The sequence below is a fragment of the Herbaspirillum sp. RV1423 genome (assembly GCF_000577615.1).
In the GTDB taxonomy this organism is placed as follows: Bacteria; Pseudomonadota; Gammaproteobacteria; order Burkholderiales; family Burkholderiaceae_D; genus Herbaspirillum.
In genome coordinates this window covers 1-57,671 of sequence record NZ_CBXX010000025.1, presented here as the reverse complement: position 1 = coordinate 57,671, position 57,671 = coordinate 1, and the positions used below count along the sequence as shown (strand labels likewise).

Below are 57,671 nucleotides of genomic sequence, written 5' to 3'. Positions count from 1 at the left end.
GAAGGGTAAATTTTTTATCAGACTCAAACCTTGACTCTCTTTTCAAGAAGGAGGGTTGCCGGAACCGGCGGCAAAACTGCGCAAAACGCAAGGAAATCCGCAAAGGACGACGCAGAAACGACGCCGGGCGACAATACGCCAGTTTGCCACACTCTCAGCCATCTTTCACTGTCGCCCTTCGCCTGGACGCTTCCTTGCAGCCCCTCTCAGATCGCAAAAGGCACGCTTAGTTTTGCTTGCGGCGTTTATTTGCGACTTCCGGCGTCCCGCGACAGGCCGCCTCCATGGCGGACCTTCTCCCTCGTGGGGGATTTTCGCCTACAATCGCGGCATGAATCATCTCGACATCCTTTTACCTTTCGGGCTGCCACAGGCCGAAATGGCGCGCGACCTGATGCGCGAATGCAAGGCGCCGGCGCTGGCCATGCTGTTGGCGCGCAGCAAGACCGCCGCACCGCTGCAAAACCTCGATCCATTTTCCCGTGCCCTGCCGCATGAGCACTGGCTCGCCGGCCGTTTCGGCCTGACTGCGCAAAGCGCTGCTCAGCAAGACGAACGCGGCGACAGCCCGTCTGCGGCGGCCGCCTTCCTGCGCACCAGCGCCGCTATCCCCGCGCCCACCGAAGGCCACTGGTTCATCCTGCAGCCGGCGCATATCCACGTTGCGCGCGACCATCTGGTGCTGACCAACATCGACCAGTTGGAACTGGACGACCCCGAATCGCTGCGCCTGTTCCAGTCCGCGTTGCCGCTGTTCGAGGAAATCGGCCGCACGCTGCTGTATGCCGATGCCGCCACCTGGCTGATGCGCGCCGACGACTGGGCCGGCCTGCGCACTTCGTCGCCGCAGGCCGCCAGCGGCCGCAACATCGATATCTGGATGCCGGAAGGCCCAGGGGAACTGGCCTGGCGCAAATTGCAGAATGAAGTGCAGATGCAATGGTTCTCGGAATCGATCAACGAAGAACGCGAAATGCTCGGCAAGAAACCGGTCAACTCCCTCTGGATCTGGGGCGGCGCTGCCGCGACCGCCGCCGTAACGACAAAGTATCAGTCCAACTTCAACCTGAGCGGCTGGCCGCAGGCGCTGGCCGGCGAAGCCCAGCACAGCGCCGGCCCGGACGGCGTACTGGCCGCGCCGGGCGAGCATGGCTTGTTGATGCTCGATGCCCTGCTGGAACCGGGCCTGACCAATGAATGGGGCTATTGGCTGCAGCGCATGGAAGCGCTCGACAACCTGTGGTTCGCACCGCTGCTGCAAGCCGTGCGCGACAAACGCCTCGACAGCCTGTCGCTGATCCTGACCGGCCAGGACAAGCTGCTGCACCTCACCGCCACCGCATCGTCGCTGCGCAGGTTCTGGATAAAACCGTCGCTGGCGAAACTGGCGGCATGAAGACGCCCCTATGATCCGCATCAGTACACGCACCTACGACCCGCGCGACGTCGACGGCTTGATCCACGACGGCATCCATCCCGTGCTGGCACGCGTCTACGCAGCGCGCGGCCTGCTCAGCGCCAAAGACCTGTCGAGCGAACTGGCCGCGCTGATGGCGCCGTCCGGCCTGCTGCATATCGACGCCGCCGCGGTCTACCTGGCCGACGCCATTGCCGCCGGCAAGAAAATGGTCATCGTCGCCGACTACGACTGCGACGGCGCCACCGCCTGCGCCGTCGGCCTGCGCGGCCTGCGCAGCCTGGGCGCGCAAGTCGACTACATCGTGCCGAACCGCTTTGAGTACGGCTACGGCCTGACGCCTGAAATCGTCGAACTGACCATCCGCGAAAAATCGCCCGACATCATCGTTACCGTCGACAACGGCATCGCCAGCATCGACGGCGTCGCCGCCGCCAAGGCGCGCGGCATCGACGTTGTGGTCACCGACCACCACTTGCCCGGCGACAGCCTGCCGGATGCGCGCGTGATCGTGAACCCCAACCAGCCGTCCTGCGGCTTCCCGAGCAAGAACCTGGCCGGCGTGGGCGTGATGTTCTACGTGTTGCTGGCCTTGCGCGCGGAGATGCGCAAGCGCGGTATCTTCGACGCACAGACCCAGCCCAAGCTCGACGCCCTGCTCGACCTGGTCGCGCTGGGCACCGTGGCCGACGTCGTCAAGCTCGACGCCAACAATCGCATCCTGGTGGCGCAAGGTCTCAAGCGCATGCGCGCCGGCCGCATGCATGCCGGCATCGCCGCGCTGTTCCGCGCCGCCGGCCGCGAAGCGCGCCGCGCCACGCCGTTCGATCTCGGCTTCGCCGTCGGCCCGCGCCTGAACGCCGCCGGCCGCCTGGCCGACATGGCGCTCGGCATCGAATGCCTGACCACCGACGATGAAGGCCGCGCCTGGGCCATCGCCCAGCAGCTCGACGCCATCAACCGCGAACGGCGCGACATCGAAGCCGGCATGCAGGACACGGCGCTGAATCTGCTGGACGACTTCAATCCGCAGGACCGCCGCACCATCAGCGTGTTCGACGCCTCCTGGCATCAGGGCGTGATCGGCATCGTGGCGTCGCGCCTGAAGGACAAATTCTATCGCCCAACCATCACCTTCGCCCCCGGCGACGAAGGCCTGATCAAGGGTTCGGGCCGCTCGATCGCCGGCTTCCATTTGCGCGATGCGCTGGACCTGGTGTCCAAGCACGCGCCTTCGATCATCACCAAGTTCGGCGGCCATGCGATGGCGGCCGGCCTGACCATCCGCGCCGAAGCCTTCGACGCCTTCGCCCAGGCGTTCGAGGGAGTAGGCCAAGACTGGCTGACGCAAAACCAGCTCGAGCGCGTGGTGGAGACCGACGGGGTGCTGGAGGATGCCTATTATTCGGTCAACTTCATCAGCCTGATGGACGAACAGGTATGGGGACAAGGTTTTGCGCCGCCGGTGTTCTGCGATCGTTTCCGCGTGCTCAGCCAGCGCATCCTGAAGGAAAAGCACCTGAAACTGCTGCTCGAAAAAAACGGTCAGAAGTACGACGCCATCTGGTTCGGCCACGCCGATGCGCTGCCGGATTACGCAACGGTTGCTTTTAGACTGGATGCCAACGAATATAACGGTACAACCAAGGTACAGTTGATGGTGGAACACGCGGAGCCGGGTTAAGGCCTGTCGTCAGCAAATTGACAGCAAGCGGATGGACCGGCTGCGAGATGAATTAAAGAACGAAACGAACTAGCCAGCAACTTATGTCCAAGACGCCTCTTCCGCTGCATCGGACCCAAAAGCCGCCGATGACGCCGCAGCGCCTGCGCCGCCTGATGCTGGTCGGCTCGCTGGCGCTGCTGGCGCTTTGCTGGTCGGTGCTGGCCATGCTCAAGCCGGCCACGCAGGGCAAGATCGTCGTGACCGCCGGCGCCGAGGGCGGCATCTATTACAACTATGCGCAACGCTATGCGCAGATACTCAAGCGCGACGGCATCACGCTCGACATCCGCTCCTCATCCGGCTCGGTGGAAAACTTCCAGCGCCTGCGCGACGAAAACAGCGAATATGAAGTCGGATTCATCCAGTCCGGCACCGGCAACAGCGAACAGGCGCCCGGCGTCCAGACCATTGCGGCGATTTCCTACGAACCGATCTGGGTGTTTTACCAGGGCAGCGCAACGTACGACCGCCTGTCGCAACTGCGCGGCAAACGCATTTCCCTGGGCCTGCCCGGCAGCGGCCTGCGCATCGTTGCCAATGACCTACTGACCGAAAACGGCATCACCACCAACAACTCCACGCTGGTCGAAATGAGCGGCGCCGCTGCCTACGAACAACTGCGCGACAACAAGATCGACGCCGCGTTTTTCATCGGCCGCGCCGACGGCGATCTGATCCACACCCTGCTCAACAGCGGCATCAAGCTGATGAGCTTCTCGCAAGCCGATGCGCTGGTGCAGAAGTTTCCGTCGCTGTCGAAAATCACTTATCCGCGCGGCGCCACCAGCCTGATCAATGACCGCCCGGCACACGACGTCACGCTGCTGGCGGCCACCGCCATGCTGGTGTCGAAGGAAAGCCTGCATCCGGCGCTGGCCTACCTGCTGCTCGACGCCGCCAACGTAATCCATAACGCGCCGGATTTTTTCACGCCGCGCAATTACTTCCCCAACCAGAACATCGAAGATTTCACCATCTCCGACGAAACCCGCCGCTACTTCAAATCGGGGCGCCCTTTCCTGCAGCGCTACCTGCCGTTCTGGCTGGCCAACTTCATCGAACGCCGCTTCACCATCCTGTTGCCCTTCATCGCTGTGCTGTTCGGCCTGATCCAGGCGGTGCCGCGCATCTATGAGGCGAGCATGAAAAAGCGGCTGGTAGTGTGGTACAAGGAAATCCATTTGCTAGAAGAAGAAATCTGGAGCACCCGCAATCCCCCCGAAGAAAAGCTGGCCGAATGGCACGCCGAAATCGAGGAGATCGACGCCAATGCCAACCAGATCGACATTCCGCAGCGTTACTATGGCGACGTGTATGCACTCAAGCAGGCCATCCGCGTAGTGCGCGACCGCATCAGCGAAGCCGCGCACCAGCGCGCAACAACAACATCAGTCCAATCCGAATGAATATCCATCGCTTCACCAACAGTCTTGTCACACGTCTCATCACATTCGGCATTTTCATCGTCGTCGCCAGCGCGGTGGCGCGCTATTACATCCTGACCGATTTCCTGCACGACGACCTTAGCCAGGTTGCCGCCGAACAGCAAAGCACAATTGCCAGCTACCTGGCGCAAGACGTCAATTACCGGATCATGGAACGGCGCCGCTTTCTCGAACGGCTGGCGCACAAGCTGCCGACCGACCTCCTGAACCAGCCCGAAAAACTCGGCGCCTGGCTGCGCGAACGGCAGGAATTGCAACCGTTGTTCTCGCAAGGCCTGTTTGTAGCCGATGCCGACGGCCTTATCATCGCCGATTATCCCCAGATCAACGGGCGCAACGGCCTGTCGCTGGCAATCTATCCCAACTTTCATCTGGCCAGGGACGGCAAGTTCATCATCGGCGAGCCGCTGGTCAGTCCGACTTCGCAACAAGTCGTCCTGCCGATGCTGGCCCCGGTCAGGGACGCCAGCGGCAAGTTCGTGGCCGTACTGGGCGGCACCACGGCGCTGGCGGCAGCCGGATTCCTCGACCACTTGCAGCAGGCGCGGCTGGGCGACTCGGGCAGCTTCATTCTGGTGTCGCCGGCCAGGCGCATGATCATTGCCTCGAACCGAAAGGAACTGTCATTCAAACCGCTGCCGCAAGTCGGCGTCGACCCCTTGCTCGACAAGGCCGTTGCCGGCTATCGCGGCAGCGGCGTCGGCAGCAACGGCCAGATCGATGAAGTGAAGGCGTTCGCTTCCGTGCCGAGCACGGGCTGGTTCGTGGCGGCGCGCCTGCCGGTGGCCGCTGCCCTGCCGACGGTGGAACATGTCCAGGCCTTCATCCTGCGCGGCGGCATTGCCCAGGCCACGGTGATTTTCCTGCTGATCATCCTGGTGGTCATCTGGTTTTTCAGGCCGCTGCGCCGGGCCGCCGACCAGGCCGAACGCATGACGCGCGGCGAATTGCCGCTGACACCCTTGCCGGTCTATCGCAAAGACGAAGTGGGCCACCTGACCATGGCTTTCAACCGCCTGCTGTCGCGCCTGAAAATCCATCAATCCGAACTCCAGCACCAGGCCCATCACGACATCCTGACCGGCCTGCCCAACCGCGTCATGCTGGCCGAACGCATGCAGCAAGCCATGTCCCGTGCGCGGCAGGGGCATACCGGCGTTGCCCTGCTGTTTCTCGATCTGGATGGATTCAAGCCGATCAACGACACGCTGGGCCACAAAACCGGCGATCAGGTCTTGCAGGAAATCACCCAGCGCCTGCAGCGCGTGGCGCGCCACAGCGACACACTGGCGCGCGTCGGCGGCGACGAGTTCGTGCTGCTGGCGACCGACCTCGGCCTGCCGCTGGAACACGGCGCACGTGCGCTTGCGGAGAAATGCATCGACGTCGTAGCCGAACCGCTGAAGCTGCAACAGGGAGAGTACCTGCTGAGTGTTTCGATCGGCATCGCGGTCTGCGACGGCTATTGCGACCCTGATTCTTTGCTGCAGGCCGCCGACAAGGCGATGTATCGCGCCAAAAACAAAGGCCGCGGCTGCTACGTGATTGCGCCGGCAGTTGAAGCCTGCGCCTGATCCCCCTCCCTCTTCAGCGAATCAATCCGAACTGTTCAGGAGTATAGGGTCGGCTCCGGCAACAGCCGTTCCAGCGCGTAGCGGCCGACGTCGCGCAGCTTGTAGTCGATCGGGTCGTGCAAGGTATGGGTGCGCGCGTTGCGCCAGAAGCGATCCAGTCCCAGCGACGCCTTGGTGGCGCGGGCGCCGCAGACGTCGAACACATCCTCGCCCACCGCCAACGCGGCGCGATGCGCCAGCACCTTGGCTTCGGCGACGGCAAGCGCCGCCCTGCCGCGCTGCTCGGCCGTCAGGTCGCGGCCGATATTCCAGACCTTGTCCAGCTCCACACCGGCTTCATCGGCCAGGGCGCGCGCCGCGCGTATCTGCAGATGCATCTCGGCATAGCGATGAATCACATAAGGGTCGTCGGCGGCGCGCTGCACGCCCGATGCGAACCATGGACGGCCCTGATTGAGCGTGTAGTCGCGCGCTTGCCCGAACGCGCCTTCGGCCATGCCGAGGTACAGGTTAACCAGGATCAGTTGCGCCACCACGCCGCGCAAGCTCAGGAAAGGCGTGGAGACGCCATCTGGCCGCTGCAGCACTTCGCTCCAGTCCAGCCGGACCTGTTCATAGCTGACCGATGTGCTGTCGGTCTGGCGCTGGCCGATCGGGTCCCAGTCGTCAAGGATGGAAATGCCTTCGCGCGCGGTCGGCAACACCGCGATCAGCAATTTACCGCTGGGCTGGTGGATCGCCGTGGTCAGCAGACGATGAGAACCGAGCGTGCCGGAACAGAATCCCTTGATGCCTTGCAGGATCAGACCGCCGTCTTTTTCCGTGGCGATCAGGCGCGGATCGGCGGGATTGGCGGAATTGCCCCACCAGTGATTGCGCTCCACCGTCTCGCCCAGATACAGCGCGCGCTGCCGGTCCGAACCGTAGGAAATCACGCCCGACAACTGCAAGGTCTGGAACGCCAGCAAATGCGCCATGGCGCTGTCGACGCGCGCAATGCGGCGAACGATGACGAAGGTCTCGCTCCACGATGCGCCAATGCCGCCGTATTCCTTGGGCACGGCCAGCAGCAGCAAGCCGTGCCGGCGCAGCAGTTCCTTCTGTTCGGCGGCGTGGCCGCCGGCTTTGTCGCGTTCGGCTGCGGTGTGCGCCAGTTCCCGTTCGATGGCCGGCAAGGCGGCGTGGATGGTGTCGAGTGTCCAGTGGCTCATGAAGATGCTTTCAGGCTGATTTCAGTGAGCGGAAGTGTCGGCGCTGCCCGGCAAATCCAGAACAAATTTTTTCGCATATGAATATGCGAATACTGACGCTCAGCGCACCGGCAGGAACTGCAGGAACGAGCCGCCCAGGAGATTCTGCACGTAGCTGATGCCGGCGCGGCGGTACTTTTCGGTGATGAACTCGGCCAGCAGATCGAGACGGCCAATGATCTTGCCGAACTCCCGTTCGAAACTCAGATTGCGCTCGGTCGCGCCGATTTCGTCGGACAGCAGCAAAGGCTGACCGGCGGCATTGCGGCGATTGGTCAGCATCCAGACCGCGATCTCGATGTTGCGCGCGGCGTTGTACAAATACTGGGCATCGAGGCCGTCGATCAGGAAGAATTCGATCTTGCCGCCGTGAGCGGCGACGATCATGTCGGCGGTGGCGTAGATGAAAGCGGCCACGCGGTCGGCCTTGAAGTCAGGAGACAAGGCCAGCGACATGGCGGTGATGTCGCGCTTGCCTTGCAAGTCGCTCCAGGTCTGGCGCTGTTCCACCGCTACGCGCACGCGCTTGACGACCTCTTCGCGGCTGGCGCCGGATTTTTTCCACTCGGCCGGATTGCGCCGGTAAAGCTTGTCCATCAACAGATAGAGGCTGTCGAGATTGGCGCGCATGGCCAGGGTGGCGACACGGTTCGTGTCCGATTGCCCGAGTTCGCGCGAGCTGGCGGAAGCGCCCTTGACCTCGCCGCGCGGCGCCGGTGCCGATGAACAGGCGGCCAGCAGGGAAATGGCGAACATGGTCGAGAAAACGGCGGCGGTTGGTCTCTTTTTTTGCATTCCGCTATGACCGCCGGAAAGCGAAATGAGTTCTGCCCCTAGTGCACCACAACCGTCGTCCTGACGAAAGTCGGGACCCAGCGTCGTATCGGACGGTTTCACGACACCGGGTCCCAGCGCACGCTGCGCTGGGACGACGATTGGGAAATCAGCCCTTCGCGGGCAGTTGCAAGCCGGTCAGGTAACCGACCGTGGCGCCGAAGCGATCCTTGTAATTGGCACGCACCAGCGGATCGAGCTGATCCCTGACTTTGTCGTGCAAGCCTTTTTCCCAATCGCCGGCATGCTGGAAATTGCTCATGACATAGGTCCAGCCATTGATCTCGTCGACCGCGTGCAAGCCGGTCGATTCGGCTCCCGCCGGACACGACAGGATGCGCGAAAGCTGCCTGGTGTCGACGTTGTAGGCCCACAGGAAATTATTGACGTGCATGCCGCTGTCTTCGCCGATGAACAGCGTGCGCAGTTTTTCCGAAAACTTGATGTTGTCCGGGTTGGCGATCTTGTCGGCGTGCGCCAGGTTGCCCAGCGCGTCCGGTTGCGCCAGGTCCTGACCGATCAGCTCCGCCGGCGAGGCCATGTCGACCGGCACCCAGTCGCTGTCGATGGCGCCGCCGGACAGGTCGCTGCGGCCGCCCTTCATGTTCAGCGCATACACGGCGCCGGCTTTCGGACCTTGCACCTTGATGCCGCCGGAGCCGTCCAGCATTGATGTCTGCACGTAGGACATGGCCGAATAGGCGATCTTGTCCCTGGCATTGACGGTGGTGCCTTCCATCTTGGTGAAACCGAGGCTGCCGCCCTTGAACGCGGCGTAGCGGTGGGTTTCCAGGAAGGCGGCCGCCTGCTCCATGCCGGGCTTGACCTTGATCCAGTTGGTTTTGCCGTTGAACGGAATCTTCGTATAGGAAGCATCCTGCGGATCACTGGCCTTGACGTCCATGATGTCGGCCGCCTTGAGCTTGTCGGCCAGCGCCTTGATCTCGGCGCTGGTCGCGTGGCCCAGCCGGATCCAGCTCAGCGTGCCGGCACCCGGGCCGATGCCGGAAGTCTGCGTCCATTTGGCGACATACAGCGTGCCGGCCGACAGATCGGCTGCGTGGTCGGCGACGAACATGAACAGGCCGCCGTTGGTGGCGTCGTCGCCCATCAGCACGGTACGGCGGTCTGGCATGACCTGCACCAGTTCATGCGAGATGCGGCCCAGGCAGTAATGCTTGACCACACTGCCGCTGCCGTCGGCATGAACGGTGATTTCCGGCAAATGGCCGTAGTGGTAGGGATTGGCCTTGGCGGCGTCGCCGAACAGGTTCTTGCTGAAGGCCTGGAATTGCACGTTGCCGGCGATGGCGGCGGCGTCCGGCTCGTACTCTTCGCTCGACAAATGGGTATTCCACGGCGACAGGCTGGCGCCGCAGGTAATCCACAAGCCATTGACCGAAGACGTGTCGACATTGTGGTACTTCACCAGGGAAAGCTTGCCGGTCTGCGGGTCCTGGTCCAGCGTCAGCACCGCGATCGGCGACGGCAACCGACCGTACATGGCGGCCTGCTTCTGGTCACGTGTGGTGTATTCGAACTGAACCACGGCAAATACAGTGTTGCCCTTGACGCCTGCCACCTGGGCGCCCTTCATCGTCAGCAGCGACGAACCGTCCGGGCAATCCGAGAAAAACTGGCGTTCCTTGCCAGGCACCGAGCGGTCGACGATCGGCTGGTTGCCGATGTCGTAGTAGCCGCCGGCCAGCACCTTGCCGCCCTTGCCGTCCGGCACCATGTCGCCGGTCATGAAAAACGGCTGATAGGCCAGTCTGTAGCTCTGCTTCGCGCCGTCGCTGAAAACCACGTCCAGACTCGATTGCACGGTGGTGGCGGCCATGGCGGCAGGATCGGCCAGCGACGGCGCCGGCATATGGCTGAATGTCGCGGAGGCGAAACCGCCGCGGCTGGATGAGCCGGATGCCGTCGCGCAACCGGCCAGCAAGCCGGACGCAGTCAAGGTCAGCGGCAGTAAGGGCGCGCTGGCGAATGCCTTGAGCAGATCGCGACGCTTGGACTGGATGACGGGAGGATTCGGAGCAACTTTCATGGGGAATTTCCTTTTCGCAACTAACTGACAATGGGCTGACAACGATCGCGTGATGCTAATCGCCCAAAATGACCGCTTTGTGACAGCGGAAACACCGCCCCCAGTCTTGTATAATGCGAGGTTTGATTGCAAAAGAAATAATCATGGAAGCAGAACGCCTCAATTCCCTCCAATCCCTGCTGGACGACCTCGCGGTGCGTGCGGCTGAATTACGGAGGTATCTTTGACTTCGATGTGAAGTCGGAGAAACTCGATCAGGTCAACGGCGAACTGGAAGATCCGGAAGTCTGGAACGATCCCAAGCGCGCGCAAGACCTCGGCAAGGAAAAGAAATCCCTCGAAAATATCGTCCACACGCTCGTCAAGATCGACGGCGACCTGACTGACGCGCGCGATCTGTTCGCCATGGCGCGCGAGGAGAAGGACGAAGACACGCTGGTCGCCATCGAAGCCGACGCGGAAGCCATCAAGGGGTTGGTCGAAGGTATGGAATTCCGCCGCATGTTCAGCAATCCGATGGACCCGAACAACTGCTTCATCGACATCCAGGCCGGCGCTGGCGGCACCGAAGCGCAGGACTGGGCATCCATGCTGCTGCGCCAGTACCTCCGCTACTGCGAACGCAAAGGCTTCAAGGCGGAAATCCTGGAACAGTCCGACGGTGAAGTGGCCGGCATCAAGACCGCCACCATCAAGGTCGAAGGCGAATATGCCTACGGCTTCCTGCGCACCGAAACCGGCGTGCACCGCCTCGTGCGCAAGTCGCCGTTCGATTCCGCCAACGGCCGCCACACCTCGTTCTCGAGCCTGTTCGTGTATCCGGAAGTGGACGACTCCATCGACATCGAAATCAATCCGGCCGACGTGCGCGTGGATACCTATCGCGCCTCCGGCGCCGGCGGCCAGCACATCAACAAAACCGACTCCGCCGTGCGTCTGACCCACGCTCCGACCGGCATCGTCGTGCAATGCCAGAACGACCGCAGCCAGCACCGCAACCGCGCCGAAGCGTGGGAAATGCTGAAAGCGAAACTGTTCGAACTGGAACTGCGCAAGCGCATGAGCGAGCAGCAAAAACTGGAAGACTCCAAGACCGACGTCGGCTGGGGCCACCAGATCCGTTCTTATGTGCTGGACCAGTCGCGCATCAAGGATCTGCGCACCAACTTTGAAACGGGCAACACAAAGGCCGTGCTGGATGGCGACCTGGACGGTTTCATCGCAGCATCGCTGAAACAGGGCGTCTGATCCTGACCGCGGCATCCGGCGCCGGCATAGCCGCAACCGGATGCCGTTGCGGACGCAGCACCAGCCTTTAGCGCCCATTTTTACTAACGAATTCTCGACATCATGACCACACCAAACGACAACGCCACGCAGCAACAGCCGCAGCCGCCAGTAGATGAAAACACCATCATCGCCGAACGCCGCGCCAAGCTCGGTGCGCTCCGCGAGCAAGGCGTCGCTTTCCCGAATGACTTCCGTCCTGAAAACAAGGCCGCCGACCTGCACGCGCAATACGACGCACTGGACAACGAGGCGCTGGAAGCCAATCCGGTCAAGGTCTCGATCGCCGGCCGCATGATGTTGAAGCGCGTGATGGGCAAAGCCTCGTTCGCCACTCTGCAAGACTCTTCCGGCGCGCGCGCCGATGGTCGCATGCAGCTCTACATCACCAACGACGTGACCGGTCCGGAAGCGCACGGCGCCTTCAAGCATTACGATCTGGGCGACATCCTCGGCGCCGAAGGCACGCTGTTCAAGACCAAGACCGGCGAGCTGTCGGTCAAGGTGACCGGCCTGCGCCTGATCACCAAGTCGCTGCGCCCGCTGCCGGATAAGTTCCACGGCCTGTCGGACCAGGAAACCAAGTACCGCCAGCGCTACGTTGACCTGATCATGAGCGAAGATACGCGCCGCACCTTCAAGGCGCGCACCGCCGCGATGTCGTCGATCCGCCGCTTCATGGAAAAGAACGATTTCATGGAAGTCGAAACGCCGATGCTGCACACCATTCCGGGCGGCGCCGCGGCCAAGCCGTTCATCACGCATCACAATGCGCTGGACATGCAGATGTTCATGCGCATCGCGCCTGAGCTGTACCTCAAGCGCCTGGTGGTAGGTGGCTTTGAGCGCGTGTTCGAAATCAACCGCAACTTCCGCAACGAAGGCGTCTCGCCGCGCCACAATCCCGAATTCACAATGATGGAATTCTATGCGGCCTACGTCGACTATCAATGGCTGATGAACTTCACCGAGCAAGTGATCCGCCAGGCCGCCATCGATGCGCACGGCACCGCGACGCTGACATACCAAGGCCGCGAACTCGACCTGTCCAAGCCGTTCGCGCGCCTGACCATCACCGGCGCCATCAAGAAGTACGCGCCGGAATATACCGACGCGCAATTGCAGAACATCGACTTCCTGCGCACCGCGCTGAAGAAGTTCGGCGTCAAGACCGACCAGCCGCCGCTGGCCAATGCCGGCATCGGCGCGCTGCAACTGGCGCTGTTTGAAGAGACCGCCGAGTCGCAATTGTGGGAACCTACCTACATCATCGATTACCCGGTCGAAGTCTCGCCGCTGGCGCGCGCTTCCGACACGGTGCCGGGCATCACCGAACGCTTTGAACTGTTCATCACCGGCCGCGAAATCGCCAACGGCTTTTCGGAACTGAACGATGCCGAAGACCAGGCCGCGCGCTTCCAGGCGCAGGTTGCGGCCAAAGACGCCGGCGACGAAGAAGCCATGTATTACGACGCCGATTACATCCGTGCGCTCGAATACGGCATGCCGCCGGCCGGCGGCTGCGGCATCGGCATCGACCGCCTGATGATGCTGATCACCGATTCGCCGAACATCCGCGACGTCATCCTGTTCCCTCACCTGCGTCGCGAAGACTGAGTTCCGACCGAGGCCTTGACAAAAAGACAGCCCGGAATGGCGCGCCGTAGTGCTATTCCAGGCTGTCTGACATCCGCCTTACAAGTTTTTACAACTGACACACTATCCGCATTTTTTCCGCGCCGCTTGTCATCCATAATTCGCCTCACATCAACACCAACACGGAGAGGCCCATCATGGAAGTCGTCAAATCCCCCAGCCGCATACACCCTTTAGTCGCTACCGCCGCCGTCGCGGTGACTTTGGTCAGCCTGGTCGGCGTTGCAGCCATCACCGGCCTGCTGCCGACATCGAACAGCACCGTCGCGCCGCAACAGGCAATGTCCGATGCAACGACTGCGCCGCAATCCGCGCCAAAGCCTAATTACGCAGCAAGACCGCAGTCGCAACAAAACAGCAGCGGCTATAGCGCGCCGGCCGCAGTCGCACGCTGCTCCAATTGCGGAGAAGTCGAGGCCGTACGCGCAGTACAGCACACGCCCAAAGCCAGCGGCGTCGGCATCGTCGCCGGCGCAGTCCTCGGCGGCATCCTGGGCAATCAGGTCGGCGGCGGCAACGGCCGCACGCTGGCCACGGTCGCCGGCGCCGGTGCGGGCGGCTATGCCGGCAACGAAGTCGAAAAACGTACGCGCACCACCACCACTTACGTCGTCGACGTCCGCATGGAAAACGGCTCGGTCCGCTCCTTCCCGCAAACGGATGAAGGCTGGCATGTCGGCGATCAGGTACGCGTTGTAAACGGTCGCTTGACCAGCCGCGGCTGATCCCGCTTCAGCGTACGCCCCGGCAAAAACAACCTACTCAAGAGTACCCGCCCTCAAGGCCGCGCTCACCAACTGGTGACGCGGCTTTTTTCATACTCCGACACGAATAAATAACTCATTTCGATTGAAATATTTTTGAATAAGTGCACTGTTTTCACATCGAGCCTCTTGCAGGAGGCCTGCCCGCTTGAATATTTCGAATGCGCGTCATAAGATCAGGCAGTGTTGTCGCAGGAGAAATGGTTTTCAACATGAACGACTTGACTCCGAACCGCGCGTTTATCGCTCTTATGCAGGCGGCCCGCCCCTTCCTTCATCGCGCCATTGCCCTCTCGCTTTTCGTCGGCACGTTTTCGCCGCCTGCCTCGGCGAGCGACACCATCAGGAAAATCCAGGAGAGCAAGACCATTGTTCTCGCCTTCATGGGAACGGTCGACAATCTGTCTCCATTCGCAATGATTGAACCAGGCGGCGACGTCGGCGGCTACACCATCGAAATCTGCCGGAAAATCGTTCAGGGCATCCGCCAGGAACTGCGCATGCCCAACCTCAAGGTCCAGTATTTTCCGGTCAATGCCTCCACACGCTTCAACGCGCTGACAGACAATCGCGCCGATCTCGAATGCAGCGTCAGCACCAACAACACCGACCGCCGCAAGAAGGTCGCCTTCACCATTCCGCACTTTTTCACCAGCGTGCGCATGCTGGTGCGCGCCGACTCCAACATCAAAGACTGGCGCGATCTTCGCAACAAACGCATCGTGACCGTCAAAAACACCTCGATGATCGACGTCATCAACAAGCGCAGCAACATTCGCTATCTCGGCCTGGCGATCGCCGAGCTGGATAGCGACCAGGACTGTCTCAGGATGCTGGAACAAGGCGCGGCCGATGCCTTCATCATGGATGAAGTACTGCTGCATGGCGCCCGCGAAAGCACTGCCAATCCGGAGAAACTCGCCATCAGGGGCGCCCCGCTCTCCATCGAACCCTACGCCATCATGCTGCGCAAGGACGACCCTGAATTCAAGAAAATGGTAGACCGTCAAATGGCCAGACTCGCCATCAGCGGCGAGATCTTCCGCCTCTACAACCGCTGGTTCATGCAACCGATGGGCCCGGACGGCAGATCGATGAACATGCCGATGAGCTATATTTTGCGGGACTCGCTGAGGTATCCGACGGACAAGATTACGAATTGATATTGCGCGCTTATGCCGACTGCCGCAACAAAATGGACGTGGGGAGAGAAGTGGCCTGCCCTAAGGGAATCGAACCCCTAACCTATGGCTTAGAAGGCCATTGCTCTATCCGGTTGAGCTAAGGGCAGATCTGAAAATCAAACAATACAGTACTGTTTGAAATTGTCTTCGGAAACGAAAACGGGCTGTCTTTCGACAGCCCGTTTATGTGTGGTCGGAGTACAAGGATTCGAACCTTGGACCCCCTGGTCCCAAACCAGGTGCGCTACCGGGCTGCGCTACACTCCGAGAAGCGAGATAATATCCCGACATGGGTATTCGGTCAATAGCTTCTTCACATTTTCTTCAAATTTCATGTTTGGCATCGTGCTACGAACCGAAGTTTCGTCGTTTGTTTTTTTAATCCAATGCAATAGCTATCCACGTTCGGATTGATGAAACATCCCTTGCAGTTTGGTTACACCTGGTTTCGATGTCCTGACAGAAGATAAGCCTGCGCATGCGGCAAGCCTGCCCGTTCATTATCGCCTTGCATCCGGACGGAAAGACAAACGCAGCGCCGCGTTTCGCACCTCTCAGGAGAACTATCGTGAACAAGAAAACACTCGCATGGATAGCCTCTGCGCTTTTTTCGCTGGCATCCGGCATATCGGAAGTTTCCGCGCAAGACATGAATCGTCCGCCCGCTGTCTTTACCCAAGAAGAACTGGATCAGATGCTGGCGCCGATCGCACTTTATCCTGATTCCTTGCTGGCACAAGTATTGATGGCCGCCACTTATCCTCTGGAAGTGGTCCAGGCCGCGCGCTTCCTCGACAGCCGGCCCGGCCTGCAGGGCGATGCCTTGGCACGCGCGATTGCGCCGATGCCGTGGGATCCCAGCGTGAAATCGCTGGCGCAGTTCCCATCCGTGCTGGCGATGATGAACGACAAACTGGACTGGACCCAGCGTCTGGGCGACGCCTTTTTGTCGCAGCAGGCAAATGTGATGGATACCGTGCAAAACCTGCGCATCAGGGCGCAGATTGCGGGCAACCTGCAGTCGACCGACCAGCAGCGCATCGTGCAGCAAGACCAGGTGATCGTGATCGAACCAGTCAATCCGCAAGTGATCTACGTCCCTTATTACAACCCGATTATCGTCTACGGCAGTTGGTGGTGGCCGCAACGACCGCCCGTGTATTGGGCGCCGCCGCCACGCTATCGTCCGCCCAGCTACAACGTATCGATCAACGCCGGCATCTTTTTCGGCGCCGGCATCGGCATTGTGCGATCGGTGTATAACGATGCCCGCCCCGACTGGCGCCAGCATCACGTATTGGTCAACAACGTGCGCATCAACAATGTCAACGTCACGAAAAACGTTGTCATCAACAACCGACCGGTGGTATGGGAACACAACCGCCGCGACGGGCAGAACAGACAACGTCCCGACGTTGGCAATGTGTCTCGTCCCAACATCGCGCCGGCGGTCTCCAACGCACCGAATCCGTCGGCAAGGCCCGATTTGCATCCCGGTCAGCCATCCGCGGGGCAAGGACGCGAGGATCGTGATCGCGCTGATCGCAACCACCGGCCCGAGCAGTACAATCGTCCGCCGCAAGCCGCCGGCCTGCCGGCGCCGCACAACGCACCGATCGTGCAGAATGCGCCTCGTCCCGCGCCACCGCCGCCTGCCGCTGCCCAATTGCAGCAGGCTCGCCCGGCCACGCCCGTTCGCCCCGAACATGTAGAAAACAACCACCGGCCGGAACCGCAAGCATTCCATAGGCCGCCTCCTGCAGCGGCACCCGTGCAACAGATGCAGCGCCCCATGCCGGAAATGCACGCGCCAGCCCCTCGCCCAGAACGACAGGAGCAGTCCCGTCCGGAACCGAAGCCGCAACAGCGTGAGGAGCATCAGCAGCGACAAGAGAATCGGTGATGCAGCTCCGGAACTTGCCTGCGCGACTCGGAAACCTGCCCTGAATACGTTATAATCCCGGCTTCCGAGACGTGACCAGGCGCCATTTTCGCCGGGAAACAAAGGGTTGGATCTTCCAGCCCTTTTTCGTTTCTGTCACATCGCCATGACATCTCCGCGAATGGCGGCATCGCTGCCCGCCATCCGTTCATGTTCATGGTTTTCATCGCTTTCAACGCCCTACGACTCACCGACTCACGATGCAAGACATTACTCCCGATTCCGCGAACGAAGATACAGGCTCGAACAGCAAGGCCCCGCTTGAGCTGATCGCTCGCGAGGTCGCGCGGCGCCGCACTTTCGGCATCATTTCCCACCCCGATGCCGGTAAAACCACCTTGACCGAAAAGCTGCTGCTGTTCTCGGGCGCGATTCAATTGGCGGGCACTGTCAAGGCGCGCAAGAGCGGCCGTCACGCGACTTCGGACTGGATGGAAATCGAAAAGCAGCGCGGCATCTCGGTGGCCAGCTCGGTGATGCAGTTCGAATATCGCGACCACGTCGTCAATCTGCTCGACACGCCAGGCCACCAGGACTTCTCGGAAGACACCTATCGCGTGCTGACGGCGGTCGACTCGGCGCTGATGGTGATCGACGCCGCCAAGGGCGTGGAAGAGCAGACCATCAAGCTGCTCAACGTTTGCCGCATGCGCAATACGCCGATCATCACCTTCATGAACAAGATGGACCGCGAAACCCGCGATCCGCTGGAACTGCTCGACGAACTGGAGTCGGTGCTGAAGATCCAGTGCGCACCGGTGACCTGGCCGATCGGCATGGGCAAGAATTTTCGCGGCGTGTATCACCTGCTGCGCGACGAGATCATGCTGTTCAAGGCGGGCGAAGAGCGCGCCAACGGCGAGGTCGAAATCATCAAGGGCATCGACAATCCGAAGCTGGTCGAGATGTTCCCGCTGGAAATCGAACAACTCAAGATGGAAGTCGAACTGGTGCACGGCGCATCGCATCCGTTCGATCTCGACGATTTCCTGGGCGGCATCCAGACCCCGGTATTCTTCGGCTCCGCGATCAACAATTTCGGCGTGCGCGAAATCCTCAACGCGCTGCTCGACTGGGCTCCGGCGCCGCGCAGCCGCGATGCCACGGTGCGCAGCGTCGAGCCGACGGAAGCGCCGTTCTCGGGTTTCGTGTTCAAGATCCAGGCCAACATGGACCCGGCCCACCGCGATCGCATCGCCTTCTTGCGCGTGTGTTCCGGCCGCTTCGAGCGCGGCATGAAATTGAAGCACCTGCGCCTGAACCGCGAAATCAAGGTGTCATCAGTGGTGACCTTCATGGCATCGAGCCGCGAACAGGTGGAAGAAGCCTATGCCGGCGACATCATCGGCCTGCCCAACCACGGCAACATGCAGATCGGCGACAGTTTTTCGGAAGGCGAATTGCTGCAGTTCACGGGTATTCCCTACTTTGCGCCGGATTTCTTCCGCGTCGCGCGCATCCGCAATCCGCTCAAGATCAAGCAATTGCACAAAGGCTTGCAACAGCTCGGCGAAGAAGGCGCGGTGCAGGTTTTCAAGCCGACCAACAACAGCGATCTGGTGCTGGGTGCGGTCGGCGTGCTGCAGTTTGAAGTAGTGGCGAGCCGCCTGTTGAACGAGTACGGCGTCGACGCGGTGTTTGAAGGCACCAGCATTAGCAGCGCGCGCTGGGTGACCTGCGACGACAAGAAGATGCTGGCTGATTTCGAAAAATCCTCGGCCGGCCACAACCTTGCACACGACGCCGCCGGCAATCTCGCTTACCTGGCGACCTCGGGCGTGAACCTGCGCCTGACGCAGGAGCGCTGGCCGGAAGTGACTTTCCATGCGACGCGCGAACACGCGGCCAAGCTGGATTGAAGCTGCTTTCGCTGCAATAAAAATCCCCGCCTCGTGCGGGGATTTTTATTGGGCCGCGCGCAAATCAGGCGTCGACGTCAGGCATTCACGCGAATCGAAAAATCGACGCCGATGCCGCTCCACCACTCCTGTTCCTTCTGCATCCAGTAAGACACGGTCGGATGATCGTGCACCCACTCACGCTTGATTTCCATATCGATGCGATTCCTCATCTTGAGGCGGATGTCGTTGAGATCGAGCGTGATGTGCGAGTGCATGAACATCACAGCCAGGCGCAGCGCCAGCACGGCCTTGGCGAAATCGACGTCCGAAAGCACTTCGCCGATCTTGCGCAGATTGCCTTTCTGGCCGAGGATCAGCGTGCTCATCACACGCTGCTCGCGTGTGGTGAAACCGGGCAGATCGGCGTTGGCGATGAGGTAGGACGAATGTTTATGGTAGCTGCTCTGCGACACGATCAAGCCGGCCTCGTGTAGCAAGGCGCTCCAGTTCAGGTATTTTGCATAGACCTCATTACCCGGCTTGAGCATGTGGAAAAAGCCCAGCGCAGTTTCCGCCACCTGGCGCGCGCGCAGTTCGTCGATATGGAAGCGGCGGCTGAAATCGTCCACCGATTGTTCGCGTCGGTCGCGCTGGGTGGCGCGCAACTGCAAGTCCCACATCACCCCCATGCGCAGGCCGGCTTCGACCGGCGAGATCACGGAGATGTTCAGTTCCTGCATCAGGCCGATCAACACCGCCAGGCCGCCCATGATGACGACGGCGCGGTCCGGCTTCATGCCGGCCAGTTCGATGTTGCTGACGTGGCCGAAGGCAATCAGGCGCTGCTTTAGTTCTTCCACGCTGTCCGGCGTGATGCGGCCGTCGCCCATGCCGTTCTTGGCGATGGTGTCGGCGATCGCGCGCATGGTGCCCGACGAGCCGTAGACCTTGCTGCGATGCTGGGCGCCGAACGGCACCACGGCGTCTTCCACATGCGAACGCGCCGACAGGATGGCGCGTTCGAACGCATCTTCATCAATATGACCGTCAGGAAAAAACGCCAGGCTCTGGTTGACGGTGCCGATGCCGAAGGATTCCACGCGGCGGATTTCGCTGCCGTGTCCCAGGATGACTTCGGTCGAACCGCCGCCAATATCGATCACCAGCCGGTCTTCGTCCGGCAAGGCCAATGCGCCGGCCACGCCCATGTAAATCAGGCGGCCTTCTTCCTCGCCGGAAATGATTTCCACCGGATAACCGATGGCGCGCTCGGCGTCGGGCAGAAATTCGTGTGCATTCTTGGCGACGCGCAGGGTATTGGTGGCGACCACGCGCACCGCGTCGAGCTGGTAGTCGCGCAGGATGGTGCGGAACCGGCCCAGCGATTCGACCGCGCCGGCAATCGCCTGCGGCGTCAGGTAACCGTTCTTGTCCAAACCGGCCGCCAGGCGAATCGGATCGCGCGCACTCTTCACCACGCGGATGGCGTCGCCTTCATGCTTGCCGATATGCAAGCGGAAGCTGTTGGAACCAAGATCTACTGCTGCAAACATTCATTCCCTTTCAAGCGGGGTATTGGATAAACGGAAATTATTTAACAAATTAATGAAAAATGCTGTCGAACTGACACAATAGTTGTCTAGCGTGACAGTTTGATGACAACGCATCAGGCCGTCCGCACGGCGTCGCTCAAACAAGCTCGCGGGTTGTGTCGAAATGCGGTCTAATAGCGCCTCCCCCTATTTTAACGATTTAGACATGCCCGGTATTCTTTATCTCGTGCCCAACACCCTGGGCCCAGCCGATGTTGCGGACGGCGACGTGCTAGCTTCGATTCTGCCGGCCGACGTGCAAGCGCTGGCAGCGCGCCTCAATTACTACATCGCCGAAAACGCCAAGACCACGCGCGCGTTTCTGAAACTGATCAATGCGGCCTATCCGCTTGCCAAGCCGCTGCAGGAAATCAGGATCGCCGAGCTCAACGTCAATACCGAAGCATCCGCCTTGCCGGCGCTGCTGGAGCCGCTTCTCGCCGGGCAGGATGCCGGTCTGATTTCGGAAGCGGGCGTACCGGCTGTCGCCGACCCCGGCGCCAATCTGGTTCGCCTGGCGCATCAGCGCGGCATTCAGGTACGCCCGTTGGTGGGCCCGTCATCCCTGTTGCTGGCGGTCATGAGTAGCGGCCTCAACGGCCAGAGCTTCGCCTTCAATGGCTATCTGCCGACCGATGCGGCGCAGAGAGCGAAGCGCATCAAACAATTGGAAGAACGTTCGCGTCAGGAAAAGCAGACCCAGTTGCTGATCGAGACGCCCTATCGCAACGGCGCCATGCTGGAAGCGCTGGCGACTGCCTGCAACGGCACGACGCTCATCAGCGTCGCCACCGATCTGACGCTTGCCGCCGAAACCATCAAAACGCAAACGGCGAACAAGTGGAAAAGCGATATCGCTGCCGGCAAGACGCCGGACTTTCACAAGAAACCAACCGTATTTTTGCTGCTGGCCGATTAGGCCAGTAAGAGGTCAACCCTGCACTATTCCTTGCGGCCCACGCTGGCGACGATCCAGTCGGCAATACGCGTCACCACGTCCTGCTCGATGCCGTTGTAGCCGTGATAGGCCATGGCTTCGCAAGGATCGCCCAGGCTCGTCCCGCCGCGCACGCTGATCAGCTCCTTTTGCGGCACCGCGCTGAGTGCGTCCATCAGACGAGAAATATCGCTGAACGCACAAAGCTTGCATCCATCCTGCTCGTGATGCACCACCAGCACGGGAATACGCAAGCGCTGCAGTTGCATCTCAGGCACGGCGCGTCCGCCTTTGTTCTCGCGCAGGATGGTCGATGTCAACACCAGCCCGTCCGGACCGCCGTTTGCGCGGTCAAGTTGCGTGGCAATGAAAGCGGCCGATTGCGTGCCGCGGCTGGTGCCGACCAGCCAGACAGGAATCGCCGCCTGCTGGCGCAGCCACGCCATGAGGGCCTTGATGTCGTCAACATGTTGCGGCGTCTGGCGAAAACCGCCGAGAAACGGATACGACTGCCGGTCTGACGGCGCGTCAACAACCGCGACGGCAAAACCGCGCTCGATAAATAGTTGACGCGAGCGCACCAGGAAATTACCGCTGCCGCCGTTGAACTCTCCCTCGGCGGAAATCTGCAAACCGCCCTGTCCGCCGGCAAACAAAATCACGGTCGCTATCGGACGCTGCGGCGCCAGATAAACGAAACGCTGCGTCACGCCGGGACGCGTCGGCACGTCGACGACCTGACGGGTGAATTGCAGCGCCGGGTTGGCCTGGGACCATGCCGGCGCAACAACGACCGATGTCAGAAACAGGCTCAGAAGAAGCGCCTGAAAAACTCGGATCAAGACAGGAAGAATCTTCTTCGGATTTTTTATCGCATGCATTGCCGCCTCCTGGACTCCATTCCCGCTGCCGATGAAAAAAGGCGACGAAACCGCTAACGCCATTCAGTCCAGCCTGTTTCCCGGCCGTCGTCCCGGCGCACGCTGGTACCCAATGTCGTGAAGGCGTCCGATGCGACACCGGGTCCTGACTTTCGTCAGGACGACGGCTGTGACGGACTGATAATGCGGTAAGGCGCTTTTTAAACTTAACTGAGTGGGATTACGACCAAGCCACCGCTTTTTTCACCAGAACTCCTTTTCATCAACTGGCGTGAGATGCGTTCCAAGATACGAAGAAATCAACGCAGTTGAATGCTGCCGCCCGACAGCATCGACTTGGCCACGCCGCTGCCGACCGCCACGCCGAATTTCTTGAGCACGCGCTCAGGCAAGCCTTCGGTCTGGGTGTAATCGACCAGGTCTTCCGCCTTGATGACGTCGCGCGCCACGCTATCGACCGTGCCGAAGCCGTCGGCCAAGCCCATTTCAACTGCTTTGGAACCGGTCCAGAACAGGCCGGAGAAGGTTTCCGGGGTTTCCTTGAGGCGCTGGCCGCGGCCCTTGCGCACCACGTCGATGAATTGCTGGTGGATTTCGTTCAGCATCTGCTGGGCATATTCCTTTTGCTTCGGATCCTGGGCGCTGAACGGATCGAGGAAGCCCTTGTTTTCGCCGGCGGTCAGCAAACGGCGCTCGACGCCGACCTTTTCCATCAGACCGGTGAAACCGAAACCGTCCATCAGCACGCCGATGGAACCGACGATGCTGGCCTTGTTGACGTAAATCTTGTCGGCCGCCGCGGCGATGTAGTAACCGCCGGATGCGCACATTTCCTCGACCACGACGTACAGCGGCTTCTTGGGGTATTCCTTGCGCAGGCGCACGATCTCGTCGTTGATCATGCCGGCCTGCACCGGGCTGCCGCCGGGGCTGTTGATCTTGAGGATCACACCCATCGAATCGTCGGCGGCGAACGCCTTGTCCAGCGCCGGGATCACAGCGGATGCCGAACCGCGGCCTTCGGCTTCGATGGTGCCGCTGATTTCGACCAGCGCGGTGTGGGTGCCGACCGGTTCCGCTTCGGACCGGGTGTAATTGAAGGCGGTCCAGATCACGAAGACGAACACGGCCAGGCCGGCGATCTTGAAGAAGATGCTCCAGCGGCGGCGGGCGCGCTGCTCCTTGACTGCGAACAGGGCCAGCTTCTCCAGCACGTCGCGCTCCCAGCCGCCCTTCTTGTCGTCCGCCGCCGGTGTTCCTGAAGTCGGCGGCACGGGTTCCGCCGGCTTGGGTGGTTGCGCTTCGGGGTTTTCAAATTCGTTATTGCTCATATCGTCACTCGGAACGGCAGCTTGCCGATGCCGGACATACTGGCACGGGCTGCCGGGGTTCCCGCATGGCTTATGCCAGCGCGGGCCTTACATAATCGTCGGGCGTCCAGAAGATGGCCCCGTCTCTTTCAAACACCATGATCTTACGCAAACGCGCCCCCGTACAGGGACCGCCTTCGCATTTGCCGGTATCGGGCGCATAAACGGCGCCATGTGTTGCGCACATGAGATACAAGCCGCTGGATTCGAAGAACTCGCCTTCGGTCCAGTCCAGTTCGATCGGCACATGGGCGCATCGGTTCAGATAAGCGTAGACGGCGCCGCCGTAGCGCACCACGAAGCCGGTGGCGTCGTCGCCATGCACCGACACGGCAAAGCGCCTGCCCTTGCCGCCCTCCTCGATCTCAGCCGAAGCACATACCGGAATCGCCACTTCGTCCATAGCCGTGTTTCCTAAGCGTTTTCATTCAGCCACTGATGCAGCACCTTGATGGAGCCGGCGGAGTAGCGCGGATTGAGCGCCTGCAATTGTTCCACCGGGTGCGCGCCGAATTCTACCGCAACCCCGGTCGCACCCGCATTGAGCGCCATTTGCAAGTCGTGGGTGGTGTCGCCGATCATCAATGTGCGGTGCATTTCCTGTCCCAGTTCGCGCGTCAGTTCCTGCAGCATGGCGGGATGCGGCTTGGAAAAAGTCTCGTCGGCGCAGCGCGTGGCGTCGAATCTCGACAGCAACCCGGTGGTGTTGAGCGCGCGATTGAGCCCGACGCGGCTCTTGCCGGTAGCGACGGCCAGGAAATACCCCTGCTGCGCCAAGTCTTCAAGCATCTCGCGCACGCCATCGAACAGCGTCAGATCCTTGTCCTGGCCAAGATAATGGTGTCGATAGCGCTCGACGATGCGCGGGTAGTATTTCGGATCAACGTCGGGAATGGCCGCCTGCATGGCGTCCTGCAGGCCGAGGCCGATCACATAGGACGCTGCGCTCTTGTCGGGGATGGGCAAACCGAGATCCCTTGCCGCCGCCTGGATGCACTTGACGATGGTGGAGGTGCTGTCCATCAGCGTGCCGTCCCAATCGAACACGATCAGGTCAAATTGCTTTCTTGCCATGTTTCACTTTTCAACATATTCAAAAATCGTCTGCCGGTACAGCACGGTCAACCTCGTCAAACCGTCGCCTCAGTCCCGGCGGCATCCAGGCTTTTCAGGAAGCGCAGGCATTCCGGCGGCAGTCCCGCTTTCAGGGTCACGGTCTTGCCGCTGTCCGGATGCGTAAAACTGATCTGGTGGGCATGCAGGAACATGCGCTTGAACGCGCCCCGCTCGCCGTCAGCCTTTTGCAAGGCTTTGTTCAATGCGAAATCGCCGTACTTGTCGTCGCCCACGATGGGAAAACCGCTGGCCGACAAATGTACGCGTATTTGGTGCGTCCGACCGGTTTTCAGTTCCGCTTCCAGCAAGGCGAATTCGCCATAACGCCGGATCAGAGAAAACACGGTATGCGAGGCCTGGCCGTCTTCCTGCACGCGCACGCGGCGCTCGCCGTCGGCTGTGCTGTACTTGTGCAGCGGCAACTTGACGTGCTGGCGCGCATTCTTCCAGTCGCCATGCACCAGGGTCAGGTAGCGCTTGTCGGTCAAGCCGTCGCGAATCTGCTCATGCAGATTGGTCAGCGCCGAACGCTTTTTGGCGAGCAACAAGACGCCGGAAGTATCGCGGTCGAGCCGATGCACCAGTTCCAGAAACTTGGCGTCCGGCCGCGAAGCGCGCAACTGCTCGATGACGCCGTAGCTGACGCCGGAACCGCCATGCACGGCAACGCCGGCTGGTTTGTCGATGACCAGCAGATAGTTATCCTCAAGCAATATCTTGAATTCGGCCCCGGGCGCGACGGCAGCGGATGCCTTTTCGGCAATACGGATCGGCGGCACGCGCACGACATCGCCGTCTTCCAGGCGGTAAGTCTGGTCGATACGGCCTTTGTTGACGCGCACTTCCCCCGAACGCAGTACGCGGTAGATATGGCTCTTGGGCACGCCCTTGCAGATCCGCAAGAGGAAATTGTCGATGCGCTGACCCGCCTCTTCCTCGGAAATCGTCAGCAGTTGGACTTGCGGCGATACTGATGCCGATGGGACTGGCGCGGCCGATTCGGGCTTTTCAGGCAGCTTCCCATAAAATCTCGCTAAGTCCTTCATTTTGAATATATAATCGCTCGACGCTGGTCAGAAAACCGGCGTCAGTGTAAGAATAAAAAAGACCATTCTACACAGAGGCGTCTTCATCAGCCTCGCTAATTTGCAAATTTGATGGGGGGAACCGCGAAAAATCGCAGCATGCGGCGACAGGGTCCTGTCGGCAAGCCTTGTATATCCTAGCTCTGCACCCTACGATGTACGATGATACGGCCGGCACGATGTTGCTCCGCGCGGATTTGACGAGTTCCTTAAATGTGTACGCAGCATCTCTGCGCGAGTCCAGTTTGCACCGCAGTTGCAATCGGATAACGCACTTGGATGTTGAATCGATTTGTTTGGATTATCAGGATAAAGTCTGGCAAGACCTTCAATTGCAAAACGAAGTGCTTGCCGGTTGATGCATTGAACCCGATTCGCCGATTTGCCAACTTTCAGAAAAATGCTTCGTTTGGCTCTTGATGACAGCTTACCGTCCACAGCGACCGTGACCGCCCATGCGGAACGGCAGGCGTGGATACGGTGCTGCCCGGCTTTCCGGTTCGCCGCATCCGCGCCCCGTTGTGCATGAGTGCCGCCGCCATCAAGGCGCGCTCCACACATTAAGGCAATTCCCTCCCCCAATCACTTCATTCTCGCGTACATCCTTGTACTTATGGCGTTCTATACAAACGCCATTACGGCCTTGGTGCCACGGAGTGAAACATGAAACGTATGTTGTTCAATGCCACGCAGCAGGAAGAATTGCGCGTAGCCATCGTTGACGGTCAAAAACTGATCGACATCGATATTGAAGCCACCGGACGCGAACAGCGTAAATCGAACATTTACAAAGGCGTCATTACCCGCATCGAACCTTCCCTGGAAGCCTGCTTCGTCAATTACGGCGAAGAACGCCACGGCTTCCTGCCGTTCAAGGAAGTGGCCCGCACCTACTTCAAGGAAGGCATCGATGTGCGCAATGCTTCCATCAAGGAAGCCCTGCGCGAAGGCCAGGAAATCATCGTCCAGGTCGAGAAGGAAGAGCGCGGCAACAAGGGCGCGGCACTGACATCGTTCATCTCCCTGGCTGGCCGCTATCTGGTCCTGATGCCGAACAACCCGCGCGGCGGCGGTGTTTCGCGCCGTGTCGAAGGCGAAGATCGCCAGGAGCTGCGCGAAACCATGGACAAGCTGGACCTGCCCAACGGCATGTCCGTCATCGCCCGCACCGCAGGCATCGGCCGCAACGTCGACGAACTGCAATGGGACTTGAACTACCTGATGCAACTCTGGCGCGCCATCGAAGGCGCCGGCCAGTCCGGCTCCGGCGCTTTCCTGATTTACCAGGAATCCTCGCTGGTCATCCGCGCGATCCGCGACTACTTCCAGCCCGACATCGGCGAAATCCTGATCGACACCGACGACATCCACGACCAGGCCCAGCAGTTCATGGCTCACGTGATGCCGGACATGGTCCACCGCGTCAAGCGCTACCGCGACGACGTGCCGCTGTTCTCGCGTTTCCAGATCGAACACCAGATCGAAACCGCCTACTCGCGCACCGTGCCGCTGCCATCGGGCGGCGCCATCGTGATCGACCACACCGAAGCGCTGGTCTCGGTCGACGTCAACTCGGCCCGCGCCACCCGTGGCAGCGACATCGAAACCACCGCGTTCTACACCAATCTTGAAGCCGCCGACGAAGTGGCCCGCCAGTTGCGCCTGCGCGACCTGGGCGGCCTGATCGTGATCGACTTCATCGACATGGAAAACGCCAAGAACCAGCGTGAAGTCGAATCCCGCCTCAAAGACGCCCTGCACCACGACCGCGCCCGCGTCCAGATGGGCAAGATCTCGCGCTTTGGCCTGATGGAGCTGTCGCGCCAGCGCCTGCGTCCGTCGCTGTCCGAAGGCAGCCACGTGACCTGCCCGCGCTGCAACGGCACCGGCCACATCCGCGACACCGAATCGTCCGCATTGCAAGTCCTGCGCATCATCCAGGAAGAAGCGATGAAGGAAAACTCCGCCGCCATCCATGTGCAGGCGCCGGTTGACGTCGCCGCTTTCCTGCTCAACGAAAAGCGCGGCGAAATCCTGAAGATCGAAACACGCCATCGCGTGACGGTCATCATGATCCCGAACAAGCATCTGGAAACGCCGCACTACAAGCTCGAGCGCATCAAGCACGATGATCCGCGCCTGGACGATACCCAAGCCAGCTACGCCATGGCCGAGCAGGCAGAAACCGACATCGGTTACAGCAAGCGCCAGAAAGAAGACGTCAAGCCGCGCCAGGAAGCCGTCGTCAAGGGCATCACCCCCGACCAGCCGGCGCCGATCGTCGAACGCAAGGTCGTCGCCGCGCCGGAACCGCTGCCGACGCTGGCGCCGGAATCAGGCTTCTTCAGCAAGATCTGGAGCTTCTTCCGCGCCAAACCGGCGGAAACCGCACCGGTTGCCGCACCGGTCGAAACCAAGACCCCGCAGAAACGCGAACACGCCGACCGCAACGGCCGCAGCCGCAACGGCCGCAACCGTAATGGCCGAGGCCGCGAAGAGCGCGACGGCGCAGCAGCGCAGACCCAGGGCAGCCGCGACGAATCCGGCAAGCAGGACGCCGAAGGCAAACCGGCACGTCCTCCACGCCCGCCGCGTGAGCCCAAGGAAGCCCGTGAGCCGCGTGAACCACGCGAGCCGCGCGAAGGCGCAGAAGGCCGCAACGATCGCGAACCACGCGAGTCGCGTCAGCCACGCGAAGGTCGTGAAAATCGTGAGCCGCGCGAAGGAAACGAAGCCCGTGAAGCACGCGAACCGCGTCAGCCGCGCCCTCCGCGTCCACCACGCGAAGAGCGCAAGGAATTGCCGAAAGCCGAAGACGCCTTGCCGCTGGAAGCAGCACTGGCAACCGACGCTATTGCCGTGACTGCCGTCGAAGGCGCTGAAGCCGCGCAGGTTGCCGGCAATCAGGTCGAAGGCACAACGGAAGAAGGCGGCGAACCGCGTCGTCGCCGTCGTCGCGGCGGCCGTAACCGCAATCGTCGCGATCGTGAACCAGGCGATAACGTCAATGGCGAAAATGCCGAAGGCGATCTGGCGGATGGCGAAGAACCGGCACAAGTTGCAGCGCCGGCCGTCCAGGCAACGACGCATACCGAGACAGCCTGGTACGAGAAAGCGCCGGCAACTCCGGTCGCCGCTCCTGCCGAGCCTGTTGAAGCTGCCGTAGCGCCAACGCCTGCTGCTGAAGCCGTTCCCGTCGTGGAAACCGCGTCTGCGCCGGCTCCTGTCCAGGAAGCCGTCGCCAGTGCGGTTGAAACACCGGTCCTTGCTGCTCCTGTTGCGACAGAACCTGTTGCCGAAACTGCGCCTGCAGTAGTCGCACCGACGCCTGCCGTTGCCGAAACGCCTGCGGCTCCGCCGGTACAACAGCAAATCAGCCTGCTGCCTGAAACGATTGTCCCGGCAGCCGTTGAACCAACGCCGGCACCGGTCCAAGCGCCTGTTCAAGCCGCCCCGGCACCGGTGCCCGTAGCAGCGCCAGCGCCGGCGGCATCCAACGGCAAGCAATGGAATGACCTGCACGAGATGTTGTCGTCGGCCGGCCTGACTCTTGCCAGCACCGATCCTGAAAAACTGCGCGCCGCCCAGGCTGCAGCCGCCCAGATCGTGGTTGCGCCACGCGTGCCGCGCGAACGCAAGCCATTGCCGCCGCAATCGACAGATCCCCTGGTTCAAGTCGAAACCCGCCGCTGATGCCGTAGCGAACGTCGCGCAACAAGGAAAAAAGGGAGTGAAAGCTCCCTTTTTTTCGTCCGCAGCCTCTGGGGCAAAAACCTGCTTCCTTGCCAAAAAGGAACTAAAAGTTCCGCCGGACGGCTGCTGTACCGCCTCCGCGACATTCACTCTGTACACTGTGCGTTCCCCGGCCTCGTGCTATCGTAGCGAGTATGAACAAGCGCATCATTCCCATCATCGACGAACGCCTCAACGGCAGCTTCGCAGCCGTCCCCGAGCTGCTGGAAGCGCCGACCGGCTTTCTCGCCGACGCCATGATGCGCCCGCTGCACGACCTGCGCATTTCCGTCACCGACCGCTGCAACTTCCGCTGCGTCTATTGCATGCCCAAGGAAGTGTTCGACAAGGACTACACCTTCCTGCCGCACGCCTCGTTGCTGTCGTTCGAAGAAATCACGCGCCTGGCCAAGCTGTTCGTCGCCCATGGCGTCGAGAAAATCCGCCTGACCGGCGGCGAACCGCTCTTGCGCAAGCATCTGGAACGCCTCGTCGGCATGCTGCACGAACTGCGCACGCCCGACGGCCGCGAGCTCGACCTCACGCTGACCACCAACGGCACGCTGCTGGCGCAAAAAGCCCTGGCGCTCAAGGATGCCGGCCTCAAGCGCGTGACCGTGTCGCTGGATGCGCTGGACGACGCCAACTTCAAGCGCATGAACGATGTCGACGTGTCGGTCGCGCAGATCCTGCACGGCCTCGACATAGCGCACCAGGTCGGCCTCGGTCCGATCAAGATCAACATGGTCGTCAAGAAAGGCGTCAACGACCACGAAATCCTGCCAATGGCGCGCCATTTCAAGGACTCGCCTTTCATTTTGCGCTTCATCGAATACATGGACGTCGGCAGCTCCAACGGCTGGCGCATGGACGATGTGGTGCCGTCGAGCGAAGTAATTCGCCGCCTCCATGCAGAGCTGCCGCTCGAAGCCATCGACGCCAACTACGCCGGAGAGACCGCGCAACGCTGGCGCTACAAGGACGGCGGCGGAGAAGTCGGCGTCATCTCCAGCGTCACGCAAGCCTTTTGCCACGACTGCAGCCGCGCGCGCCTGTCCACCGAAGGCAAGGTCTACACCTGCCTCTTCGCCAGCGAAGGCCACGATTTACGCGGATTGTTGCGCGGCGAACGCAGCGACGCCGAAATCTCGTCGGCCATCGCCAACATCTGGCACAACCGCGGCGACCGCTACTCCGAACTGCGCAGCGAAAACAAAGGTCCTTCCACGACATCGATGCCGCAAGTGCGCAAAGTCGAAATGTCGTACATCGGCGGCTGAAGTGTCCATCGCTGCCGACCAGATCACGGGCCTGATACTCGCCGGTGGACGCGGCGCCCGCATGGGTCATGCCGACAAGGGCTTGCAACTGTTGCACGGCAAACCGCTGGCGGCGTATGCCATCGCGCGGCTGGCGCCGCAAGTCGGCAGCATTGCCATCAACGCCAACCGCCACCAAAGCGACTATGCGGCGTTCGGCCTGCCGGTGTGGCCCGACCTGCTGCCCGACTTTCCCGGCCCGCTGGCGGGACTGCATAGCGGCCTCACGCATTGCTCCACGGATTACCTGGCCGCGGTGCCGTGCGATTCGCCTTTACTGCCGTCCGATCTGGTGACGATGCTGGCGGCAGCGCTTTGCCAACAGCAAGCCGACGCCGCCATCGCAGTCACCGGACAAGCCAGCCGGCAACGCCATCCGGTATTCTGCCTGCTTAAAAAAACGCTGCTGCCGTCCCTGACGCATTATCTGCAACAGGACGGCCGCAAAATGGAGCGCTGGTTTGCCGGCATCCACACCGCCGAAGTCAGTTTCGACGACGAAGCCGCCTTCAGCAACATCAACACGTTGCAAGAGCTGCACCAACTGGAATCAGAATAAATGCCCCAACGCTCCTTGTCCGATATCGTCAGTTGCGTCTCCGATTATGACCCGGAGGCCATGACCGTGCCGCAGGCACAACAGATCATCCACGACTACGTGCAGCCGATCGCCTCGGTCGAACGCGTCGCCATTCGCAGCGCGCTCGACCGCACGCTGGCCGCCGACATTACCTCGACCATCGACGTCCCCGCCAACGACAACTCCGCCATGGACGGCTATGCGCTGCGCAGCGCGGATATCGTCGCTGGAGAAACGCTGGTCCTGCGCATCGTCGGCAGCGTCCATGCCGGCCAGCAGTTCGACGGCGGCGTCGCCGCAGGCGAATGCGTACGCATCATGACCGGCGCCGCCATGCCGGCCGATTGCGACACGGTTGTGCCGCAGGAATTCACCGAGGGTCGGACCGCCGACACCGTCGCCATTCCGGCCGGCAGCAGCATCTCGCCGATACGCCCTGGCGACAACCGCCGCCTGCGCGGCGAAGACTTGCGCAACGGCCAGGTCGCGCTGCGCGCCGGCAAGATCCTGCGTCCGGCCGACATCGGCCTGCTGGCGTCGCTAGGCGTGGTGGAAGTATCGGTGCAGCGTCGCCTGCGCGTGGCCTTCTTCTCGACCGGCGACGAGTTGCGTTCGGTCGGCGAGCCGCTTGATCCCGGCTGCGTCTACGACTCCAACCGCTACACCTTGTACGGCATGCTCACGCGCCTGGGTTGCGAGATCATCGACATGGGCGTGGTCAAGGACGATCCCGTTGCGATGGAAGCGGCGTTTCGCAGCGCCTGCGAACATGCCGACGCGGTCATCACCTCGGGCGGCGTCTCGGTCGGCGTGGCCGATTACACCAAGCAGACCATGACCAAGCTGGGCGACATGCTGTTCTGGAAAATCGGCATGCGCCCGGGCCGGCCGATGGCTTTCGGTCGCATTGCCTCGCAAGGCCGCGGCGCCTACCTGTTCGGCCTGCCGGGCAACCCGGTCGCGGTGATGGTGAGTTTTTACTTCTTCGTGCGCGATGCCTTGCTGCGCATGATGGGTGCGACCGCCAGTCCTCTGCCGCGCCTGCACGCGACATCGCTGTCGGCGATCCGCAAGAAGCCGGGACGTACCGAATACCAGCGCGGCATCCTCGCCGCCGATAGCGACGGCGAATGGAAAGTGAAGCTCACCGGCGCGCAAGGCTCCGGCATCCTGCGCTCGATGTCGGACGCCAACTGCATCATCGTGCTCGACGACGCCCAGGGCGACATTGCTGCCGGCGACAAGGTGCGGGTCGTCCTGTTCGACGGGCTGACCTGACTCCATGACGTTAGCGGCGCGCTTCGACCGGCTGCACCTGTGCTCGCGCGCGCAACCGGCGCCGCCGTGGGAGGTCCGCAAGGACAAGCTGATGCGCCTGCGCCATCTGCTGCTGCGGCACAAGCAAGATATTGCCGCCGCCATCAGCGCCGACTTTGGCAACCGCTCGCAGCACGAGACGCAATTCCTCGAAGTCTTCACCAGCCTGCAGGCGATCGATCACGCGCTCGCCCACGGCAGACAATGGATGCAGCCGCAGACGCGGCCGACAGCGCTTTGGTACAAGCCGGCCAGGAACTGCCTGTTGCCGCAGCCGCTCGGCGTGGTCGGCATCGTCACGCCGTGGAATTATCCGCTGCTGCTGACCGTCGGTCCGCTTGCCTGCGCGCTGGCCGCAGGCAACCTGGCGATGATCAAGCTGTCGGAGAATACGCCCGGATTCGGCGAGCTGTTCGACCGGCTGATCCGGCAGTCGTTTTCAGAGGACGAAATCGCAGTTGTCAACGGCGGCGCCGACGTCGCCCAGGAATTCTGCGCCCTCGCGTTCGACCACCTCATCTTTACCGGCTCGACCGCCATCGGCCGCGAAGTCATGCGCATCGCGAGCACCCGCCTGACGCCGGTGACGCTAGAGCTGGGCGGAAAATCGCCGGCCATCGTCGCCCCCAATGCCGACTTCAAGCGCGCCGTGATGCGCATCATGAGCGGCAAATTACTCAATGCCGGACAAACCTGCATCGCACCGGATTATGTGTTGCTGCCGCAGGGCCGGGAACAAGCGTTCATCGACGCCGCACGCGAGGCCGTGACGCGCATGTACCCTGCGCTCAACGACGAACGACTGGCGACCGACGACTACACCTGCATCATCAACCAGCGCCATTTCGAGCGCTTGCAGGCACTCTGCGCAGACGCGCAACAGCTAGGCGCCGTCGTCACGCCCCTCACCACGCATACGCCGCATGCGTCGACGCGCCTGATGCCGCCGGTGGTGCTGACGCAGGTAGCACCGGCGGCACGCATCATGCAGGAAGAAATTTTCGGTCCCTTGCTGCCGTTGATCGGCTACGGCGATCTCGACGAAGCGATCGCCTTCGTCAATGCCCGGCCCCGTCCACTGGCGCTCTACCTGTTCGCCAAGGACCAGTCGGCCATCGATCAGGTATTGCTGCAGACGATCACCGGCGGCGTAACAGTCAACGACACGCTGCTGCACATTGCTCAGGAGACCTTGCCTTTCGGCGGCGTCGGCGCATCCGGCTTCGGCGCCTATCACGGAGAAGAAGGTTTCAGGCGCTTTTCGCACATGAAGCCGGTGTTTACGCAAAGCCGCATCAATGCGATGCGACTGTTCAGCCCGCCTTACGGCAAGGCGTTTGCGTTGTTGATGAAATTCCTGATTCGCTGAGTTTCTGATAACGCCGTCATGCGGCGAAAACGATGGCGCATTTGCAATATTTACAACAATTCATTCTGGCCATCGCCGTCGATTTCCGGCTCGGCCGTTCCCAGCAATTTCTGCGCGGCGTCGCTCGGCAAAGCTTCCACCGACTTCAGTTTGCGCGTCATCTGACGCGTGCGGGTTTCGGCTTGCTCGATATTCTTGGCGGCGCGTTCCAGCGTGCTCTTGGTCGCCGCCAGCACGTCGCCGAACTTGCCGAACTCCGTCTTGACCGCGCCCAGCACCTGCCACACTTCCGATGAACGTTTCTCCAGCGCCAGCGTGCGGAATCCCATCTGCAAACTGTTCAGCAGGGCCGACAAGGTCGACGGACCCGCGATGCTCACGCGATAGGTGCGTTGCAATTCGTCCGACAAACCGGGACGACGCATGACTTCCGCGTACAAACCCTCGGTCGGCAGGAACAGGATGGCGAAATCGGTCGTCAGCGGCGGCGACAAATACTTCTCGGCGATAGTCTTGGCTTCGCCGCGCACCGCACGCTCCAGTTCGCGTCCGGCCTGCGCCACGCCTTCGGCATCGGCGCGATCGGCGGCGTCCGCCAGGCGTTCGTACTGCTCCTTCGGGAACTTGGCGTCGATCGGCATCCACACGGGCGTGCCGCCATCGTCGTTGCCCGGCAGCTTGATGGCGAACTCGACGCGCTCGCCGCTGTTAGGCACGGTTTCGACGTTCTTGGCGTACTGTTCGGGTGTAAGCACCTGTTCCAGCAACATCTCCAGTTGCACTTCCCCCCAGGTGCCGCGCGTCTTGACGTTGGTCAGCACACGTTTGAGATCGCCGACGCCAATCGCCAGTTGCTGCATTTCACCAAGACCCTGATGGACTTTCTCGAGGCGGTCCGACACCAGCTTGAACGACTCTCCAAGGCGCTGCTCCAGCGTGGCGTGCAATTTCTCGTCGACGGTCTTGCGCATTTCTTCCAGGCGGTTGCCGTTGTCGAGTTGCAGGTCCTTGATCTTGGCTTCCAGCGTGGCGCGCACTTCCGCCATGCGCTGTGCGTTGGACTCGGTCAGCGTCGTCAGCGTCTGGTTCAACGTGTCGCCGAAACGCTTCAGCGACGCCGCTTGCTCTTCGCGGCTGGCTTGCGCCTGCAGGTTCATGGTCTGGCGCATGCCGTCGAGCTGCTGGGCGTTGGTTTCGTTGAGCTTGACCAGTTGCTGCGCGAAACCGTCGATCTGGTTGTTCTGCAAGGTCGCGACGCTGGTCATCTGCGCGGCCAGCGTCTGTTGCAACTGGCCGAAATTGCTGCCGAGTTCCTGGCGCGTGTTTTGCGCGTTGGATTGCATCTGATCGCGCAGTTCGCGCTCGCTGCGTTCGGCGAGGTCCTGCTGATGGCGCTGCAATTCGCTCTTGACCTGTTGCAAAGGCGTGTCAATGTCAACGCCGCCACGGCTGCGCACGAGGATCAATATTTGCAGCACGACGCCCACGGCAATCATGGCGAGAAAAATCAATTCAGTCTGTGTCATGTATTTCTAAAAAAAATCAGGAATGTGTTGTTTTGCAGAGCATATCACCCGCAATCATTTTATCGATGTATCGACAGTTGGATTTCTTATCCTGGAACAGGTACTGATGAAGACAGCGCCCGCCCATGATCATGGCTGCTTTTGCTTAAGGTATCGAACACTATCTTGGCAATCGTACCGACCTGCTCGTCGCGCAAATACAAAAAGAAATTCACATCCGGCAAGCGCGGAAATCCTTCCGACTCGCCCAACACGCGGAATTCCGGACTGATCATTTCTATGCTGCGCGCAGTGATGCCAAGACCTGCACGCAACGCGGCCTTGATGCCGACCAGCGACGGCGCGACATAGCTGATGTGATACGCGATGCCGGCCGCATTGAGCGACTGCAGCGCAAGCTCGCGGAAAAGACTGGGCTCATCAGCCACTACCAGCTTGATCGGATTGGCCGGATTGTGGACATAGTCCGTTGCACATAGCCAGACCGTGGGCGATGTCCGCAAAATAAATCCAGGATGCACATCGCTTTTGCGCGTCGACAGCGTCAAATCGATCTCGCCGCGGCGCAATGCCTGCATCAAAAAGGGGCTGCGCCCGACATGGATTTCCATCCGCAGATGAGGATAGATTTTTGCGAAACGCGCCAACAGCGACGGCAGGATTGTTTCCGCAATGTCATTGGGTGCGCCGATGCGCAGCGAACCCTTGACGTCGTCCATATCCAGCATGCCCAGAGCCTCATCATTGAGCGCCAGAATCCGGATCGCATACTCCAGCAGCTTGCTGCCCTGTGCCGTCAATTGCTTGCTGCGTCCGGTTTTCTGGAAGATGGAAAAACCCAGTTGGGACTCCAGACGCTGCATTTGCTGCGTCACCGCCGACTGCGTCCGATGGACCTGATCGGCGGCGGCGGCAAACGACGAAAACTCGGAAATTGCAACAAATGTACGCAACAATTCCATGTCCAGATTTCGCATCAAAGCCCTCATTTCGATCAAAAAACAAATTAGCCGCACTGCACAAAATGGTGCGTTAAATTGTGTGAATCACTACAAAAACAGCGATTTGCACCACTATAGTGACATCAAAACATAAACATTTCTTATATTTTAACGCGCAAAATTAAATTGTTCATGCGGTCGTTCTTGGATAGTCTGAGGCCTTGGATTGCAGGAAGGATGCTTCGGAACATCTGACGATATTCGGGAAGAAATTGATTCGTTGTACTTGTTTTTTGCGTAAATTTTATACAGGGACACCAAGATGAAGAAATCTGCATTATTAAGCCAGGCTGTATGCGTGCTCTTGTTGAGCACTGTCGGCATCACGGCGCACGCTGATCAACTGGCTGACATCAAGGCGCGCGGCAGCCTCAATTGCGGCACCCAGAATGCCAGCGAACCTTATGCCTTTCCCGATGCCAACACCCGCCAGATCGTCGGCTTCGATGTAGACATCTGCAATGCGCTGGCCAAAGGCCTGGGCGTGAAGCTGCTACACAAGCCCGTCTCTACCGATGCCCGCATTCCCGAACTGAAGACCCGCCGCGTCGATGTCCTGGCCGCTGCCATGGCGTATATGCCGGCACGCGCCAGTCAGGTCGACTTCAGCTACCAGTATTTTGTGGCGCCCATCAAGGTGCTGGTGCGGGACAGTTCACCGATCAAGACTGCCGCCGATCTGGTGGGCAAGAAAATATCCGCCAGCGAAGGCTCCAGTTCTGCCGCTGTCGGCGCCGCCAAGCTGCCTGACTCGCGCATGCTGACGTTCCACGATATTTCATCCGGTTTCCTCGCCCTGCAACAAGGCAAGGTCGACGGCCTGGTTGCAGGCCAACTGATCCTGACGCGTTTCATGCGTGAAGCAGAGCAAAAAGGCGGCGAACAATACCGCCTCTTGCCCGGCTCGATTTTCGAGGAACGGGTCGGCGTCACCATCAACAAGAACGAACCTGCGCTGATGGCAGCGATCAATCAAATCCTGCAGGCCTACGAAAAATCAGGCGAACTGCAAGTCAGCTTCGACAAATGGCTGGGCGCCAATTCCAGCTACAAGATGACACGCGACTACAAGGTCGAACCGATCAATCCAAATTAAATGCGATGCAATCGGTTGGCAGTTGCTGATCTCCTTCGGGGATCAGCCGGTTGATATCAGCGGCTGACACGATCGATATGTAACGATTGCAATCACATTTCGCAGGAAATCCTCACCATGTTTGATTTATCCTTCCTGGCCGAAGACGGTTACCTCGGCCTGCTCCGGGACGGCATCCTGACGACGCTGCAGTTGTTCGCGGTGTCCGCCTTGCTGGCGCTGGCGACGGGCGTGATGCTGGTCATCATGCGCTCCTCAGGCATCAGGGTGCTCAAGCTGCTGGTCGTCGGCTTTGTCGAGTATCACCGCAACGTCCCCATTCTTGTCCAAATCCTGATCTGGTATTTCGGCATACCGCAAGCCTTGCCCGCACCGCTGCGCATCATGGTCAACAGCGGCAATACCGAATTCATCTTCGCGGTGATTGCGCTGGCGATGAATTCCGCAGCCTTTATTTCCGAGGATCTGCGTTCCGGCCTGCGCGCCATCCCGCGCACCCAGGAAGAAGCAGCCTGCTCGATCGGCCTGAATTTTTTCCAACGCTATCGTTACATCATCTTGCCGCAAGCAATACGGATCGCCATTCCTTCGCTGCTCAACCAGACGCTGATCCTGTTCAAGAACAGCAGCCTGGCAATGGCCATCGGCGTACACGAACTGCTGTTTCGCACCAAGCAGATCGACAACGCCACCTTCCGCACGTTCGACGTGTTCCTGGTGGCTACCGTGCTGTATCTGATCGGCACGATTTCCCTGATGCTGATGGCTGATCATTTCAGCAAGCAAAAAATCAAGAAGGCTTGAGCGATGCTGGAAATTCTACAAAACTATCTGCCGCTGTTTCTGATCGGAGCCTATCCCAACGGCCCCCTGGGCGGGTTGGCAATGACGCTGATCCTGTCCGTGCTCGGGCTTGGACTGTCTTTCCCGATTGCGATCCTGATCGGGCTGGCGCATCTGTCCTCGTTCGCCTGGCTGCGCTTCGCAGCGCAATGGTGGACGCGAGTGATACGCGGCATCCCTTTGCTGCTGATCATTTTCTGGGCTTATTTCTGCGTGCCGCTGATCGTTGGCGCCGAGGTCTCCGGATTCACCACCGTCGTGTGCGCAATCGTGGTTTATGAAAGCGCCTTCCTCGCACAGGTAGTGCGCGCCGGTCTGGAAGGTCTGCCGAGAGGACAAAACGAGGCTGCTCGCTCGACCGGGCTGACCTGGCTGCAAAGCATGCGCTTCGTATTGCTGCCGCAAGCGCTGGCCAACATGATTCCTTCCATCGTCAATCAGTTCGTATCGACCATCAAGGCGACATCCCTGGCCTACGTGATCGGCGTACCGGAACTGACTTACTCCGCCGCCCAGGTCAATACCATGACGCTGACCAAACCGCTGGAGTGTTATCTGGTGCTGGCCGGTTTCTATTTCGTGCTGTGCTTTTTCATCTCACGCTTTGCCGGTCTGCTGGAGCGCCGCATTGCAAGGACGACCCGCGGCATGGCTTGACGTTGCGTCTTTTGAATTCAATATCTGAATTGACAGTATCAATCTACGAGGAGCTGTTCATGTTGAAGCTGCAGAAAATCGATAAATGGTATGACGACTATCACGCTCTAAAGGGCGTCGATGTCGAGATAAAAAAAGGGGAAGTAGTCGTTGTCTGCGGCCCTTCCGGCTCCGGCAAGTCGACGCTGATCCGCACGTTGACGCGGCTGGAAGCGATCCAGGGCGGGCGCATTCTGTTCGAAGACAAAGACATCTACGCCCGCAACGTGGATGTCAATAAATTGCGGGCACGCGTCGGCTTCGTGTTCCAGAGTTTCAATCTGTTTCAGAACATGTCGGTGCGCAACAATCTCACGCTGGGCCCGGTGAAAGTATTGGGCATCAGTCGCGATGAAGCCAATGCCCGCGCCTTGGAATTGCTGAAGAAAGTCGGCCTGGAAAAGAAGATTGACGCCATGCCTGCGAATCTCTCAGGCGGCCAACAACAGCGCGTCGCGATTGCCCGCGCGTTGGCGATGCAACCGGCGCTGATGCTGTTTGACGAACCAACCAGCGCGCTGGACCCGGAAATGGTGTCGGAGGTATTGCAGGTCATGCAGTCTCTGGCGCGCGACGGCATGACGATGATCATCGTGTCGCATGAAATGGGTTTTGCACGCGAAGTTTCCAGCCGGGTCTGGTTCATGGACAACGGCGAACTGCTTGAAGACGCGCCGCCGGATCAGTTCTTCAGTAATCCGACACATCCGCGTGCACGCAAGTTCTTGCAGGATGTGGTGCGCCCGCATGACCGCGCGGTGTCGCCGCTGGCCGCTTGATCACGCGCAACTGACAAGATCGCTCCACCGTAGAAGCAGGATATTCACCTTTCCCATTTAATTTCACCCTTCTGATAAATCGAGAGACCAACAATGAATCCATCACAGCAAGAACTCACCGTCGACGCCGCCATCGCGCAAATCAAACAAACCATTGCCGCCGAAGGCACCACACGTGCTTCGTTGGCCAAGGTGCTGAACGCGGTTGAAGCGCTCGCCGCGCAAACGCATATGTGGTCAGCCGACAAGTTCGCCGCACCGGCCGATGGGGAATTGCAGGCCCGATACATGATTCACGAAGATCCGGATCATTCCTATGCCCTGTATCTGAACGTGATGCTGCCCGGCAAACGCATCGTGCCGCACAACCACACCACCTGGGCCTGTATCGCCGCGGTCGAGGGTGTCGAACACAATTACGTCTATCGCCGCACGGACGACGGCAAGACGGCAGGCGTGGGCACGCTGGAATTGGACGATACCGTGGTCGTCGGCCCGGGGCACGGTATCGCCCTGCTGCCTGACGATATCCACGCGGTCAAAATCATGGGCGACACCGCCATCCGTCATCTGCATATGTACGGGCGCGCGCTGGAAACGCTGACCGAGCGGATCGCCTTCGATCTGGACACCGGCCGCTATCAAACCATGGCCATCGGCGTGCAGACACGCCGCTGAACCGCGCTTTCATGCTGCATTTTCCGTGCGCACCCTGAATCACGAACTCACTTTCCAAGCTATTTTTATGTATAAACTTGTCGATCCCAATACGCTCAAAAACTGGTTGCATGACGGTGCCGAAATCGCCCTGTTTGATGTGCGCGAACAAGGTCAATACGGCGAGTCCCATTTGTTCTATGGCATCCCCGTGCCTTATAGCCGGCTGGAGCTGGATGCTCCGCGACTGGCGCCGCGCACCTCGGTGCGGCTGGTGGTATACGACGAAGATCAAAGCGTCGCACTGCGGGCAGCAGCGCGCCTGACCGAGATCGGCTACAGCGACGTACATGTGCTCGCAGGCGGCACACGCGCCTGGCAAGCCGCCGGCTATCCGGTGTTTGCCGGCGTGCATGTGCCGTCCAAGACATTCGGTGAACTGGTCGAGCATGCACGGCATACGCCCTCGGTCAGCGCACCGGTTCTGTTCGACATGCTGCGCCGGGGCGACAATGTGCTGGTGCTGGATGGCCGCCCGTTCTCCGAATATCAGAAGATGACCATTCCCGGTTCGATCTGCTGTCCCAACGGTGAACTCAGCTATCGCGTACACGACATGATCGACAGCCCCGACACCACGATCGTGGTCAATTGCGCCGGTCGCACACGCAGCATCATCGGTGCACAAACGCTCATCAATCTGGGCCTGCCCAATCCTGTTCTCGCGCTGGAAAACGGCACGCAAGGCTGGTATCTGGAAGATTTTGAACTGGAACACGGCAGTCGACGCCGCTATCCCGACAATGTGTCCGACGCGGCAAAAGAACGCGCCCGCATCGCCAGCGCCAGCGTCGCCGAACAGTATGCGGTGGCGACGGTGGATGCCGACGAAGTGGCGACATGGCTTGCCGAAGGCGCCAGTTCGGTATTTCTGTGCGACGTCCGTACGCCTGACGAATTCGCCGCAGGCAGTCTGCCGAGAGCACAACACGCACCCGGCGGCCAACTGATTCAGGCAACCGATCTGTATGTCGGCGTGCGCCATGCCCGCATCGTCGTATTCGATGACGACGGCATCCGTGCGCCGGTCGTGGCGAGCTGGCTCAAGCAATTGGGACACAATGCCGTCGTGCTCAAAGACGGTTTGCGTAGCGGTTTATCGATGCCGGCGCCTGCTGGAATAACACTTCCGGCGCTGAAAACCGTCAGCGTCGCGCAAGTGGCGGCAGGACTGCAGACATCGACCATGCGCGTGATGGATGTCCGTCACAGCATGTCTTATCGCAAGGCACATATCGCTGGCGCCAGTTGGGGCATCCGCTCACGTCTGCCGGCGCTGGAGACATTTGCCGGCACCTGCGAGCGTGTCGTGCTGATCAGCGACGAAGACGGCGTAGCCGCGCTGGTTGCCGCCGAATGGCGCGCTGCCGGCAGTGCACCTCAGGTGGACCTATTGCAACTGGAAGGCGGCATGAAAGCATGGACTGCGGCGCAACTGCCAATCGAAAGCACCCCGACACAACCAGCCGACGCCGATTGCATTGACTATCTGTTCTTCGTTCATGATCGCCATGACGGCAACAAAGCCGCCGCGCGCCAATATCTGCAATGGGAAACCGGCCTGCTGGCCCAACTCGATCAGCGCGAACTGGACGGCTTCAAACTGGACTGAAAACATATCGCTGCTCCTACCGCCTGCGGCGCCCCACTTCGATTGAGAAAGCAAAAGATGTCCAAACCACTGCCTCCCACACTCCGACCTCAGACACGTATTCTGAAAGGCGCCGGCGCTCCGGCATATCGCGGCGGCAAAGCGGTAAACCCGCCGGTGGTACGCGCCTCCACAGTCCTGTTCGACACGGTCGAAGAATTGACCGACATGCGCGCACGACGCCACGAGGAACGCCTGTTCACCTACGGCGCGCGCGGCAATCCGACCGGTTTTGCATTGGAAGACGTGGTCGCGGATCTGGAAGGAGGTTTCCGAACCAAGCTGTTTCCGACCGGCCTGGCCGCCATCGCCATGGTCTTTACGACCTATCTGAAACCCGGCGATCACGTCCTGATTGCCGATTGCGTCTATCAGCCGGTGCGCAATTTTTCCGAAACCTTCATGCAACAGTTCGGCATCGAAGTCTCCTTCTTCAATGCCGATGGCCGCGATGTGGCGCAACATGCCAGACCGAATACGAAGATGCTGTATGTCGAATGCCCGGGCTCGCTGGTCTATGAATTGTGCGATCTGCCGGCACTGTCCACACTGGCGCGCGCCAATGACTGGCTGCTGGTGGCGGACAATACCTGGGGCTCAGGCTTGCAATACCGGCCGCTGACCTTGGGCGCCGATGTCTCCGTCATGGCCGCCACCAAATACCTGAGCGGTCACTCTGACGTCATGATGGGTACCGTCACGACCACCGAGAAAGCATGGATGCCGCTGGCGCGCATGACCGACACCTTCGGCATGAACGTCAGTCCCGACGATGCCTATCTGGTGCTGCGCGGCACCCGTACGCTTGCGGCCAGACTGGCGCTGCACGAGCAGCATGCCTTGAAGATCACGCATTGGCTGCGACAGAGAACGGAAGTAGCACGGGTATTCAGCCCGGCGTTGCCGGATCACCCTGGCCACGCCATCTGGCAACGCGACTGCAAGGGCACCAACGGCCTGGTGTCGTTCGAATTCGCCCGTAACGACGCACCTATGGCGGCACGCTTCGTCAATCAACTCGCCTTGTTCGGTATTGGCGCATCCTGGGGCGGTTTCGAAAGCCTTGCAACGATTTCCAATCTGGTCACGACACGCACCGTCACCGATTGGTCGCAAGCCAATCCCATCGTTCGCCTGCATATCGGACTGGAAGATCCGGAAGACCTGATCGCCGATCTGGAGCAAGCTTTTGCGGCGTGCGGATAGGCGGGAATAAGTACACCCGCCATCTTGCTCTCGCCGCCAACACATACCCGGTTTCGTCACGGAACGCTTGCTCCGTCCACCGCCTCTTCCGATTCACGTTTCGGCAATTCAACGGGAACAAACAGCCGTGCCGATCCACGCTGAATCAGCAACGCGGCAGCACCATTCGCAACGCGAATGCCTTCCTGCAACGACTCCACGCTGGAGATCGGCTGACCGTTCAAGGCAAGAATAATGTCTCCCGCCTTGACTCCGCTGCGCGCAGCGGCGAGATTGACCCGCTCCACAAGCAAACCGTTTTCGATCCGCAAGACTACCCGCTCCTGCTCAAGCAGCGGACGCACAACCATACCTAGCGGAGCCGCCGGTTCGGAAGGTTTTGCCGCGACCGGCGCGCGCGCTTCGAAAGCGTCGACCGACATATCGAGTTCCTTTGCAGCGCGGTTGCGCCAGATTTGCACGGCGACGCGCTGACCCGGCGTCCGGTCAGCGATATAGATCAGCGCGTCGGCCGACTGAATCACATCCTGCCGGTCAACGCGCAAGATCACGTCGCCCGGCTGCAATCCCGCACGATCGGCGGCGCCGCGCGGCTCGACATAACTGACCAACGCGCCGACCGGCTTGGGCAAACCGAAGGATTGCGCCAGCGCCTGGCTGACTTCCTGCACGGCGACGCCGATGCGTCCACGCGTTACCACTCCTTTGGTTTGCAATTGATTCTTGATCCGCATCGCCACATCGATGGGGATGGCGAACGATAAGCCCTGATACCCACCGCTATTGCTATAGATGCGAGAGTTAATGCCGATGACTTCGCCGCGCATGTTAAACAAGGGGCCGCCGGAGTTGCCCGGATTGATCGGCACGTCGGTCTGGAGAAAAGGCATATAGTCGGCCCCGGGCAAGGTGCGGCCCTTGGCGCTGACGATGCCTGCCGTGACCGAGTTGCTGAAGCCGTACGGCGCACCGATGGCGAGCACCCATTCCCCGACTTCGATACGCGCCGGGTCGCCGATCTTGATCACCGGCAGGCCGGCGGCATCGATCTTCAGTAAGGCAACGTCGGCGATAGGGTCAAGGCCCAGCAGTCGCGCCTTGAATTCGCGCCGATCGCTGAGCTTGACGCTGATCTCGGTGCCGCGCGCGACCACATGCGCATTGGTCAGGATATAACCGTCGGCGCCGACGATGAATCCCGATCCAAGCGTGCTTTCGTCAACACGGTCCTGCCGCAACATATTTCCCTGGCGATGCAAAACCGCCTCGCGCGCTACACCGATATTGACCACCGCACCGCCGGAGGCTTTGACGAGCCGTGTGAAATCAGGCCCCGGCTTCAGCGCGACGGTACCGGATGCTTTCGGCAGCATGGTGTTGGAATCCGCCGCGCCGGTCTGGGCATGCGCCAAGTTTGCTGCAATGACCGCCAGCAGGCATGTCGCCCGCAATAACGGCGACAACCGTGAGGAGAACATAGTCATGCGGAAACGATGCACGAAAAAAGGATGAAGACGCGGCATGCTGCGATCTTGGTCTATTGTTTTTGCGGAAAATCCAGCATCAGTTGCAACACCATCGGCTGGCGCATATCCGGCGGCGGCGGTTCCGACAAGGGACGCGTGGTCAGCAAGGCGCGCAAGTCATCATCGGCTTGCGCATTGCCCAAGGACGCGAACTCCAGTCGCTCGACCTGGCCCGACGGCGCCACCCATACGCGCGTCACCAACGGTGGCGGCAGCGGCTGGCCTTCTTTCAGCAAGCGTTCCTGCATCCAGCCATGCAGCCGCACAACGGCGTCGTCGGCCGGATCGCTGAGCCATGCCGCGAATTGATTGCTGGCGAGTTGCGCATAGCTGATCCAATGCTGCGGCGGTTGCGGTGCTTGCATCGGCTGGGCAGGCAAAGCTTCGGCAGGCGCCAGCGCGGCAGCAATACCGATGCCGGCGCCGATGCGTTTGAGCCATTGCAGGATGTTGCTCCAACGCGTTGCGTGCACCGGTGCAGATCTGCGTTCAGCCTGCGAAAATTCTTGCATGTCCGTCTCCGTGAAATAAAATACGTCAGGCCTTAAGTTTAGCCGCGCAAAATTACCCGCAAATGACACCGACGCCCAAGGTGAATGCGCGTGCAGCGGGCGATTGTTGTGCGCTGATTTGTGCAGCGTCGCTTTCAGTAAAGCCGATACCGTTGCCCCGCAAAAAGCGCTTGATGTTGGCGGCAGACACCGCCCTCACCAAGGTCGCGCCACCTGCTTTCATCGGATTGTGCGCGTGAACCTGCGCCATGCCGGCGCTTGACGACGAGCCGGCGACCCGCTCCACCACAATTCCCAGCACCAGACCGCTGGCGCCGAGCACCGCGCTGCCGCTGGCGCCGGGCTTCACGCCCGACAATAGTTGAAGCTCGCCGTCGTCTTCCGGCACCGTAATTGCGTTACTCAATGTGCGAGCGCGATCAGGCATGCGCGACAGTCGTGGATAGGCTTCGGCAAACACCGCCACGCTGCGATCCGGCGGCAACTCCGCACGCTGGAACACAGCATTCAGAAAAGGTTTGAGCGCCGTCGCCAACACCGCCACATCTTCCTGATTGCTGACGGCGCGCAAGGTCGCCATCACGACTTTGGAATCCTTGACCACATATAGCGAACGGCATCCGATAACCGCGTGTCTGGCGGTAAGCACGTCGCCATCGGCATTCAAGAATACGCCACTGGCCTGGGCCTCGATGCTCTCGATTGCCGGGCACGAGGTCGATCCGCTCAACAGATACAACAGACCGCAAGCCGCAAGCGCATGACGCCCCTGCGATAACCGGATTTTTTTCATAGTGTTCCCCCTCTTCCCCCTTACCGTTTGCGTACCGGCCCGAAGGGGCGCAAATAGATTTTCGATTTCTCGGGGGGGTCCTTTTGCAGTACTCTCTCACGTGGAGAATCTTTCCTGATGCGAAAGACCAGTTGCAATGACCTTATTTTATAGCAACAAGAGCACACTCTCGGCGTGAAAAATACCTCACTCTGGCAAGAGGCGCGACATAAACCGGCACAGCGGCCATAGTGGATAGCGAGTCGATGGTTTGCGAAATCAACGCGAAGGAGATGCGGCTGAGAGCCGCCCGGATAACGGGCGCGATCAGACGCAAACGAAATCAGTTGTCGTTCCGGAGGTAGCAGTCACACATAACGACCAATTCCGAGTCCCCTGTGATATCACTCCTGCTCAACAGAATCGATTTCACTTCGCTGATTTGCGCGCGGCTGGGGATGATCTCGGTCACGCTGTGCAACATCCATTCGACCAGGATCTTCCTGACTTCAACCAGCGGAAGCGAGGTAATTTCTTTTCTTGTAGGTACATAGCTGTTGAAAACCGCGACGGCACCATGGAATTTTCTTTTGGCGTTCTTCCTCGCCGATTTTTCTGCCGCACGCAAGTTGGCTTCAGGAACCCAGAAGCGGTCATGAACGTCTTTCATCTCGATTTCTCCTGTCGGCGTAGCTTCGCGATGCAAACATGCGCGGCTTGCGAAGGAATGAACGCCCGTGTCGCCAACTCCGTGAGACATTGTCACTTTGACAGCCTGGCCCGATCGCCGCTGAGCGCATAACGCTAGCAAGATTGCCTACTATACAGGACTCAAAACAACGCCAACTCTTCGGACCGGAAGAAATCGTCAATGGAAGCTTTATCCCCCTTGAATTAAAGGTGAGTACGGTGCGCGACCTGACGGTCATGGCTGCGGCCGCGCAGCGGAATGCGCTTTGTCGCGACATGCGGAATCAGGCTCAATTTAGAAGATCGAACCATTAAATTTTCTCAAAACAATCTGCGCTGCGTACGACGATGCAAGCACGTGCCCTTCCTCATTGAAGCCCCTGGATGGGGCCGGGCGAAGAAGGCACGTACACCGCTTGCCTGTTGCTGAATGCCAGCCCGGCGCGTTGCAGGAACGCATTTTCATGCGCCTGCATCGCTTGTTTTCTCTCTTCCCCCGGTTATTGCGTCAAATTGCGCCGCTCGGTGTCGGTCAGTCTGGAACGTTGTGCCGGGGTCAACTCCCCCTGCCCGAGGACTTGAAAAGCGCTGCCGTTTTGATAGCCCGCACCGACCGGCACGGGACGGTTTTCCGTACCGCTGCTCTCGTTACCGAAACCGAGCACGCGCACCGTGAAAATCGACGGCAAGGCCTGGCGCGCTTCATTGCGGGCGCGCTGCACCGACTCCTGCGCCGCGCTCGCCGCCGAACTCACCGCCGCGCTGGCGTTGGTCAGTGCGCCGACGTTGACTGCCGCAATCGTCGGAATCCCGACTGACTCACCCTTGACCTGAATATTCGCGGCGTTGATCACCTGCAGCGCCGCCAGATTGACGTTGCCCGAGACGCGGATGCCCGCTTCACCGGCATCGATGGTGCCCAGCGGCGCGATCAGGTCGATGTCCCCAGCCGGGACTTCCGGAATCGGCGCCAGCGTAGCGATACCGGCACCGGTGCTCGGCACGTCCGACGACAAGGTCACGTTGCCCCATTGGTCATAGACGCGTTTGGGCGGTGTATAGACCACCGTCGTCTTCGAACCGCGACCGGCGTTGATGTCGCCGGTCGCCGACCAACCCAGGATGGAGCCGCCGAAGGTGGTCATGACCCTGCTCTGGCCGAGCAGGATGCTGTCCTTGGCAAACAGTTGGATATTGCCGGAGCCTTGCGTGATGACGCCGGAAGTGCTGGTCGGCGCTGCGCCTTCAATGCCCAGCACGATCTGCCCTCCCGGGGTCAGCATCTGGATGTCGCCGCCGAACAGGGTGCGTACGTAGCCACTGCGCGGAGTGTTCGTAACCTGGCCGTTGCCTGGATTTTGATAGGTATACATCCCCTTGTACATGATGATGTCGCCGGCATACGAGACCGGCTTGCCGTTGGCATCGCGCCCCGGCGCCAGTGCCGCAATGGCGTTGCGACCACGCAGGTAGTTGCCGTAACGCGGACTGTTGACATCGTTGTATTCACGACCGCCGGCCTGCAACTCGGCAAAATACACGGTGCGCGCAAACACGCGCTGCTGCTCCGGCGGCAGCGCCAGATAATAAGCACGCGCCGCCGCGCCGTCGCCACTGAAGCCATACCGTTGACTGAGCCACGCCACCAGCTCCGCCTCGTAAGTCTTGGCCACCTTGCCACTTTGATCGGCTAGCGGCACGCCGTTCTGCGCCAGATTGGCCGGGTCCAGATACGGCATCACGAAACGCAGGTAATCGAGGCCGCCGCTGCCGACCCCGGCTTGCATCACGATGCCGGCCCCGGGCCGGGTATCCCCCGGCACAATCGCGCCAATGCTGGTGACCGCGCCCTTGTCTTGCATCAGGATGTTTCGGCCGGCCGTGATTTCCAGCGTGCCCGGACCAGCTACATTGAACGAGCTATACAGAATGTCACGACCGGCCGACACCACCGACACGTCGGTGGCCCGGGTGTGCACGAACAGATTGCCGATACCAGACAACATGCTGTCGCTGCCGTCGGGCTGTACATCCGGCTGTGCCAGGAAGTTACCGCTGCCGACGATATCGCGTCCGGCCATCATCCACACCGGCTGCGCGCCCTCATACCAAGTTTGGCCGAAACGCGGCAACACCCGGCCATTCTGTTTGTTGCGATCGGCATAGCTGAGGATGCGCCCGCTACTGACGCCGACCAAGTCGCCACTGAGTGCATAAAAGCGGGCCGGGTCAGCATTGCCGGCAAGCTGGCCGGCGGCGCTGTCTGCGCCGAATACGAACAACGGGAAAATCTGAGAAGAGAGCGGATTTCCCAACGGAGATACATTGGTGCTCACCGGCGCAAACAAAGACACGCTGTCGACCCAACCGGCGAAGGCAGGTTGTTGCGGGGTTGCCAGTGCGCTGACCGGCGCCCCCGACTGGCTCACGGAAAAACCGGCGGCATAGATGGAACCGGCCGCCAGGAATTGCAACTGGCCATTGGCTCCCGGCGCCAGCACCATAGGCGCAAGCGACTCTGTGTCGTCCAGTCGCGGATCTCTGGTCGCCTTACCGTAGTACAGGCTGCCGCTGGCAGCGACCGCCCTGACAATGGACGGATACAGTACGGCATCGTCCGAGATGGTGCCTAGGCCCTGAGTATACGGCGCCAGATTGCCGCCGGCCGAAAACAGATTCAGCGCAGTGTGCGCGGTCCACAACGTAAACCAACTCTGACCGCGACCATTCACGCCGGCGCTGCTAATGAACGGCGAAGCGTTCATCGACGTCACCCGGCCCGGGTCAGCTACGTCCTGCACCACCAGATCGCCGAGCGTGTCGATATTGAAAACGGCGTCACCCGGTACCAGCGTCAAGCCGCCATAAGCGCGACCGCGCGCAGCCGTGAATGGATCGCTGGCGCGGCTTTCCCTTGGCAGCGTATACCTGCTGTCATAGCTCAGCGGTAAGCTGCCCAGTTGCGCGCTGCTCAGTTGCACATTGCCGCGCAGATTGACCGCGGCGCCGTTCAGGTGGCTCTGATAGGCATCGCTGCCCGGATTGAGCGTGCCGCCGACGCGCACATCGAGGTCGCCGCCGCCGGTCAATTGCACACTGCCATCGGCCGCAACGCGACCGGTGCTGCCCACCGCCAGCACCAGCCCCTGGCTGCGCGGATTGATGCCGTTGGCAAAACTGCTGCCAACCATCGGGCTCAGAAAACCGGCGTCGCCGATGACCTGCACGTTGAGATTGCCGCCGCCCAGCGTACCGAAACCGGTAAAACCAACCATCTTGTCGGCGTTACCCTGGAGCGCAGTATAACTGCCGAAATTGATCCACCACGCGGTCGGCTGCGCAGCACCGCCGGTGGCGGCGCTGCCGCTACCCTGGCGCCACAGCCAGTTGCCGGCATTGGTGGTGTCGTAACCCAATTCGCTCGGATTCGGATGACCCGAGGGGTCCGTAACCGGCATCATTTGCGCACCACTCAGGTTGCCGCCGACCTTGAGCAACAGGTTACCGCCCTGATCGGGATACCAGGCGCGGTAAACGCTGGTGGCGCTGCCGTCGACCAATGACTCGCGAGTGCCATCCGGATCGCTCAATACCTTGCCATTGGCGTTGCGGCCCTTAGGTTGGTTGTAAGGATCGTTGGCAAACGTGGCAGCCGCCGAACTACCCGCGGTATACACGCCGAACAGCGAATCCATACGCAAGTTACCGCCGCTCAGCAATTCCAGATCGCCTGTGCCCGTGCGGAGCACGCTGAAACGGCTGCTGCCTATCATCATGTCATAGGTAGGATTAGCACTGAAAGCGCATGCGTAAGAGTAATCTCCATTACACAAATCGTTCACGCTAAGCCCATAGTTATACTGCGCAAGTGCCGGATCGATAGGCTCGCCCACCAGATCGGACCTGCCGATCTCATCTGCACCGGCCTGCGTCCAGCGCGCATTGCTCAGCGCTCCCACACCGTACATGCCGTAATGGCTGTCAGCCAGGCGCAGATCGCTATGAACCGGCCGCGTTTGCACGGTACGGCTGTCGGCGGCGCCAAGGTCGGCTCCCGCTACCAGCCGCATCGACCACGACTGCGAGCCCTCGGCCAGCATCGGCGCAATCGCCCATAATTGTCCCTGGCGCCCGCCCACTTCCGGCCGCAACGCTACCGACGCCGCCCCGCCCGGCAATTTGACATCAGCACCGGAGGGAATCAGCGACCCGGTCGCCAGCGCCTTGTCGCCATTGAGCTGCACCATGCTCAACGGCAGATTCCCCTTGGGCAATGGCACTCCCTTGGGCCAGGTCATCGCCTTGAGCGCGGTGGCCGTGGTCAATACTGTGCCTGCATCGAGTTGGGTGCCGGCCACCAATGTTTGCGCCGTGTTCAGCAAACTCCCGGCGGCAAACAGGATATTGCCGCCGGCATCACGCACCGCCGCTGCCAATACGGTACCTGCCGGCAATGTCAGATCTTGCGCCAGCGTTGCCGCTACCGGCAAACGACTGCCCCCCGAAATGCTGAAGTCCTTGATCGGCAAATCGTAGTTGAGCGTGGTGCCGCCCGGGAAGCCGGAACCGTCGGCCAGCGTCACTCCGGTGCCAGGCACCACGATATCGCCGCCTGTGAAGTCGCGCCCGGACAACAGGATCCACCCCTTGTCGTCCGGCGTCGGTGGCGGTGGAGCAAAGCCATCATTGATACTGCCAAAGATATCCAAATTACCGGCCGCTCGCAGCGTCAGCGTGCCCACTTCACCGGAACCGTAGACGCCGTTGACCACGGGTGTCCTGGGGTTGAGACTGGCATAGCGGAAACCCGACAAGTCAAGGTCGCCCTGCACCACCATGTCACCGCCCGGATTGGTGACGGCATTGCTGACGATTTCCACGCCCGGACGCAGATGCAAGGCATTGGCATAGGTCGCGTTATTGAGGCCGGACAGTTTGCCGGTCAGCAGATTACTGTTGGCCAATGCGCCGTTGATGAAGTCGTTGCTGTCCTTGTCTTTCGCTTTCAGGTAATCCTGATTGATGACCTGATACGGACGACCGCCGGCCGCCAGATCAAGCACAGGCTTGCCATTGGCATCCAGCACATCATTGCCGGCGGCATCCTTGACAGTCCCCAGCGGCGCATCGTCGTAACGCTGCACGCCATTGACCGCGATCGACCTGGCGCCGCGAATGTTGAGGCTGCCGCGCGCGTCGATGGCGATGTCGCCGTAAGTGGCGGCATCGGCGTCAGTTTGCTTGCCGTTGCTGCCGATGCGCGCCGCGTTGAGGTCCAGCGTGCCGCGTGCGACACCGTCGTTGCCGACCGCCGTATTGGTGCCATGGCGCAAATCAATTTGCGCACCGCTGGCCAATGTCAAAACGCCGTTGCCGGAATTGAGTTCAACAATGGCGCGGTTCGGGCTGTCGATGATCTTGCCGTAACTGTCCACGCGCAAGACCGTGCTGTGTGCATCAAGTACCGCATTGCTGCCGATCGTCAGTCCCTTGGTAGCCGCCAGACGGATGGTGCCGACCCGCTCGCCGCTGGCGTCAATCGCGCCGTTGACCGCCAGGCTGCCGTTATCGACCGAGACATTGACGGCATTGGCCTTGACCTCATTGCCAATGGCCAGATCGCCTTGCTTCAACTGGAAGCTGCGGCCACCGAAGACACTGCCTTCGTTCAAGCGTGTATTGAGTGCCGCAAACTGACTATTGAGCGTGCCGCTCGACCCCAGTGTTTGCGCCCGTACTTCGACGCTGCCGGCCAGATACGGCACCATGGTGCCGCCGGCATCGTAGTAACCGCTGCTGCCGCCGAGAATACGGCCTTGCAGATCCACCATGCCGGCGGTATCGGCCAGCGCCGTCGCCGTCAGGCTGCCACCCTTGTTATTGACCGCCGACAGATCAATACTCGATCCTGCCGCCTGACGAATGTCGCCGTTACGGCTTTCCAGAATGACCGTGCCACCCCAACTGTATTTGTCGATGTCGTTGAACGGGATCTTGCCGCCGGCCACATCAATCTGCGCCGCATCGCTCAGTGTCAGGTCCTGATCGGCAATCAACGTCAGCTTGCCGCTCGGCAGTGCCACCGTAGTGGCGACCGTCACGTTATTGCCATGCAAGCTGATTTCAGCACCAAGCGCGTCATTGCTGCGCGCCGGCAATGATGCGCCCATTGGCGCGCTCAGATTGATGTTGCCGCCGACGACGATGTTGTTGACCGAACCGGCCGCGCCGGTCAGCAATGGCGTGCTGATGTTCAGATTACCGCCGCTGTACTGGAAACCGCTGCCGGACTGATACGTACCTTGCGACTGATACACCGACAGGCTACCCTTTTGATTAGCGGTCACACGTTCGCTGGCATTCAGATTGACGTTGGCAAAGCCGAGTGCCAAACGGTCATAGGACTTGATGTTGTTGGGTTGCGTGAACGGGCCGAAACCAAATTCCAGCCGCTCGGTATTGAGGTTGAGCGTGCCGATGCCGGTACCGGCGCCATTGGCGATGATGCTGGACGGTGACGTTTCAGCACCACCCCAGATCAGGTTGGCAGTATGGATCGTCGCCGCTGTGCCGGCGCCGCCATAGCCATAGATCGCCGGGGTGGTCAACACAAACCGGTCCAGTGTCGATTTGCCGGTCACCGCATCGTAGGTATCGAGCGTCACATCGCCATAAAAGTTGACGCTGTTGGCTGCACTCAAGACCAGCGTCTGGATCGCCGGCGCACCGGTGCTGGTGTCTCCGCGCAACAGCCGGTTCAGCACGTCCTGATTCATGGCCAGTCCGGCCGAACGGATGCCGGCAGCTTTCGCGTCGGCCAGCGCCTGGGCACTACCGGCATTGATCGCGCCGACGGCCAGCGTCAGGTTGCGGGTGCCATAGCGCACCGCGTCATCGAGCACGAAACTGCCGGTGGTGGAGGCCAGCAAGGTGCCTTCCGAGTACAGCGTGGTAGTACCGGTACAAGCACCCGACGAACAACCACCGATGGTGACGCCACCCTGCGAAATGCTGCTGTTCGGCGTAGCGTTGAGCAAACCGTTGGAGGCTGCCACCATGTGACCGGACACCCGATAAATGAAGCCATCGCTGGAGTCGTAGGCAGCCTTGCCGCGCCCCAGCGTGCTGATGCCGGCGCCCTGCTCGATATTGACCAGGCCGGGACCTTGCCCCGATGGCGGATCGGCTGCGAACAGGAATACTTCCGGCGCGTATAACTGTGCGCCGGAACGCAGATCGACTTCATACGCCGCATTGCCGAAATCGACGTAGTTGCCGTTCTGGCCGTATCGTACATCTGTCTTGCCACCGATCAGCATGCGCGCCGCACCGATGCGGTTGAGACTGTCGGCTTCCAGTGTCACGCCGCTGAAACCGGCCGTGGGTTGTGCGCCGGCTTGCACGATCTCGATACGATGATTGCCGTTGTTGACGGTGACAGCCACGGTACCGCCATAACCGCCTGGCGCAGCGCTGAAGCGCCCTTCTCCCTCGAATTTAAAGGCAATGGCGCCCGCTCCGTCCTGTAATTCGAGTTGCAGCGTTCTGGCATCGAGCGGCAACATCGGTCGCGGAACGCCAAGCCGCGCAGCATCTGCCAATGCGAATGCGGTATAGCCGGTTTCATTGTATTGCGAATAGGTACGCAGCACCTTGGCCGGCGTCACGATCAACTGGCTGGCGAGGCTGTCGCGCACATCGGTGCCGGCAATCGACAAAGTGCCTGCAGTCGACCATGAACCGTTGCGCATCGCTTGCGCAGCAGTAAAACCGCCCTGTCCGGCAATGCCGTTGATTTCAACCCGGAACGCGCCCGGCATCAGGGCATAGGTAGATGGCATCAGCGTGTATGTGCCGGCCGGCAATCCAGGCACGCCGCTGCCGATGGTGATCTGGCGGCCGATAGCCGGATCAACCGCGCCATGTTCGCCGCTGATCGGCGCGTAGTTGCCTTGCATGCCCGGCACAATCGCATACACCGGATTGGTGGTCAGGCCCGGCAAGGTGAAACTACTGTTGGCCGCGTATTGCAGCAGCGGGTTGAAGCGGGCATCGGTGGAACCGCCGCGACCGCTGACAAAACCGGCACCGAGCAATTCGCCGCCGCCCGACAGATCAAGCACCGCACCCGACTTGACCGCCACCGACTCCCCGGCCAGGGTCACACCAGTGGTCATGCTGCCGACTCCGGTGAATTTAACCGTCTTGCCGTCATAGCTCCAGCTTTGGCCGTCGACAGTGCCGCCATACGGCATGATCAGACCGGCACCGCTGACCGAGGTCAGACTGTGATCAAGCAAATTGACGCTCAAGGTTTTATTGTCATCAAAACCAGTGGTGCCAAGGCTGATATAACCCAGCGGCGCGCGTACTATGCCGCCCTGTTCCACGTGCGCGGAAAACAACTGCAAAAAACCGAATGCAGAATATGGCATGGCCGGCAAATAATCGGTAGTGCGGCCGATGATCAGACTGCGCGCCGGATCATAACTGACGATACCGTTCTTGGTCTTGTTGTAACCTGCCCTGACCACCGCTCCCACGCCAGTGCCGGGATACAACTGGGCCGCGCGCAACACGATGTCGCCGCGGTTGGTCAGCGAGGTGGTCGGGCTAGTACCATTCCAGCCATCGCTGATGCCGAGGAAACGCAGATCGTCGGCGCTGACCAGTTCCAACCGATCGGTATTGACCAGCACGTCGCCGCGAATATCAATCAGATTGGCAGTACCGCTGATCCCGGCGCTCATGGCGCGCGACGCGGTATCGACCGCGCGCGCCGATACGTAAGAATCGCGGCTGGCTGCCTTGGTGCCGGCCAGGCGCAGATAGCTGGCCGCCAGATTGATGTCGGAACTGGCCGGAGCACCCGCCGCCAGCGTAAAGCCGCCGTACAGTTGCAGGTTCTGCGCCATCTTGAGATTGATATTGCCGGCCAAACTGATAGTGCCCTGGCTCAGCAATGACAGGCTGTCGAAGCCGCCGGCCTGCACCTGTGCCACAGACAAATCGCCATGACCATACGTCAATGTTGCCGCGGCTTGGGCCGGGTCATTCACCCCCGTCAAGGGATCCGCGCTTTGCGTTTGTGCCAGCACCAACTCCCGCGCATTGAGTACATTGCTGACGGCAGTCGATTTATACACCGGCGACTCCAGCGCCACATTGAGCGTGCCGCCGGCCGCACCGGCGCCACCGGCATTGGCCCTGAGTACGCCATCGAGATACAAACCGTTGTTCGATGCCAGCGAAATACTGCCGCCCTGACTTGCCACGTTCACTGCCCCCATGCCATTGACGTCCAGTATGGCTTGCGTCCCGGACGCGTCGAGCAGCGCACCGTCGCGTACCACGACGAATAGACTCGCTGCCGAAGCATTGCCGACCGCCTCATTGATCTCGCCGCCGATGACGATACTGCCGCCATTGCGCACCCGGCCGTAACGATGTCCATTGATGTCGGTGGCGGTCACCGCGCGCGCCGCCACATCCAGCACAGCCTGCTCGCCAATCCAGATCGAGCGGCTATGACCACCTGCTTCCACCCCTTCGGCCGCACCCGGATTGACGCTGACGCCGCCCAGCGTGATCTTCCCCCCCCAGGCATTGAGACGGCCGTCGACTGTCAACTGGCCGATGCTGGCAATGCCGATGCTTTGACCGGCATCGACATTGATCACCGCGCCTTTGCCGACCACCGCCTGCACGCTGGCCATATCGGCCGCACTGGAATCTAGATTGCCGGCCTGCAGAAACAGACTCGCGCCTTTGCGTTGCGTCAGTACGCCCTTGGACGGGTTCTCCTGATACAACGGCGGCGTCCATAGTTCCAGCCCGTCGCCGACGCTGAGAGCTGCACCCGCATTGGCGCCGAAGCGGTACACCGGCATGCTGACATCGACTTGGGCGCCGTCGCTGACCATCAGCCCCTTGCTGCCCGTGACCTGATATTGGCTAAAGCCCTTGTTGAAGAAAGCGGCATCCAGCACCAGCGTGTCCAGGGCCGCATTGGCCGCCGTACCGATCACCACGTTGCCGCCCGACAGGCTCAGCGTGCCGCCGCCATTGACGCCATAGCCCTTGAACATGCCATCGAACGCCAGGTTACCGCCGCTGGCATTGCCGGCATTGGCTTGCAGCGTCAGATCCCCCCCCTTGCCGCCACTGCTCTTGCCGGTCGCCAGCATGGCCGCGCCCGAGGATACGTCAATCAGGCTGCCCTTGCCAAACAGCACGTCGCGTGTGCCGCGCACCGACACCGTGCCGCCGTTCATCGCCGGCATGCCGCTGATGTCATCCGGATTCACCTGCAGATTGCTCCACATGCCGGAGGCATCCAGCTTTACGCCTGCCGCCACATTGACGACCGTTCCCTTGCCGGCTGCCGC

The 57,671-nt window shown here is 60.7% G+C and carries 40 protein-coding genes and 2 tRNA genes (1 of these 42 running past the window's edge); 23 read left to right on the top strand and 19 right to left on the bottom strand.

All coding sequences use genetic code 11. The features are described 5' to 3' along the window. Positions 1–27: the beginning of a lipoprotein-releasing ABC transporter permease subunit gene (locus RV1423_RS19410; RefSeq protein WP_034300170.1), read on the bottom strand. 1,239 nt of this gene lie to the left of the window's left edge; only the first 27 of its 1,266 coding nucleotides appear in the window; its start codon is at positions 25–27; its stop codon lies off the left edge, out of view. Between the two features lie 304 nt (positions 28–331). On the opposite strand from RV1423_RS19410, the gene RV1423_RS19405 reads away from it, so the two are divergent. The 4 genes from RV1423_RS19405 to RV1423_RS19390 all read left to right on the top strand — a co-directional run bounded on the left by RV1423_RS19405 (position 332) and on the right by RV1423_RS19390 (position 6,162). Further along, the gene (locus RV1423_RS19405) at positions 332–1,396 is read left to right on the top strand and encodes a hypothetical protein (RefSeq protein ID WP_034300168.1); all 1,065 of its coding nucleotides are present in this window, start codon (positions 332–334) and stop codon (positions 1,394–1,396) included. Positions 1,397–1,406: 10 nt separating this feature from the next. Beyond that, positions 1,407–3,101, top strand: coding sequence for a single-stranded-DNA-specific exonuclease RecJ (gene recJ, locus RV1423_RS19400; protein ID WP_034300165.1), 1,695 nt, complete (start codon positions 1,407–1,409; stop codon positions 3,099–3,101). An 83-nt stretch (positions 3,102–3,184) separates the two neighbouring features. Further along, positions 3,185–4,549: a TAXI family TRAP transporter solute-binding subunit gene (locus tag RV1423_RS19395; protein ID WP_034300162.1), complete on the top strand. Its 1,365-nt coding sequence runs from the start codon at positions 3,185–3,187 to the stop codon at positions 4,547–4,549. After that, the gene (locus RV1423_RS19390; RefSeq protein WP_034300160.1) at positions 4,546–6,162 is read left to right on the top strand and encodes a diguanylate cyclase domain-containing protein; all 1,617 of its coding nucleotides are present in this window, start codon (positions 4,546–4,548) and stop codon (positions 6,160–6,162) included. Before RV1423_RS19395 ends, RV1423_RS19390 begins: the two co-directional genes overlap by 4 nt. A gap of 35 nt (positions 6,163–6,197) precedes the next feature. On the opposite strand, the gene RV1423_RS19385 is transcribed toward RV1423_RS19390, so the two are convergent. The 3 genes from RV1423_RS19385 to RV1423_RS19375 all read right to left on the bottom strand — a co-directional run bounded on the left by RV1423_RS19385 (position 6,198) and on the right by RV1423_RS19375 (position 10,296). After that, the gene (locus tag RV1423_RS19385) at positions 6,198–7,373 is read right to left on the bottom strand and encodes an acyl-CoA dehydrogenase family protein (protein ID WP_034300159.1); all 1,176 of its coding nucleotides are present in this window, start codon (positions 7,371–7,373) and stop codon (positions 6,198–6,200) included. A 99-nt stretch (positions 7,374–7,472) separates the two neighbouring features. After that, complete coding sequence (locus RV1423_RS19380) at positions 7,473–8,207, bottom strand: hypothetical protein (RefSeq protein ID WP_034300158.1); 735 nt, start codon at positions 8,205–8,207, stop codon at positions 7,473–7,475. Positions 8,208–8,355: 148 nt separating this feature from the next. After that, positions 8,356–10,296, bottom strand: coding sequence for a PhoX family phosphatase (locus tag RV1423_RS19375; RefSeq protein ID WP_034300156.1), 1,941 nt, complete (start codon positions 10,294–10,296; stop codon positions 8,356–8,358). A 143-nt stretch (positions 10,297–10,439) separates the two neighbouring features. Between RV1423_RS19375 and prfB the strand changes: the two genes are divergently transcribed. From prfB to RV1423_RS19355, 4 genes are all read left to right on the top strand, one after another. After that, positions 10,440–11,544, top strand: a protein-coding gene (gene prfB, locus RV1423_RS19370) for a peptide chain release factor 2 (protein ID WP_155835170.1) whose coding sequence is annotated in 2 segments (ribosomal slippage) — positions 10,440–10,520 and positions 10,522–11,544 — 1,104 coding nt in all. Because the reading frame shifts where the segments join, the coding sequence is not laid out codon by codon here. A 102-nt stretch (positions 11,545–11,646) separates the two neighbouring features. Further along, positions 11,647–13,200, top strand: coding sequence for a lysine--tRNA ligase (gene lysS, locus RV1423_RS19365; protein WP_034300155.1), 1,554 nt, complete (start codon positions 11,647–11,649; stop codon positions 13,198–13,200). A gap of 176 nt (positions 13,201–13,376) precedes the next feature. Then, positions 13,377–13,964 carry a glycine zipper 2TM domain-containing protein gene (locus tag RV1423_RS19360; protein WP_081768896.1) on the top strand — a complete coding sequence of 196 codons (588 nt, stop codon included), beginning with the start codon at positions 13,377–13,379 and terminating at the stop codon, positions 13,962–13,964. Between the two features lie 251 nt (positions 13,965–14,215). Continuing rightward, positions 14,216–15,166, top strand: coding sequence for an amino acid ABC transporter substrate-binding protein (locus RV1423_RS19355; RefSeq protein WP_231502375.1), 951 nt, complete (start codon positions 14,216–14,218; stop codon positions 15,164–15,166). A gap of 51 nt (positions 15,167–15,217) precedes the next feature. Here the strand turns inward: RV1423_RS19355 and RV1423_RS19350 are convergent. Together RV1423_RS19350 and RV1423_RS19345 are read right to left on the bottom strand one after the other, a co-directional pair. Then, positions 15,218–15,294: transfer RNA gene (locus tag RV1423_RS19350), tRNA-Arg, on the bottom strand. A gap of 83 nt (positions 15,295–15,377) precedes the next feature. Beyond that, positions 15,378–15,454: transfer RNA gene (locus RV1423_RS19345), tRNA-Pro, on the bottom strand. A 301-nt stretch (positions 15,455–15,755) separates the two neighbouring features. Here RV1423_RS19345 and RV1423_RS19340 point away from each other — a divergent pair. After that, entirely contained in the window at positions 15,756–17,090 is a 1,335-nt protein-coding gene (locus RV1423_RS19340) for a DUF3300 domain-containing protein (protein WP_034300152.1), read from the top strand. Positions 17,091–17,329: 239 nt separating this feature from the next. Beyond that, a complete protein-coding gene (locus RV1423_RS19335) occupies positions 17,330–18,988 on the top strand; it encodes a peptide chain release factor 3 (protein WP_034300150.1) in 1,659 nt (552 codons plus the stop codon). A 77-nt stretch (positions 18,989–19,065) separates the two neighbouring features. Here RV1423_RS19335 and RV1423_RS19330 read toward each other — a convergent pair whose 3' ends face one another. Beyond that, on the bottom strand, positions 19,066–20,523 hold the full coding sequence (locus RV1423_RS19330) for a Ppx/GppA phosphatase family protein (protein WP_034300147.1): 1,458 nt from the start codon (positions 20,521–20,523) through the stop codon (positions 19,066–19,068). 205 nt (positions 20,524–20,728) lie between these two features. Between RV1423_RS19330 and RV1423_RS19325 the strand changes: the two genes are divergently transcribed. Continuing rightward, positions 20,729–21,481 (top strand): SAM-dependent methyltransferase, encoded by a 753-nt coding sequence (locus RV1423_RS19325; protein ID WP_034300145.1) that lies wholly within the window; start codon positions 20,729–20,731, stop codon positions 21,479–21,481. Between the two features lie 23 nt (positions 21,482–21,504). On the opposite strand, the gene RV1423_RS19320 is transcribed toward RV1423_RS19325, so the two are convergent. The 5 genes from RV1423_RS19320 to RV1423_RS19300 all read right to left on the bottom strand — a co-directional run bounded on the left by RV1423_RS19320 (position 21,505) and on the right by RV1423_RS19300 (position 25,912). Beyond that, positions 21,505–22,380 carry an alpha/beta hydrolase gene (locus RV1423_RS19320; RefSeq protein WP_051516793.1) on the bottom strand — a complete coding sequence of 292 codons (876 nt, stop codon included), beginning with the start codon at positions 22,378–22,380 and terminating at the stop codon, positions 21,505–21,507. Positions 22,381–22,679: 299 nt separating this feature from the next. Then, positions 22,680–23,711: a S49 family peptidase gene (locus RV1423_RS19315; RefSeq protein WP_034300143.1), complete on the bottom strand. Its 1,032-nt coding sequence runs from the start codon at positions 23,709–23,711 to the stop codon at positions 22,680–22,682. 70 nt (positions 23,712–23,781) lie between these two features. Then, positions 23,782–24,153 (bottom strand): Rieske 2Fe-2S domain-containing protein, encoded by a 372-nt coding sequence (locus tag RV1423_RS19310; RefSeq protein ID WP_034300140.1) that lies wholly within the window; start codon positions 24,151–24,153, stop codon positions 23,782–23,784. An 11-nt stretch (positions 24,154–24,164) separates the two neighbouring features. Further along, the gene (locus RV1423_RS19305; RefSeq protein ID WP_034300137.1) at positions 24,165–24,824 is read right to left on the bottom strand and encodes an HAD-IA family hydrolase; all 660 of its coding nucleotides are present in this window, start codon (positions 24,822–24,824) and stop codon (positions 24,165–24,167) included. A gap of 56 nt (positions 24,825–24,880) precedes the next feature. Further along, complete coding sequence (locus RV1423_RS19300) at positions 24,881–25,912, bottom strand: RluA family pseudouridine synthase (protein ID WP_034300134.1); 1,032 nt, start codon at positions 25,910–25,912, stop codon at positions 24,881–24,883. Between the two features lie 702 nt (positions 25,913–26,614). Between RV1423_RS19300 and RV1423_RS19295 the strand changes: the two genes are divergently transcribed. The 5 genes from RV1423_RS19295 to RV1423_RS19275 all read left to right on the top strand — a co-directional run bounded on the left by RV1423_RS19295 (position 26,615) and on the right by RV1423_RS19275 (position 34,268). After that, a complete protein-coding gene (locus RV1423_RS19295) occupies positions 26,615–29,644 on the top strand; it encodes an Rne/Rng family ribonuclease (protein WP_034300132.1) in 3,030 nt (1,009 codons plus the stop codon). A 194-nt stretch (positions 29,645–29,838) separates the two neighbouring features. Continuing rightward, positions 29,839–30,963, top strand: a complete 1,125-nt coding sequence (gene moaA, locus RV1423_RS19290) for a GTP 3',8-cyclase MoaA (protein WP_034300131.1) — start codon at positions 29,839–29,841, stop codon at positions 30,961–30,963. Positions 30,964–30,970: 7 nt separating this feature from the next. Beyond that, a complete protein-coding gene (gene mobA, locus RV1423_RS19285; protein ID WP_155835173.1) occupies positions 30,971–31,561 on the top strand; it encodes a molybdenum cofactor guanylyltransferase MobA in 591 nt (196 codons plus the stop codon). Continuing rightward, complete coding sequence (gene glp, locus RV1423_RS19280; RefSeq protein WP_034300127.1) at positions 31,562–32,860, top strand: gephyrin-like molybdotransferase Glp; 1,299 nt, start codon at positions 31,562–31,564, stop codon at positions 32,858–32,860. Positions 32,861–32,864: 4 nt separating this feature from the next. Further along, a complete protein-coding gene (locus RV1423_RS19275) occupies positions 32,865–34,268 on the top strand; it encodes a coniferyl aldehyde dehydrogenase (RefSeq protein ID WP_034300126.1) in 1,404 nt (467 codons plus the stop codon). A gap of 50 nt (positions 34,269–34,318) precedes the next feature. Here RV1423_RS19275 and RV1423_RS19270 read toward each other — a convergent pair whose 3' ends face one another. Beyond that, positions 34,319–35,794 (bottom strand): DNA recombination protein RmuC, encoded by a 1,476-nt coding sequence (locus RV1423_RS19270; protein ID WP_197034966.1) that lies wholly within the window; start codon positions 35,792–35,794, stop codon positions 34,319–34,321. A gap of 86 nt (positions 35,795–35,880) precedes the next feature. Next, a complete protein-coding gene (locus tag RV1423_RS19265) occupies positions 35,881–36,771 on the bottom strand; it encodes a LysR substrate-binding domain-containing protein (RefSeq protein WP_051516792.1) in 891 nt (296 codons plus the stop codon). Between the two features lie 286 nt (positions 36,772–37,057). Here RV1423_RS19265 and RV1423_RS19260 point away from each other — a divergent pair, with 286 nt between their 5' ends. From RV1423_RS19260 to metC, 7 genes are all read left to right on the top strand, one after another. Continuing rightward, positions 37,058–37,891, top strand: coding sequence for a transporter substrate-binding domain-containing protein (locus tag RV1423_RS19260; protein WP_034300124.1), 834 nt, complete (start codon positions 37,058–37,060; stop codon positions 37,889–37,891). A gap of 117 nt (positions 37,892–38,008) precedes the next feature. Continuing rightward, complete coding sequence (locus tag RV1423_RS19255) at positions 38,009–38,695, top strand: amino acid ABC transporter permease (protein ID WP_034300122.1); 687 nt, start codon at positions 38,009–38,011, stop codon at positions 38,693–38,695. 3 nt (positions 38,696–38,698) lie between these two features. Continuing rightward, entirely contained in the window at positions 38,699–39,391 is a 693-nt protein-coding gene (locus RV1423_RS19250; protein WP_034300120.1) for an amino acid ABC transporter permease, read from the top strand. Between the two features lie 59 nt (positions 39,392–39,450). Continuing rightward, complete coding sequence (locus RV1423_RS19245; protein WP_034300118.1) at positions 39,451–40,209, top strand: amino acid ABC transporter ATP-binding protein; 759 nt, start codon at positions 39,451–39,453, stop codon at positions 40,207–40,209. Positions 40,210–40,302: 93 nt separating this feature from the next. Continuing rightward, entirely contained in the window at positions 40,303–40,887 is a 585-nt protein-coding gene (locus RV1423_RS19240; RefSeq protein WP_034300116.1) for a cysteine dioxygenase family protein, read from the top strand. A 67-nt stretch (positions 40,888–40,954) separates the two neighbouring features. Continuing rightward, the gene (locus RV1423_RS19235; RefSeq protein WP_034300114.1) at positions 40,955–42,538 is read left to right on the top strand and encodes a rhodanese-like domain-containing protein; all 1,584 of its coding nucleotides are present in this window, start codon (positions 40,955–40,957) and stop codon (positions 42,536–42,538) included. A gap of 57 nt (positions 42,539–42,595) precedes the next feature. Further along, entirely contained in the window at positions 42,596–43,783 is a 1,188-nt protein-coding gene (metC, locus tag RV1423_RS19230) for a cystathionine beta-lyase (protein WP_034300112.1), read from the top strand. 56 nt (positions 43,784–43,839) lie between these two features. Here the strand turns inward: metC and RV1423_RS19225 are convergent, their stop codons facing one another. From RV1423_RS19225 to RV1423_RS19205, 5 genes are all read right to left on the bottom strand, one after another. Beyond that, positions 43,840–45,261, bottom strand: a complete 1,422-nt coding sequence (locus tag RV1423_RS19225; RefSeq protein ID WP_034300202.1) for a Do family serine endopeptidase — start codon at positions 45,259–45,261, stop codon at positions 43,840–43,842. Between the two features lie 59 nt (positions 45,262–45,320). Then, on the bottom strand, positions 45,321–45,821 hold the full coding sequence (locus tag RV1423_RS19220; RefSeq protein WP_051516791.1) for a hypothetical protein: 501 nt from the start codon (positions 45,819–45,821) through the stop codon (positions 45,321–45,323). A gap of 52 nt (positions 45,822–45,873) precedes the next feature. Then, a complete protein-coding gene (locus RV1423_RS19215) occupies positions 45,874–46,614 on the bottom strand; it encodes a serine protease (protein WP_034300110.1) in 741 nt (246 codons plus the stop codon). 322 nt (positions 46,615–46,936) lie between these two features. Beyond that, positions 46,937–47,263, bottom strand: coding sequence for a hypothetical protein (locus tag RV1423_RS19210; protein WP_034300107.1), 327 nt, complete (start codon positions 47,261–47,263; stop codon positions 46,937–46,939). A gap of 520 nt (positions 47,264–47,783) precedes the next feature. Then, a complete protein-coding gene (locus RV1423_RS19205) occupies positions 47,784–57,641 on the bottom strand; it encodes a filamentous haemagglutinin family protein (protein ID WP_231502368.1) in 9,858 nt (3,285 codons plus the stop codon). Between the last annotated feature and the right edge of the window lie 30 nt (positions 57,642–57,671).

Bases quoted from the DNA above. Each gene is read 5' to 3' on its own strand.
- RV1423_RS19405 (WP_034300168.1), top strand. From the start codon at position 332: ATGAATCATCTCGACATCCTTTTACCTTTCGGGCTGCCACAGGCCGAA.
- recJ (WP_034300165.1), top strand. From the start codon at position 1,407: ATGATCCGCATCAGTACACGCACCTACGACCCGCGCGACGTCGACGGC.
- RV1423_RS19395 (WP_034300162.1), top strand. From the start codon at position 3,185: ATGTCCAAGACGCCTCTTCCGCTGCATCGGACCCAAAAGCCGCCGATG.
- RV1423_RS19390 (WP_034300160.1), top strand. From the start codon at position 4,546: ATGAATATCCATCGCTTCACCAACAGTCTTGTCACACGTCTCATCACA.
- RV1423_RS19385 (WP_034300159.1), bottom strand. From the start codon at position 7,373: ATGAGCCACTGGACACTCGACACCATCCACGCCGCCTTGCCGGCCATC.
- RV1423_RS19380 (WP_034300158.1), bottom strand. From the start codon at position 8,207: ATGCAAAAAAAGAGACCAACCGCCGCCGTTTTCTCGACCATGTTCGCC.
- RV1423_RS19375 (WP_034300156.1), bottom strand. From the start codon at position 10,296: ATGAAAGTTGCTCCGAATCCTCCCGTCATCCAGTCCAAGCGTCGCGAT.
- lysS (WP_034300155.1), top strand. From the start codon at position 11,647: ATGACCACACCAAACGACAACGCCACGCAGCAACAGCCGCAGCCGCCA.
- RV1423_RS19360 (WP_081768896.1), top strand. From the start codon at position 13,377: ATGGAAGTCGTCAAATCCCCCAGCCGCATACACCCTTTAGTCGCTACC.
- RV1423_RS19355 (WP_231502375.1), top strand. From the start codon at position 14,216: ATGAACGACTTGACTCCGAACCGCGCGTTTATCGCTCTTATGCAGGCG.
- RV1423_RS19335 (WP_034300150.1), top strand. From the start codon at position 17,330: ATGCAAGACATTACTCCCGATTCCGCGAACGAAGATACAGGCTCGAAC.
- RV1423_RS19330 (WP_034300147.1), bottom strand. From the start codon at position 20,523: ATGTTTGCAGCAGTAGATCTTGGTTCCAACAGCTTCCGCTTGCATATC.
- RV1423_RS19325 (WP_034300145.1), top strand. From the start codon at position 20,729: ATGCCCGGTATTCTTTATCTCGTGCCCAACACCCTGGGCCCAGCCGAT.
- RV1423_RS19320 (WP_051516793.1), bottom strand. From the start codon at position 22,380: ATGCATGCGATAAAAAATCCGAAGAAGATTCTTCCTGTCTTGATCCGA.
- RV1423_RS19315 (WP_034300143.1), bottom strand. From the start codon at position 23,711: ATGAGCAATAACGAATTTGAAAACCCCGAAGCGCAACCACCCAAGCCG.
- RV1423_RS19310 (WP_034300140.1), bottom strand. From the start codon at position 24,153: ATGGACGAAGTGGCGATTCCGGTATGTGCTTCGGCTGAGATCGAGGAG.
- RV1423_RS19305 (WP_034300137.1), bottom strand. From the start codon at position 24,824: ATGGCAAGAAAGCAATTTGACCTGATCGTGTTCGATTGGGACGGCACG.
- RV1423_RS19300 (WP_034300134.1), bottom strand. From the start codon at position 25,912: ATGAAGGACTTAGCGAGATTTTATGGGAAGCTGCCTGAAAAGCCCGAA.
- RV1423_RS19295 (WP_034300132.1), top strand. From the start codon at position 26,615: ATGAAACGTATGTTGTTCAATGCCACGCAGCAGGAAGAATTGCGCGTA.
- moaA (WP_034300131.1), top strand. From the start codon at position 29,839: ATGAACAAGCGCATCATTCCCATCATCGACGAACGCCTCAACGGCAGC.
- glp (WP_034300127.1), top strand. From the start codon at position 31,562: ATGCCCCAACGCTCCTTGTCCGATATCGTCAGTTGCGTCTCCGATTAT.
- RV1423_RS19275 (WP_034300126.1), top strand. From the start codon at position 32,865: ATGACGTTAGCGGCGCGCTTCGACCGGCTGCACCTGTGCTCGCGCGCG.
- RV1423_RS19270 (WP_197034966.1), bottom strand. From the start codon at position 35,794: ATGACACAGACTGAATTGATTTTTCTCGCCATGATTGCCGTGGGCGTC.
- RV1423_RS19265 (WP_051516792.1), bottom strand. From the start codon at position 36,771: ATGCGAAATCTGGACATGGAATTGTTGCGTACATTTGTTGCAATTTCC.
- RV1423_RS19260 (WP_034300124.1), top strand. From the start codon at position 37,058: ATGAAGAAATCTGCATTATTAAGCCAGGCTGTATGCGTGCTCTTGTTG.
- RV1423_RS19255 (WP_034300122.1), top strand. From the start codon at position 38,009: ATGTTTGATTTATCCTTCCTGGCCGAAGACGGTTACCTCGGCCTGCTC.
- RV1423_RS19250 (WP_034300120.1), top strand. From the start codon at position 38,699: ATGCTGGAAATTCTACAAAACTATCTGCCGCTGTTTCTGATCGGAGCC.
- RV1423_RS19245 (WP_034300118.1), top strand. From the start codon at position 39,451: ATGTTGAAGCTGCAGAAAATCGATAAATGGTATGACGACTATCACGCT.
- RV1423_RS19240 (WP_034300116.1), top strand. From the start codon at position 40,303: ATGAATCCATCACAGCAAGAACTCACCGTCGACGCCGCCATCGCGCAA.
- RV1423_RS19235 (WP_034300114.1), top strand. From the start codon at position 40,955: ATGTATAAACTTGTCGATCCCAATACGCTCAAAAACTGGTTGCATGAC.
- metC (WP_034300112.1), top strand. From the start codon at position 42,596: ATGTCCAAACCACTGCCTCCCACACTCCGACCTCAGACACGTATTCTG.
- RV1423_RS19225 (WP_034300202.1), bottom strand. From the start codon at position 45,261: ATGTTCTCCTCACGGTTGTCGCCGTTATTGCGGGCGACATGCCTGCTG.
- RV1423_RS19220 (WP_051516791.1), bottom strand. From the start codon at position 45,821: ATGCAAGAATTTTCGCAGGCTGAACGCAGATCTGCACCGGTGCACGCA.
- RV1423_RS19215 (WP_034300110.1), bottom strand. From the start codon at position 46,614: ATGAAAAAAATCCGGTTATCGCAGGGGCGTCATGCGCTTGCGGCTTGC.
- RV1423_RS19210 (WP_034300107.1), bottom strand. From the start codon at position 47,263: ATGAAAGACGTTCATGACCGCTTCTGGGTTCCTGAAGCCAACTTGCGT.